Genomic DNA, 57,671 nt, shown 5'->3' with positions numbered 1-57,671 from the left:
TATGACGCAAAGTAACATACTCAAACCTGGAGGGCTTGTTTATTTAGAATCACCAGGTGTAATTCAGTTGGATGAAAAACATTGGCGACAAATGAAACAGAAACAAGCAGGACAAGTTGTCTATTCATTATTTGAAAAATTAATTTAATTTTAATCATATAAGGACTGTTTACATTTCGCTAGCTTGAGTCAAAATCGTTTGATTTTCGAGCACCGAAGCGCAGCATACATGAAGTATGTGAGCATCGTAGCACAGAAAATCAAACGATTTTAGCCAAGATAGTAGAAATGTAAACAGCCCTTAGTCTGGGCAGCAAAATCTAAATTAATTGTAGAGAATTCTCAGTTTCGCTTGAATTAAAGCATGAATTCTCTAAAACCATTTCCATTCAAATTCATACAATTCCTCTTCCATAGACTTGACAAGGAGCCTAGCTCCTGTTTCAATCAAACGAATATTCTCAGACATTAAAGAACATTGAATGAACAACAAGCTTCTCATGCTATTTATTGCCTCAGTCCTGCTTGTGGGTTGTAAACATGGAGTACTCTTTAAAAAACCACCAGTAAACAATCCTAGTGATGATGCTACGATTAAATTAGCAGAAGCAGCTGTATCTGTAAGCGATTCCATGCATGAAATGGCACGAATTGAAAAAGTAATTCTACCGCCACCTGTAGATAACGCACTCACGATCCCTAACTCGTATAACTTACAAGCCAGGGCAAGTGTGGATTGGTCGGGGCCTATTGAAGAATTAACCGCTCGTATTGCCAAATCAGCTCACTTCAGACTTCGTGTTTTAGGAAAAGTACCTTCCGTTCCGGTTTTAATTAGTCTTAACATTAAAGATGAAAGTTTAGCTGAAATCCTGCGTGATATTGATTACCAAGCTGGTAAAAAAGCCTATATTCACGTTTACCCTAACAGTCAGGTTGTAGAATTACGCTATGCCAAAATTTATTCGTAGCTTAATAGTTATTGTATTGTCTGCTTCACTGCTTGCATGTCACTCACGGAAATATATGGGTGATACGAGCTCATTAGCAGGACTGCAAGCTATGGCCAATGTGAATGTAAAGGACAGAAATAAAAGGCAAAGAGGTAAAATTCGTCAAATTGCCTTGAAAGAAACTGCTTTAAGTCTTGGCGCTCAAGCAGGCCTTGCGAATCGAGCCAAAATTATTGATGAGCATCTTATAAGGCAATCACGCAGACTCGATGCCATTTATGACTTTAATTCCCTGATTTTGGAACATAATATCTTACCTCCAGTACTGTTAGAAGGAAGAAATACACTTAATCTTGCTGATGCGCAAACCATTCGTATTTCCGATCGTACCTATAAAGTTGCAAAACAGGCTCATTTTGTAACAACTCCTCCAACTTGGCGGCAATACTTATGGTTGGACTATGTAAAACCGGAATATCCTCACTATACCTTGTTACCTAAGACCAAGACAGAGAAAAAAATATGGTGCATTTATGTAGCAAAGGGCTGGAAAAATGGCGTTGATCAAGCGAATACCATTCTTGAGGAAAATATAGCCCGCATTAAAGAAGATTTTGGCGGAATGATCCTGTATAGAAAATTATTAGCCATGAATATGATTTCTCCTCCCTATGTCTCTCATACAGACTTGGGTGTAACAGGCGATGCTTCCGAAATTCATATTGATGATAGAGTATTAAGAATTACTGCGTTACCTGGTCTGAATGTGAATAGCGAACAATGGCGGGCAGCGGTATCTAAGGATGAAAATGCTCTTGAACAGTTCAAACATATGGAAAAATTGGCAAATCGTTCTAAAATTATAATAACAGATAAATCCTGGCAGCCTACGATTGCTCCAGTTAACGATAACAACAGAATTCGCCAATAGGAAGTATGAACAATAATTCACATATACATTTAATGCCCGATGAGCCAACACGTTTTACTCCGCTTTTCATGGATAAAATGTTGGAGCATACTGAACGTTTAAATGCTTCTGACATTACCATCCAAACGGGTGAGCCTATTTATGCAGAGGTTTATGGAAAACTATTACGCATTACCAACCGGCGTTTATCTAATACAGAGCTCGGTGATTTAATTAATGCGATATACGGACCCAATGCGACAACCCAGCTTCTTTCAGGTAAAGACATTGATACCCACTATGAATTCCGCCCTAATCGTGGGGTTAGATATCGCTACCGGGTCAATGGGACGGCATGTCTTGTAGAAGGCCATGATGCGATTCAGATTACGCTCAGAACTATTCCTACAACCCCTCCTAGACTTGAGACCATGAATCTACCTGATAATGTGCTTGAAGCAATTGCACCGCAAGAAGGTGTCGTCTTTATTACGGGCGCAACAGGTTCAGGGAAATCAACTTTGTTGGCCTCGATTATTCGCGACTTAATCGAAACAGAGGATTCGAACCGTAAAGTTTTGACCTATGAATCCCCTATTGAATTTGTTTATGATGAAATTGAAACTATATCCGCAGTGGTTAGCCAATCAGAAATTCCTCGCCACTTGCCAAGCTTTGCTGATGGGGTGAGAAATGCTTTACGTCGTAAACCTCGTTTAATCATGGTAGGTGAGTGTAGGGATGCAGAAACAATTAGTGCCGCATTGGAAGCAGCACTTACAGGACACCCAGTGTATACAACCTTGCATACTTCAGGTGTTGCTGAAACCATGCGGCGTCTTGTTACTTCGTTCGCTGGTGAAGAGCGCTTAGGAAGAACGATTGATATTTTAGAGACAATTAGGCTATGTATTTGGCAAAAGCTTGTACCTACCATAGACGAAAAAAGGGTGGCACTTAGAGAATATTTAGTTTTTGATGAAGAGGTTCGAGATATTTTACTTGAAAGTGATCCTAACGATGTAACCTCTGCTACACGTAAATTAGTGCGACAAAAAGGTCAACTTATGACTTGGGATGCAAAAGCAAAATTTGAGCAGGGTATTATCAGCGAGCGGGTGTACAAATTAATTATTGCTGGGGCCAAAGAATACCAGCAATAAATTCAAAATTTTTTTTTATCCGCCCTCCTTTTGAGAAATTACATCAACTTTTTATACATATCTATTGTTCTTTATCGGTTATGCGTTATTTTTAGCTATAATTTTAAAAGAAGGTATGATTTTTGTTACCTCTTGGGAATTATAATGAACGACTCTATAATGCTTTTAGATGCTTCGTTGAGAGACGGAGGCCATCGAACTAATTTTAATTTCGAAGATGCTCAATTAGAAAAAATTCTTGTATCTCTAGATAACTCAGGCATTGAATATATTGAAATTGGCTATCGCAATGGAACTTTAGTACCCACCCAGGTAGGGAGAGCCGGATGGTGTGCCAAAGATTATCTACTTCTTTGTCGTTCTTTGATTCAAAAAGCAAAAATGGTGGTTATGGTTTTTCCAAATAACCTCACTCAGAGCGATCTTATTGAATTAAAAGAATGCGGCGTCGATTTAGTAAGGCTTTGCATTGCTAAAAACGAACTTGCATCTGCCTTGCCTAAAATAAAAATGCTAAAAAATGCAAACATGGATGTTTCAGTTAATTTTATGAATATTTCTTGCTACAGAGAAAATGAACTTGATGATTCAATCAAAACGATAAGTGAGTTTGCACCAGATATCATTTATTTCGCTGACTCAAATGGCAGTTTAACCCCCACGCGCATCAAAGAAATTTATGAGAAATACATTAATAATTATCCTTTCCCCTTTGGATTTCATGCCCATGACAACCTTGGGCTTGCACAAGCTAATGCCTTGGCGGCAATGAGTTCGGGAGTTCGCTTTATTGATGCATCTCTTGCGGGCATGGGCAAAGGTACTGGTAATTTAAAAACAGAATTTTTTGTTGCTTATTTACATTCAATTCAACTAAAAAAATACAGCCTTGATCATGTGTTAGAGGCAGCAAATTTTGTGCGTAGTTCATTAAAGATAGGTCAAGAGCCAATTGAAATGTCAGAATTTATCCGTGGGATTTCTGATCTCGCAACTACAAGCTACGAATCTAAATGAACCATTGAGAATGTCAGCTGTTTTATTCACGTGAGTTCAACATAAAAATGGAAATGCCTTTTATGTCAAACTTAAGATAAAAAGATTTCCCATGACTTACACGAAAGGAAAAGATTGTATCCCCTATTTAGGGCGAACGCATATTAATCGATTCTTCAGATTTTTCAACAACTGCAGGTTTACTTTTGGGTTTATCCATATACGCTTTTTTCAGAGCTTTTAGGTCTGGATCTTCTGGGTTTTTCTCTAATGCTTTATCCAGTTGTTGGACTTTTTTACTTCGCATATCATCGGTAAATTCTTTGTAGCGACCTTTTACTTCTTCTTTTGTTTTTTGATCCACATTCTTAAAGCCGCCTTTGCGATTTGCTTCCTGGCAGAGAAGAACTCCATGAATATTCGCGCGCGTATTCGCTACCGTACAATTATCATATTTTTGTGGTTTTTGCTCGATGATACATACTGGAGCTTTGTTTTGAGTAACCTGATCAATTTGTTTCATAACTTGCGCATGTGAGTGTCCCTTGTCATGGCCACTCATTACATTATTTATAAAATCTGGCGTAATATCCTTCGTGTCTACCTCATAGATTCGAGTTCCATGCTCTCCTCGACGAGCACCTTCCCCACGATTAGTAAATACTAAATAAGTTCTATTAGAGTTTCCTTCAACGGGTACAAAAGATAAACCCATCGCGTGACCTGTACAATTAATAGGGACGCTGGTTACTTTTCCTTCTTTTATTCGTTGACTCAGTTCCTTTCCAGCTTCAGGACTTCCTTCTGGAGTACTGTATTGATATTTAGCGGCACTATTTGCAGAACCAAAGGCATCTTCAATTTGCTTGAAATCGCCTTTCTCTGGTACCTTACTGCAACTCTGACTATAATCCTTTACTGCATCAGTCATCAATTGATAGGTAGGTCCTACATGCGCACGTTGTGAAGGAGTACCATCTACGCTGGTTATCTCTAGACCCAGAATGAGACCAAACTCTTTAACTGTATGCAATTTCTCTGGTTCTGACTGAATATAGTCCTTAGGAGGAGGAATCAGATCACCTGACTTTCGACCCCGTTCGCTCCGTATTGCAATATCATATTCTTCTCTTGCCAGGGAATCATACTCTGCTCCAAAATCAAGTAAGACCCTTGCCATTGGGAAATCCTGATTTTGCAATGCTTGCACCAATGGTGTCTGCCCACGAGCATTTTTTGCGCTGTTTAAAGCAGTTGGAAGGTCTTGATAGCCACCCTTTTCAAGAAGATCAGGTAACTCTTTAGGATCAATTTCCTGCTTTAACTTTGGATCGAGCATCTTTTGCAAGAAAAGAAACAACTCTTGTATAAATCGTTCCTCATTCATTTTGGCTTTTTGCGAAGCTTCTTTAAGTTTATCTTCAGCCATTTCTGATTGGCTGATTATAGTACTTTTAGGAGCAGATAATTCAGGCATAATGTAAACCGGCTAAGTGTTTATTTTAAATACAATTATACTACAATTTAGATCTTTTTGAAAAGGAAGAAGCATCAACGTGTATGTTGATGCTTCTTCCATTTACTTAACTACCTCAGGAGGAGGCTTAGAACCGCCACCTAAGTCACCCTTTTTTTTTGGAGGGGTCTGGCCACCTTCAGTATCCTTATTATCGCTTTTCGAAGCATTACCTTGAGCAGTAACGTTCCCACCGCCACCAGCTTTACCCAGAGCACCTTTAATCATGCCAACACCTTTCGCGCCATATCCGCCAAGAGTCTTATCAATTTGGCCTTGCGCTCCCTGAGTTTCCTTACCTGCTTCTTGAGTTTTACCTTTTACTTCCTCACCCCATTGTGCCGTTTCTTGACCTATGCTTTCAGGAGTACCACCTATCCACCGTAAGACTTTGTCCGGCAAATAAGAAATCAAGGTAAATGCTTTTTGTATGATTACTAAATACAAAGTGGTATAGGTCAATATAGAGAAGAAGAATGCATAAATCCCAGCCCAATCCGTATATCCGCCCGTACCAGAAGCTGCATCCGAACCTCCATAGGACCAGACTCCACCCGCGAGTTTAGCTGCATCTTTATTTTCCTGTTGGATAAATGCGATAGCTTGATCGTATCCAGCATTTAAAACCCATACCCCCACATAGGATAATGCTATGGCTGTAATATAGCCAATAATCATCATGGAAGGTCTAAGGAATACATTCACCAAGATCATGATCGCAGCTTCACCCTTACCAAAAGCCTCATGCCCTTCCGGATGAGTTACACCCAAGGCAACAATAGGGGCTGCGACCATTGCTTCGATTACCGAAATTAACCAACCCAATGCACCAAAGGTGAAAATCATATAGGGCAAGATTGGAATATAATAAGCTGTGGTAAATCCTACGCTCACCATGACACCTACCCAGGCGATCACAAGCGGCATTGCCAAAGACATCATAGCGAAAATAAAGATACCAAATACAGGGATTAATGCGCTGGATACAGCCATATTCAACAAGAGCATCCATAAGTTACCGGCAAAATTGATGTACTCGTTGCCCATATTTGCCAAAGCAACTACTGGGTTTACTCCAGGCTGCGCGATAATTTGTAAACCCTGTTGAAAGATTGTCGCCATTCCTTGCAATGGAATCATCAGGAACGCCATTACTACACTATTGATAATCTGGCCAAAGATATCAAGAAACAGGTTATATATAGTTACTAAGATAATATTATAAAATATATTTCCGAGTATTTGTCCCAGACAAATAGAGAAGAACGGTTTGACTTCACCGCAAGAGAAGTTTTGTCTTTCTAATCGGTATAACGATGTATTCACACTAAAATTAATTGTGTTAGCAAAAGTCAGTGGCTTAATCCCTGGTTGACCAGGAGTTGACATCATAAGTGAGTTGTTAAGAAAACCCCAAACTGTAGATGATTCTGAACCACTTTTTACATTCAGCGGATCCTTCTTCTTTGGTGCGTTCTTTGTATCTGCTGTAATTAAAGCCTGTACTTGCAGTACTTGGGTATTATCTTGACCAAACCATTTACATAATTGAGTAAAGTCTTTATTTTTATCGGTCATACTTCCTTTGTCACAGGTAATCGTTTTACCATCACTGCTAGGGACAAACGGGCTCGTTATTGCCTCGGGACTAAAGGTACTTTCATTCAATCCAGAGTCCGCATCCACTTGGCCTGCATTTGCGATGGTACCCGATGATCCCTGAATCGCTACCAAATTAAAGAAGTACGCACCAGCCATAATCCATCCCTGAGTCTCAGCTTTATTGATAAAGTCAGTGGATTTCTGCATAGTTCCAGCGTTTTGGATTAGACGCGCCAGGTTGACTGTTGGCATCATAATACCATTATAATCATTGATCGCATTAGTTAACTCATTACCATTAAACAGCGTCCCCCCAACTGCAGATCCCGGCACGGGCCCCCAAGTAAGACATAAATTCCCATCCTTATTCTCCGTATCACCAGCTATCTTTGAAGAATAAGTACTACATATCGTTCCATCTTGTTTATAGGGCACACCAAATTGCTGCGTCGCAACTGGAGAAAATTTAGACGCGTTGGGGTTACTCGTTGTTGACATTTGCGGATCATTACCCACTATAACTCGAGCGACTGTAGATAAATCCGAATACATTTGCTGGACTGCAATCGCTCGCGACATCTGGGTTGCGGCAATCTCTGCAGGAGTTAGCGTATTATTTCCAAGTGTCACATTATTTCCCGCAGTAGGATCCGTAGGCAGCAAACTTTTTCCGTCTGAAGAAAAAGCTGATCCCTTTGAACTAGCAATGCTCTTCCAATGAATGGAGCCGCATATCCCGTTCAAAAAATAATAAGGAGAAGCTGCATCCTCAAAATGAGGCATTTCAACAGTCCACGAACTGGCCCCCGGGGCCTTACTCTGAACAGTAATCGCATTGACTGAACTAAGAAAATCAGGAACCGTAGTTTGGCAGAACTTAGCTATTGGAGAGCTATTATCGCCCGCTTTGGCGGCATTATAACAATCTCCCGATTGTTTTTGCTGAGCATCAAGAAGACTTTGCCGTAAATTTGTCAATTGTGTCTGTAAACCCAACATACATACTTGGCCGGAAAGTATATTTATCGCGCCTGTTGTAATTGCACCAATACCCGACGTATCATCACCAGAAGTAATAAGTGCCTGGGCTGGATTGATCGATTGTGCTTGAATAATAACTCCACCGCGGTTCAAATAACTTAACGCGGCATTCCATACCTTATCTGCTGCCCCAACGCCTTGAACAACAACCCACATGACAAAAATTTGCATCAAGCAATAACCAGAAGCCTTGGGAATCAATAAAGCCAAACCCACTGTAGATCGAATCGGAATCCAAATAGAGGACCACTTTTGTCCAAGCATTTGCCCTTCGTGGGCAGTATTCATAGTAGATACCAAAAGGGTATACATAATAATTATACCCCCCAACGCCAAAACTGCAGCATTAAATACTGCAAACATACTGCCCATGATTTGGCTGCCTGTACCACTTAAAACACCATCTACAACCCCGAATAAATTGCCAAGAAACACTACCGAATAATCACTTGCAGGAGGAGCAAAACTCAAAGAACTGGCGTTATCTGCTAAAACTAAACCAGGACATACAAGGAGAAGTAGAGTTACCAACAACTTATTCATTTCTTTTCTCCAAACAACCCCTGCCTATACCATTCATTAAAGGTACACCCCAGCTTGCGATTTTTAATTTGATAGTACCAAAAGTGGTAACGGAAGGCTAAAACCAGCGCAATCAAAGTGACAATGAGGCTCACCAGAAACGCTCTTATTGAACCAAAAAAGAGCTGATATCCGGCATATCCCAAAATCAAAAGAGCAGCTAACACCATAATAATACTCAATCGAAATAATGATTTCTGTTTTATAAGTATACTTTCGTCGCTAAGATTTAATAATTGGACCGCTTCGTTGAATGATTCCCCTTCAACTTTTTTCTGTGGTACGAATAAACGTTTAAAACCATTTCCTAAATACAGAGTAAATGCTTTCATCCGTTCCCAATCAAACCACCTACGTACATTAATAATTCTCGAAACTAATCTAACTATTCGCGACTGCTTTTTCATATTTTTTACTTCTTTCTTTTATCTTTCATAATATACTATAGTAGTAAGTAATGATTTCGTCCATCCGCTGAAATACAGTAAAGAAAGAGTAAAATATGCCTGATTTAAGTCATGAAGCGTCCGCCCAGTATTGGTTTGAATATATTGATCCTATGATCTATAGAGTGATTACTTTTATGGAGAGTGTGGAAGATTGGACCCTGGATGGAAATCCTGAGTTTGAGAGAGCCATGGAGCAATTAGGCAAAGAACTTGATGACATAGAAAAAATAGATATGAGCCTCTTGGCTGAAGAAGAAAAATTTATTCGCATTGTAGGGAATATTAAATCGGGCCGGGGACTTCGATTGCTGCAAGCAATCGATACCGTTCATCCGGGCAGTGCGTCGCGTGTTTTAATCCATGCAGAGGAAACAAGCACTGGAAGCCATGATCCTGCTGGAGTTTTTCTTAAAAGAAACATTGTATTTGAACGTTTAAGATTGTTGTCGCGAGTTTTTTGCCAGTATCGTCTAAAACTTGTTTTACGTGCACTTGAAGGGGAAGAATAAATGAAATTAGCGTCTAAACTTATGTTGCTGAATGTGCTTTATTTTACTGCGTTTTCTGTTACAGCACAGGATACAACAACCTCAACATCAACATCAACAGGAACAGGAACAGGAACAGGAACTGATCCAAGTCAATATTATCAAAACCAACAAACCGAAGAAATGAAAAAAATAGTAAAGTACTTTGAAAACTTCGGTCAATACTTGGGTTTTCAAGTAAAGAAACCTCCTACAGAAGATAATAAATATTTTACAGTAACCTATAAACTCCTTAGTTTAACAACCTCTCAATTATCACAAGCTTATCAGTTTTATACCTTATTAGGTTCGATTCCCGTGAATACTTTTGCAGGTCAGGGCCAACAAGGCGGAGGAGGAGGAACAACTACAGGTAATCCTTTTGCTCAGTTCCTGCCTACTGATGGTGGAAATACCTCTCAACTTAATCCCAGTGGTACAATTATTAATCCTCTCGCGAATCTTGCTTTTCCAGGTTTTGCCTCAGGCCCATCTGCAGGATCTACCGGAGTGACTGTGAATCCGTTGATAGACCAACCAACTTTTCAACAGGATCCAGTAAGTCAAGCGGTATTAAATATTTTGGCGACCCCTGATTATACGTACTGTATGAATCCTACTAGTAGTACGCCAGAGTTTGTTTCTGACTGCAAATTGGTTTATAACACCTTGGTACCCCTGAACATTGTAGGGGAAATTCCTAACGCGATTACTTTTTTTGACCCGGCGTACCTTCAACAATTTTTAAATCATCTGAATAGTAATGCATTGACTGCCCCCTTGATGTATTCAACGCAAGACCTTGGGACGGGCCAGCAAAAAGGCGATATAGCAAAAAATGGCCTACCCGCACAAAATCAAGAGCAACTTGCTGCGAATTTTATTCGCTATGTTAGTGGTGGTGTAATTCCAATAAGATTACCTCAGTGGAGTGATTATGACTATTGGTATAAACAGACCCTTAGTAGTTCATCTTCTACCTCCGGCACCCTTACAACGAAACAAATGCAAGCGCAGCAAACCCTTGCTAGATATCTTGCGAGCTTACGTACCTACGCAGCCCAAAACTCTGTAGGACTCAGCAACCTTTATTATATCATGTCAAGAAGAATGCCTCAGACTAATCCTGATACAGCAAGCGGACAGGCTACGAGTGGTAGTAGTGGCCCAACAAGTCAAGCCTTAACAGAGTTTAATATGGCAACCTGGAGATTGTATAATACTACAAGCTCTGGCGATCCAAGTGCTACTGCCACCGCTGCTGCAGGCGGCACAGGTGGTACTGGCGAGCCTGGGAATACCCCCTGGATTAACAGCCTTAATAATGCACCGCCTGCTACAGTAGAAAAGGAAATCGCTATATTACTGGCTGAGATCAATTACCAACTTTATTTAGATCGTCAAGTCCATGAACGTCTTCTCATGACGAATAGCATCTTACTATTACAAAGTGTTCGTACAGGCGCTCCCTCTAATGAAGCCCTAAGCCCCGGAGCACAAACACAGCAATAACCTTAAAAGTACGGGGTGAAAGAAAGCTCTTTTCACCCCCGTTTCAAGAATTCAGTTTTTAAATGCATCACTCTATCATGAGCAGTTTCAGTTAGTTATGATTGCACTTAAACTAAAACTTTTATAAAAAATTCCTAACAACTTTTATAAAATGGTGTATATGATTTCATGCATAAAAAGGTCATAGTTTAGTAGGTCTTATTGATAACGGATAAAGAGCATTAAGTAACATTGTGAGCTGGGTAATTTCGTTAAATAATCAGTTAAATAGTTGATGACATTTGGGTCAAAGTAATTTAGATTGACGCATTTAACTGCTCATTTTTCTATGTCAAAAACTATTATCTTTCAAAAATCGTTCCTAGTATCCGGCATCATGTGCTTTGATGGTTGTGGTAATACAATACAAGGCTTTCTTCATACCTGTATCAATGATTGTATCGAAAAAGAGATTCTTCCTGCAGATGCCCGACTTATCGTAGATGCAGAACCCAGTAGTTTAGGTATTCATCAATTCACTGTTTCTATTGAAAGTGAGCAAGGTGATTTTATTCCCATAAAAAATTTTGATTCCATTATCTTTGCCAAAATTAAAGAAGATATTATTTTTGAGATCATTGACGATCAAAAAGAGAATGGGAATAAACCAAGCGACAAAAAAAATTGGATTAACATACTTGTTAACCTAATGTGCATGGGAGCTGTACTTGCTTTAACACTTACATTTCCTCCATCAATAATTTTAACCATTGGCTTAACGGCTCTTACTTTTTTTTCAACCGCATTTACCGCTCGAGAGTACTTATTTGCTTTTTTTCATAACTTCCGCGCTAAAAATTTTGCAAATATGGCAACGACCATTAGCCTAGGCTGGTTGTTATCTATGGCCCATACTCTTTTTCATGCCATAAGCATGCCTTTGGCAAGTAATTTTTCCATGATCTTTATGAACTTTATGATGCCAACCATGTTGATTGCTTGCATCAATGGTATGGATGAGATTAAACGTCTCGTTATTGAAAAATCTAAAAAAATTCAATTGAAAGGAATTAAAACATTATTTCCTCAAATGTCAGAAAACTACCGTTGTTATCAGTTAACCCAACTCGAACTCGAACTCTTATCAAAAAAAATTGAGCACCTACTTTCATCTAAGAAACAAAACCCTTCAGAAATTGATTCGCAACCGAATAAAGAAGAACAGGAGCACCTATTATTTATTCAAAAATTAATAGATACCAAGGAAATAAGCGAAGAAAAAAGAAATCTTTTAAGAGAAGGAATGCTCATTGAAGTTAACGCTGGCGAGTGCTTTCCAGTGGATTGTGTTTTAGTTCAAGGCAACACCGTAATTGATGCATCTCTTCTAACCGGTGAACCGCATCAAACAAAACAATTATGGCAGCATATTCCTTCGGGTGCTATTAATCTTGGAAAAAAAGTTACTGTTTACGCTGAGAAAAACTCATACAATAGTACTGTCAATACGCTTCTCTTTCGCTCAAACCGAGCTAAAGAATCAGCCACTCCCAAAGAAGAAACCCCCAAATTTGCTTATCTTTATACGACACTTGTTATCATTGGTCTTATGGCGGCTATTTTTACTCCAATCGGATTGGGAATAGCGACTATTCCTTTAGTAATACAAAACATTATTGGCATTTTGTTTTCTGTATGTCCTTGCACGATTGCTATCGCGCATCAATTACCCCAACTCATCAGCATCCATCATCGTAATAATAAAGGCATCCAATTACGTGATGACAGTTTAATTTCACCACAATCGGATGAAATCCATACAGTAGTTTTTGATAAAACAGGAACATTAACCACAGGAAATTCCATTGTGGAATCTTCCGACATTCCTATACATTCCTCATTATGGCAACGAATCTATTTATTGGAAAAAGCTCATGGCAGAGAGCACCCTCTTGCTAAGGCAATTCAAAAACACTATGAAGTTACGATGAATAATCAACTTCTTTTTGATGAAATAAACGAATGCACGATGGACCAGAAAAATCGAGGACTCACAGCGAGAGTGCAAGGAAGAATAATACAAATTGGAAACGTTGACTACTTAAGAGAGAGTGGCATTACTCTCCCTGAACCTGAACAATCAAAAATCGAACAAGGCTTTTCAGCGGTCTGTGTAGCAGAAGATGGCATCTATAAAGGAATTATCTATGTGAAACATGAAGTAAGAAAAGGGGTCCTCGAGGCACTCAACCGGTTAAGAAGAGAAGGCAAAAAAATTATCATGTTAACCGGAGATAACCTTTTATCAGCCAAAGGCTTTAATAAACAAATGGGCTTTATTTTTAATGAAGAAGATATCCATGCAGGGCAAACGCCAAAAGACAAAGAATCATTTTTAAGAAAATTGATGAGTACAGAAAGAAGCAATCCTAAAGGAGTGTGGTTTGTAGGGGATGGCTTAAATGATGCGCCTTGTTGTCGGATTGTCTCTGAAAAAGGAGGAGTTAGCTGTGCCATGGATTCCAATGATAAATCAGCATTTTTTACTGATATTACTTTTAATGGTTCATTAGATTATCTATTTAAACACAATAAATTAAATTGCGCCCTACAGCAAAATATAAGCCAAAACAAAGGCATACTCATTTATAGTACTATCGCATTTCTTGCCTTTATCATGAGTTTTTCTATAGCGGGAGTTGCTGTTTCTCCATTAATCCCAATGGCTATTATGCTATCAACAACACTTTTTGTTTTATTTAATTCTTATCGAACTCAACTCAATATTGACTCCGCTTTAGATAAAGAGATTGCATGGCCTAAAAAACTATTAAGCTCCAATCTCTCAATTGGCTTATTATTGGCAGCAAGCACCCTACTCATCGGTAGTGTTTTAGTAGCAACAATTACAACAGGGGGATTAGCCTTACCGCTTATAGCATTTACAGCCGGAACGGCTATAGGGTTTAGTAGCGCATGTACTTTATCGGCGATTAGTCTAATTGGTGTGTTCCTTGGTATCCTGTCAACTTCTTTACTGTCTGGACAATGTACCCAAGATGCAAGTGAATATCATCCAAGCAGCATTTCAAATAAAGATGAACCTGGTCAGCTGGAGCCAATTGATACAATAGCCAGGGAGAAAACGAATGATTTCTTCCTCGACAGAACATATAAAAGTAAGGAAAAACCACCACAAGAAAATGAATCTATTTTGGAGGCGGCAAGTTGTTCATACTCTCATTAAGTGTAAGCACAGTAAAAACCAGGACGCGTCGCTTTATGTAGGTTCAAGGATATGTTTGAAGCGCTGCGCCAGGGTTATAAAAGCTACAATTCTATGAATTTATTGAGCTGTACCCTCTAAAACAATTGATAACTTTTCCATCACTTCATCAACAGAAATTAATTGCATAGGTTCTTCACCATGTACATGCTGTCCCCAAACATCTTCAATGCACTTGCTGCCAAGAATTTTTTCTGCAGCTTCAGGATAATGGTTTACAACTAAATGTTGAAAAAGATAAGGACCAGAAATAAGCGGGTTAGTTACCGCGTGTAATGCTACAACTGGGGTGTTTACCGCAGTAGACATATGAGAGGGGCCCGTATCAGGGCAAAGAACTACTGTTGCTTTACTGATAAGTGCCAATAATTGTTTGGGTTTGGTTTTACCGACAAGATTAATTGCAGCAGGAATCGCTTGCGTAATCTGTTCGGCCAACTGTTTATCAAAATCAATTGGTCCTCCCGTAATGATCACCTGTACACTCCATTGTTCTTGCGCTTTTTGCAAAACCTCAATATAACGGGCAACAGGCCAACTACGTTCAGGTTTACTTGCCGCTGGATTCACTACCAAAATGGGACCTTGCTTAGGTAACTGTTGTTCTGCCCATTCATAATCTGCAGAAGAAATAGGTAAATCCCAGCGAATAACACGTTCCTGTATTCCTAAGGCATGGGCAAATTTCAAAAAACCATCCAAGGTATGCTCTAAGCCTGGCGTAATTCGTTCATTGACAAATAAGCCATGTGCATCATTTGCTCGATGCTCATCGTACCCTATTTTTCTTTTTGCTTTGATAAAGGGATAAAGAAAATTCGTTCTGAGACTCGCTTGCGGCGCCAATAACACATCAAAGATACGTCCTTTCATTTGCTTTTTAAAGCGCCAGTAGTCCATAAGACCGTGCGGTTTATCAATTAAAATGAACTCTACTCCATCCATTCCTTCTACCAAATCAAAAGCAGGCCTGGAAATAATCCAAGTCAACTTGGCTTGTGGTAGATTGGCTTGTAACGTTCTAATGAGTGGAACAGCCATTAGAACATCACCTAATGCCGATAAACGTACAATACAAATGGATTTAATCATTCTGTAAAACAAACCGCGAACCACAATAAGGACACACTTCTACTCCGGTTTTTTCAATCGGCAAATAAACCTTAGGATGAGCATTCCATAACACCATATCTTTTGTCGGACAGCTCAGAGGTAATTCATCAAGGTGTACCACATAATTTTTTTTTGTACTCGCTGGTTCTTTTTTTTTGGCTTTTAACATGATGCTCCTTTAAATCTTATTTAATAGGATTATCTAATATTTCCTCAATTTTCGCTATAATCTCTTCGCGAAAAGCCCCATTTTGTGGATCATAATAAAAAGCTTCTCCCCAATGCCTGAGCCAAGTTAATTGACGCTTCGCCAATTGCCGGGTAGCAGCAATCCCTTTATCACGCATTATAGAATAATCATAATCGCCTTGAAGATATTCAAGGGCTTGCCGATACCCCACACAACGCATGGAAGGTAGGTTTATGGTTAAATGCCATTTTTGTTGTAACTGTTTTACTTCTTCAATAAAACCCGCGGCTAACATATGATCAAAACGTTGTGCAATACGTTCATGCAACCACGCTCTTTGCTCTGGAAAGAGAATAAAATTCACAAAATGATAATCTGGCTTTTCCTTATGCTGCTCAAGAAACGCAGACAGGGTCTTACCAGTCACGTAATAGACCTCTAATGCCCGTTGAATTCGTTGTGCATCATGAGCATGAATTCGCGCAGCAGATTCGGGATCAATCTGTACCAATCTTTGATGAAGAACGGGCCACCCCAACAAAGCAGCCTCAGCTTCCAATTGCTGACGTATCGCCGGATTCGCCTCAGGCAAAGCAGATAAGCCTTTTTGTAACGCATTAAAATACATCATCGTTCCTCCGACAAGCAAAGGGATTTTGCCTTTTTTGATGATCGCGTCACACAAAGATAAAGAGTCGGTACAAAATTGAGCAGCAGAATAGGACTCAATCGGATCCTTGATATCAATTAAGTGATGTGGCGCCATGTGCAGCTCCTGAGGAGTTGGTTTGGCAGTTCCTATATTCATATCACGATAAATCATTGCAGAATCAACGCTAATAATTTCAAAAGGATATCGTGCTACTAATTCACAAGCTAAAGCCGTTTTTCCTGAGGCAGTTGGTCCCATCAAACAAAAAATTAATTTAACCATTAAGTATCTCAATTAAAAAACAAGCCTTTCCTTTCATGTAGCCTGGGCGCAGAGCAAAGCATAAGCCAGTGGCCCAATATTCTAACAAACCTGGGGGTTCGTACGCTATACCAGGCTGGGCATAAAGCCTGAATTGTAGATTAGGCGCATTGCAAGAAGATAAATAGTATCCGAGGTATTTCTACAAACTATTGGAGATTAGCATGAGTTTGTATGATTTTGTAGGTATTGATGTAGTGAAAGAAAGTGACGCTACCCAATCCTATTTCTTTACTCTGCTAAACTCTGATTTGCAAGCAGTCTGGCTGCACTTGCTCGTGTTCTCTTTCCACGTTAAGATTGCATTTTTTGCTACTCACTTTTCGACTAAGCTTGATTGTTAAGGATAACACCAATGCCAACAAGGAAACTGTCCGCAGGATTACTCCTCCTTGTTCCGACGCTCTTATCAGCTGGAACCATGGGCCAAATCACCATTTCCCCTGCTTATTCCTGGGTAATAACTCTAAGCGGCGGGCCTGCTTGGGCAGATAATCCGGGCAAATCACAAACACTCTCTTTACAACCTGATGTTTTTAAAAATTATGCCGTGGATAATGCATCAGAGACATTGGGCCTAGGCGGATTATTTATAGGCTTCCAAAAAAATATAAATCCAAGCTGGCTGGGACAACTGGGTTTTGCCATTGAGGCAGTTAGCAAGATCACCGTAAGAGGTGATATTTGGGAAGATGCTGATCCTGATTTTAATAATTACTGGTATCAATATGATATTCGACCTATCCGGATAGCCTTAAAAGGGAAAATTCTGACGGATATCAGATTTTGGGCACTGCCTTATCTTAGTGGTTCTGTAGGAGTCAGTTTTAATCGCGCCTCAGATTACAGCATTATACCAAAGATTCCCGAAGAAATTCCTGCACCTTTCTTTTCTAGCAAAACTGAAACTTCTCTTTCTTATAGCATTGGGGCTGGCTTACAAAAACAATTTCACTCTAATTGGTCAGCTGGTGTGGGTTATGAGTTTGCTGATTGGGGTAGGAGTCAATTAGGCCGAGCTCCTGGGCAAACACTAGGCAATGGCTTATCGGATTCTCATTTATATACCCATACTTTGCAGTTTAACGTTACGTTTATTGCTTAAGGATAAAACCTATGAAACGGATGCTACAGGGCCTTGTCGCTTGTTTTACTTTGCTAATGACCGCCGCTTCGCTTTATGCAGCCCCCCAGCCTAAGTTCACACTCATTCCCACAACCGCGACTACGGTGCAGGTTCCTGCTAATGGTGCTGCTACCCTACAATATCAAGTGAGCAATCAAACCAAAATTACCCGTACTTTAACGATTGTGCCACTACCTGGAGTATTCCAAACAAGTACTCAAGCAGGAAGTTGTCCCAATCCATTCATACTCGCTCCCAAGCAATCTTGTCTGTTAACTTTAACGATTTTAGGTCCCCAGCTGCCACCGGCGGGTATTCATGGCGGACCTGTGGTGTGCAAAACAAAGGGGCCAGGAGATAATAGCCCAGATCCTTTTCTTTGTTCTCAACCCAGCCCCTCGAATCAATTAAACATTACTCGTGTAAGCCCTGCGTTAGCCAATCTTGCGGTCAATCCTTCTGTACTCACCTTAATGGCAGGAAGCGGCATTCCCGGTGTTATTCAAATAACCAATACTTCAACGACAATAACAGCCTTTAATGTTCATGCTTTATTGCCTCCTACCTGGACGGATGTCATTCAAGATGCGAGTAATTGTGTCAGTATTGCCCCAGGCGCCAGTTGTCAGTTGCGCGTGACACCGGGAACTATCCCTCGCCCTCAAAGCACTGTGTTTATCCAGGGGGATAATACCATACAGGCAAGCATTTTGCTTTCCGTAGCCCCTCCACCCAGTGCAGCCATTACGGTCACCGGCTCCCCATTAATCCTCATTAAAAATGGTTCTACACTTGGCCTAACCGTCACGAATACCTCAACGAATGTGACGGCTATCAATGTTCGCGCCCTTCTGCCTGCAACCTGGAATGATGTCATCCAAGATGCCAGTAATTGTGCCAATATTGCCCCAGGCGCTAGCTGTCTATTACGATTTACACCGAGCGGCACAGCCCACCCTCAGATAACCGTGCCTGTACAAGGCTCCAATACCAATACTGTGCCCGTATTAATTGCTGTGAAAACCCTATTAGCTTATATAGCGAATGATTTTGCAAGTGGTACAAATCAGGTTACTCGTTGTGAAGTAGGTATTAATGGTGATTTTCTCAACTGCCTTAATGCAGGAGGGTTTAACAACCCCTTCGATCTGGTTATAAATCCTGCGGGTACTTTGATTTACATTACAAATGCAACCGGAAATAATATAACTAAATGCGAGTTCGATTCAATTGGGGGTTTAGTTAATTGTAATCAAGCAGGCAGCGGATTTAATAGCCCTGAAGGAATTACCCTGAACGCTGCAGGAACTTTTGCATATATCGCTAATACCGCCAGTAGCTCTATATCAAAATGCCAAATTGATGCAGCTGGTAATTTAAGCATCTGTAATTTAACCGCAGTAGGTGCAACTTTTATCGACCCCGTGGATATAATATTCAATTTCGCCCACACAAGAGCGTATGTGAGTAATTTTGGTTCAGGCGAAATAACAAAATGTGATGTTGCTATAAACGGTGAGTTAACATGCAGCCCTACACCTGCTGGAGCCGGTTTTAACACTCCTCTCGGAATTACTTTGAATCAGACAGAAACTCTAGCTTATATAGCGAATCAATTTGGGAACTTTGTCTCTAAATGTGGAGTGAGTTCCAATGGAAACTTAATAAATTGTGTAAACTCCCAAACAATTAATCAACCCCGTTATTTGGTATTTCATCCAACCGAGCCCTTGGTCTATATTACTCAAGCCGTTAATGATACTGTCTCGAAATGCCAAGTAGCTGCGAATGGGGATATCATTAACTGTACCCAAACCGGTTCAGGTATGGATGGCCCTACAGGAATTATTTTCAGTTTAAGATAAGCAAGCTTATCCTGGTTGCTTGCAACTATATGCAGGAGACTCAGTTGTAAGCGCTCAGGTTTTCAGACATGTAATAAATTTTTACAATCTTCGCTCGTCAACACTTTAAATAGTCCTGGTCTTTTGTTTTCCTCATTATATAGTCTAAGGAATAACTCATTTAATTCCATTTTTTCTTCAAGACTTAACAGTCTGGGATCAAATACTTGCGAGCGGTTCATTAATTCAAATAAGGTATTCTGGTTCACTACATCACAAGCAGCAACAGAGTCCAAGAATAAGCGCAAATCTAAATGGGGCATACACAGCGGCATACTGCGAATGACTGCTTCATTATCTCCTAACCATTCCAGATTTATTCCTAATTGTTTGAGACACTGTTCTAACTCCAAAGAACTACTTTGTAATTTCTGGGGAAAGGAATATGGAATCGCTACCAATAAAGGCCTGCTCGCCAAAGGCAATGCCAATTGAGGTATTTGCTCCTGCAGTCTATATTGATGCAGACTCACAACATCAACAACATACGGCTGTTGATGGATGAATGCCAAAATGTATTGGCTATTCAAAATGATCCAGGGTAATTCGGTTTCTAAATTATAAAGACTTTTGCTTGATGCAGCCAATTTAGGGTAGGGCTCATAAACCGCTTGAACCTCTTCATGCCTCGGCTGTTCGAATAATGCATATGCTATCTCTTCATTGAACTCATTTTTTGACTTCAATGCAGCAGTCAATTGTGACGTAAAAAAATCAAAAACCAAGCGAGGCTGCTGAAAGCGCACCTCATGTTTGGTAGGATGTACGTTCACATCTACCTCTGCAGGGTTAATCGTCAAATACAACACACAGGCAGGAAAACGACCAGGATACAATAAGCCATCATATGCCTGCTTAAGTGCCTGGTGAATTAGTCTATCTTTTACCATGCGCTGATTAATATAAACCCACAATCGATCATTCTGACTGCGCTGAAAATTAGGGCTACTTATCCATCCGCCAAGTTTCATTGCACCATGCTCTACATCAAGATAAATTGATTCTTTAACAAAAGTACTACCCAAGATACGGGTCATACGGGTTAAACGAGTTTGTTCATTGGTTGCGGCAGGAAGCGATAAAACCTGTCTCCCATTATGTTTCAGTGTAAGTGCAATACCAGGAGCACTTAAAGCAAAACGTTTCACTACTGTTTCGATTGCTTGAAATTCTAGTTTTTCGCTTTTTAAAAATCGTTTTCGTACCGGTGCATTAAAAAATAAATCAACAACATCTACTGTCGTTCCTGCAGTGCGAGCGCAAGGGGATATTGCTCTTTCTGTACCTTGCACTCGCAGCATCATTGCCGTTTCTTGTTGTTCCGGCTTGGAGCTAATCGTGACTTTTGCTACAGAAGCAATACTGGCTAATGCTTCTCCACGAAAGCCCATACTATCAATTGCATATAAGTCATTAAGTGTACTGATTTTGCTGGTTGCATGTGCAGCAATTGCCAAAGGCAAGTCTTCTGCTACGATGCCAACTCCATTATCACTGATCTTGATTTGATTGAGGCCACCATAACCTATTTCTATAGTAATCGTATCTGCACCTGCATCAAAAGAATTTTCCAGTAGTTCTTTCACTACCGATGCAGGCCGTTCTATTACTTCTCCCGCAGCAATTTGATTTGCTATAAGCGGTGGTAATTGCTGAATTCTTATGCCCATGCCTGAGGAATCACCAATTTTTGACCTGGCTTAAGCCGAGTAATACCGCGTAAATGATTCATGGATTGTAAGGCCCCAATTGAAACATGGTAACGCGCAGCGATAGCAGGTAACGTTTCTCCAGCGCGAACCAAATGGACATTATTGGTTGTCATTGCTTCAATGCGCGATCCGTGAGGGGGATTTTCCCAGAAGTACCCTTTAATGCCTTGAAAAATTGCTTGGCTCAATCGAGCCTGGTAAGCAGGGTTAGTTAAATTTCGTTCCTCTATAGGATTGGAAATAAATCCTGTTTCCACCAAAATTGAAGGAATATCAGCAGACTTCAAAACTACAAACCCAGCTTGCTCCACTTTGTTATTATGCAAACTAGTAAAATTACCGAGCTGATTTAAAACACGCCCACCCATTTGCAAACCTGAATTAATCGTGGCTGTTTGTGATAAATCAATGAGTACAGAGCGAACAACCCCATTCTGATCATCTAAATCACCTAAATTCACTCCGCCTAATTCAGAATAGTTTTCCTTTTCTGCAAGCCAACGTGCTGCTTCACTTGTTGCTCCCCTTTGTGATAAAGCAAATACCGAAGCACCATTTGAATGAGGGTTATTAAATGCATCAGCATGAATGGCAACAAAAACATCTCCATTATATTTTCTGGCAATATCCAGCCGTTGTCGTAAACCCACGTAATAATCTCCCGAACGAGTCAATACTGCACGCATACCAGGCTGTCTGTCGATTAGTTGTTTTAGTTTTAAAGTAATTGCCAATACAACATCCTTTTCTCGGGAATTACGAGGACCTCGAGCGCCAGGGTCTTTGCCCCCATGCCCCGCATCCAAAACCACAATAACATCACGCAGTTTAGTTGGTCTCCTGCTTACTTTAATAGGGTTCTGATTTGTCAAAATAGGACGTGCTTGTTGTTTGGGTTCGGTTTTTGCAGATAATTTAGCCTGTTGTATTTTCGGTGTAGCATATGTCTTCGATACTACAGCAGATTTAGGAATACTTGCGGCAATGGGTGCAACAAGAGGGCCACTATGAACTAAATCAACGCGTATACCTCCAAAAGCGCCGTTAGGTTTCCAAGGAGAGGATCGCAGTTGGACTTTTTGATTCACTTCAAAAACCAATCTTAAGGTTCTAGGTTCAGAATGCCCACTCCGAACTTGTTTTACTAATCCATTAATTAAACCCAATTGATTTAAATCCACAGCAAGTTGTGTTTCCTTTAAGTCCAATACAACCCGACCAGGATGATCCAAAAAAAATAATTTGTGGGTGAATGGTCCATTAATAGATAGAAAAAGTGAGGTTTGGTTACCCTGTTGTTTTAAAACAACAGACTGTAGTTGAGCACTAAATGTTGTAATAGAACAAAGACACATTACAACAAAACACCATGAGCGAAATATCATCTTTCACCTGCCAGGCGAACTAAAATTCTTTTACCCGCTGCACTCAATGCCATAACTTGCATTTCACGTCCAGCCCCTTTAATACCTAACTTAAAACGAATATCTACAGGAGGCAATATTCCTCCAGCATGTTCTGCCCATTCAATACAACAGATACTCTCCTGGGTAAAATAATCTCTGAATCCAATATATTCCAATTCTTCCTCATGGTGTATTCGGTAGAGATCAAAATGGTGTATGGTCAAATGATTGCATGTATAACTTTCTACCAATGAAAAGGTAGGACTTTTGATTGCAGATTGAATGCCTAAATGTTTCAACATAGCGCGAATAATAGTTGTTTTGCCTGCACCCAAATCACCACTAAAGGTCATGATTAAGGAAGGACAAAGGCAAGAAGCCAGATGAGCGGCAAAATTTTCGCTTGCCGTTTCATCTGGTAAATTCAGTGTTATAACCGTATTCGATTCGCTATTTATCATCATTCAGGGTAATTCAAGACATGAGGTAAAACATCAAATAAATCACTGGCCAGTAAACCAGCTCCTCCTATTTTTTTCGCTGACAGATCTCCAGCAACTGCATGCGCCCATACACCACATTGCGCTGCTTCGGATAAAGAAAATCCTTGGGCGCAAAGCCCTCCAATAATACCGCTTAACACGTCACCCATACCAGCACTAGCCATAGCAGGGTTACCCCGAGAACAAACAAACGCATCTTTCTCTGCTGTTTGAATTACGGTTCCAGCCCCCTTCAGTACAACGACTCCCCCGTATTGCTTCTGGATATTTGCTGCCGCCTGATATCTATCTTTCTGAATCAAATCAGTAGTACAAGAGAGCAAACAAGCCGCTTCACCAGGATGAGGGGTTAATATCCAATTATCATCCATCTGTGAGTTTTCGGCTAATAATCTTAAGGCTGATGCATCAATAACCATAGGTAATTGTGATGTAATTGCCATTAAAAACAGGTTAATAGCCCATTCACTTTCTCCCAGGCCAGGGCCAATAATACACACTGTGGCTCGATCTAAAAGCGGCATTAAATCTTTAGCGGTTTCAACAGCACTTACCATAGCCTCGGGGATTAATGGTAAGGCGCTCTTTGCGTGTTCAGGCCATGTTGCAATAGTTACAGAACCTGCGCCTGTTCGCATTGCCGCTTTGGCGGCGAGGCCAATGGCTCCAGGCATCCCTGGCCCTCCACCAATTACCAAAACATGACCATAATTTCCCTTATGTGAATTTTTTTTGCGCCCAGCAAGCGGCAAAGCCAAGGTCTCTGAACTTAAAAGACAGGCAGCAGGAGTCAATTGAGTCACACAGGAATCAAGTTGTAAAGAACAACAGTGTATATCCCCACAATAATCAGGACCATCCGCAGTATACATACCCGATTTCTGGGCAATAAACGTTAACGTGGTATTGGCTTTAACACAAAAATTCTCTACCTTGCCTGTATCTGCGTTAAGGCCCGATGGAATATCCAAAGCTACGACAGGTAGACCACTCATATTGATCTGATTAATTGCCGATACAATAACCCCACGAACAGGTCCTTTCAGCCCTATCCCTAATAAAGCATCAATAACTAATTCTGCTTCACTGTCTAATGGTTCATCTACAGCTTGACATTCAACTCCTGCACTTATAGCCATTAAAGCCGCATGTTGGGCTGCAACAGGAAGGTCGGCCACCGCCTTACATTGGTAAATTGTCACTAATAATCCATGTTCATGTGCTAAACGTGCCACGACATATCCATCACCTGCATTATTTCCGGCGCCACAGTACACAGCAATATGACGAACATGGGGATATAGTTTTGTTATAAGAAAAAATGCCTCTGCTCCAGCACGAGACATAAGTGCATTTTCATCTAATTGATATATAGAAGTAGCCTGTTGCTCACAAGCTCTAATTTGCTCACAACGATAAAGCGCGTTTGTTGGTATGATCACCTTGTGCTCCAAATTTACTATAGCGCCACCACTAAGTTCTATACATTGCAAGCTCGTTCAGTTCAGTCATGTACTTGTGTACACTCCTTCACTTCACTTTACTTGCGCCTTGTCTAGAACTTAGTTGGATGACGCTATATTTCGAACACGTTTCATATATGCAGTCTAGGAAAGGGTGAATCAAACCCGAGTTTCGTCTTCACGCCTTCACCAGGCTACTTCCATTTACTTGACTAACTTTAACGAAGGCTTGCTTTTAGAAGTAGTTGAACCATCAGATTCAGAACCTGATGAGCCAGAAGATGCTGGAGGCGGCTCTTCTTCTTCTTCGATAGCAAAAGCAATACCCCTGCCATTTTCTTTAGCATAGATTTCCAGTACTGATCCTGGCGGAACAAAAATTTGTTCTGTTTTTCCTGAAAAACGCGCAGTAAAGATAATTCGATCATTTTCCAATAAAAGACCGCGTGTTGCTGCCGGAGAAATATTTAACACAATGCGATCATGGTTTACATGTTCTCTCGGCACCTGTACACCCGTATATGCTGCATTAACCATGATATAAGGAGTTAATTCGTTATCTACTATCCAATCATAGGCAGCGCGAATTAAATAAGGTTTGTTTGATGTCATTGTCATTATTTATGCCGCTCTTAGTTGTCGCTCAGCATCAGTCAAACTTGCTTGAAACGATTCACGTTTGAACAAGCGCTGCATGTAAGCAATTATTCCTTTAAACTCCGGTGCAATTTCAATTCCCAATCGAGGCAAGCGCCACAACAAAGGTGCTAATGCACAATCCAATAAAGAAAACTCATCACTTAAAAAATAAGATTTATCTGCAAATACAGGATCAAGCGCGGTAATGCTTTCGAATAAATTTGTCCTGGCATGTTCTGCATTATCATCTTTTAAAATGCGATTCATTAAATAATACCAATCATGTTCTATCCTGTGCATCATTTTTCGTGTTTCAGCACGAGCAACAGGGTAGACAGGCAACAATGGAGGATGAGGAAATCGCTCATCTAAATATTCCATAATAATACGTGGTTCATAAAGCACAAGTTCTCTATCAATTAAAGTAGGAACGGTCCCATATGGATTAACGGATAACAGATCAGCGCTGGGATCTACCTGTTTGGCAGTAAGAATTTCTACATTTACCCCTTTTTCAGCCAACACAATCCGAACCTGATGGCTGTAAACATCATCTGTATCGGAAAATAATGACATTATAGTGCGCTTCGCAACAATTGCCATGAGCAACTCCTATTTAATTCAACTATAACAAAAGTAAGTACAAACACACAAAACCTGCACTTTACCACATTTTTACCTTTTTGGGTTACTTTATGCCGTTTTTTCGCCAATAAACTCTCTTTAACCCGAGAACAACAAGAAATAAAACAAATAAAAAGCTAACAACATACAATCCTATCCGGTATCTTATTGACTGCATTGGCTCGCCAACATATGCAAGAAAACTAACCAAATCGTGTAACTCGTTATTAAACTGATCTTTGGGTAGTTCATGATTCAACGTTTCTAAAATATTGGGCATAGCCACACCCGGGACAAGGCGGTTATTCGTACCAAAAGGCCTAGCATCATCTCGATAAAAGCCATTTAAATAACTATAGAGCCATTCGGTTCCTTTTTCTCGAGCAACTAAAGATAAATCCGGGGGTACTATTCCAAACCACTGTTTTGCATCTTCGGGCGGCAAAGCAATGCGAATCGGATCATTAACTGTTGCTTGCGTAAAAATCAGATTATTTTTTAATAAATCTTCATTTATTCGACCATCAAATCTTGTTATGCCTAATCCTTTGGCCATGTGATTATAACGCAAATAGTTCAAGGAGTGGCAACCAGAGCAATAATTCATAAATAGTCTAGCGCCTCTTTGCAGGCTTGCCTTATCTTGTACATCAACTTCTGCTGAATGGGCCAGTACAACTGAATTTAGAAGTAAGCTAAAAAAACATAAAGACAAGTAAAAAGACACTCCTTTCATGCGCATTATTCCCCTCCTAAGCGTGAAGGTACTGCGCGCGGCTTTTCAAAACGAGTATAAAAAGGCATCAACAAAAAATAGGCAAAATACAATATAGTACAGATACGTGCTAAAAACAAACGCACAGGAGTTACAGGAATTGTCCCCAAATAACCTAATAGTACAAAAGCTACGCCCACTAGAAACAACATACTTCGGGAATAATTTCCTTTGTAACGAATGGAGCGAACAGGACTACGATCAAGCCAAGGTAGAAAGAAAAGAACTAATAAAGCGAATCCCATACACACCACCCCTAATAGTTTATCAGGGATCGCTCGCAATATGGCGTAAAATGGAGCCATATACCACATTGGAGCAATATGATCCGGAGTGATTAAAGGATTCGCCGGGACAAAATTATTATGCTCTAAAAAGTACCCCCCCATTTCAGGAGCGAAAAACACAATTGCAAAAAAGAGGGTGAGGAAAGCAATCACCATGACTAGGTCTTTAACTATGTAGTAAGGATGAAAAGGAATCCCATCTAAAGGCTTTCCTTTTTCATCCAGCTTATTTTTGATTTCAATCCCATCCGGATTATTAGAACCTACCTTATGTAGGGCAACCACATGCAAGAAGACCAGAAAAAATAGTAAGAATGGAAGGGCAATAACATGCAAAGCAAAAAAACGTTGTAAGGTGGCATTGCCCACTGTGTAATCACCTCTTAACCAAATAACAAGATGTTCACCAATATATGGAATAGCACTTAACAATGAAGTGATTACTTCGGCTCCCCAATAGGACATTTGCCCCCAAGGCAACAAATAACCAAAAAATGCGCCAGCTAATAGCACGATGTAGAGCAACATCCCCAAAAGCCAAACCAGCTCCCGTGGCTTTTGGTACGAGCCATAAAGTAGGCCGCGAAACATATGTAAATAAATAACAATAAAGAATGCAGAGGCACCTGTTGAATGCATATACCGAAATAACCAACCAAAATTAACATCGCGCATTATGTATTCTATGGACGAAAAAGCCTGTTTAGCGCTTGGGGTATAAAACATAGTCAGCCACAAACCTGTAATGAATTGATTAACTAAAACCACAAGAGCTAATGAACCAAAAAAGTAAAAAAAATTTAAATTTTTTGGTAGGTAATAGGCACTGAAATAATTTTTCCAGGTGCTCATCAACGGAAAGCGCGCATCGAGCCATTTGAGGAGTTTATTCATTTAATCGAGCCTTTTTCTGTTACCTATCATAAATTGCATCCAGGCTATATATTATGCGACATGGAATTTATGCTTTATCCTCGCCAATCACAATAGTTTGCTTATCGATAAAATAATATGGGGGTACTTCCATATTAATCGGTGCAGGGACATCTTTAAAAACCCTGCCAGAAAGATCAAAAGTAGAACCATGGCAAGGACAGAAAAATCCACCAGGCCAATCAGGTCCTAAATCGCCAAGATGGGGTTTGTATTTTGGCGAGCAGCCTAGGTGAGTACAGATGCCTATAAGTACTAAATATTCTGGGTTAATCGATCGGTGGTTATTTTTTGCATAGGAAGGTTGCTGTCTTGTCAGCGAATTCGGATCGCGTAACCTTGAGGAATACGTAGTTAAGCGTTGCAACATTTCTTCAGTTCGTCGAATTATCCATACAGGTTTTCCACGCCACTCAACAACTACCAGATTACCTGGTTCCAGTTTACTTAAATCAACTTGCACTGGCGCACCTTCGGCTTGAGCTTTGGCACTGGGCAACCAAGAAGCAACGAAGGGAGTTAAAGCACATAGAGCACCTACCCCTCCTAATACACAAGTTGTAGTTAACAAAAAACGACGACGATCTTCATCTACCAGATCGTTTTTATCCTGCTCAGGATCAGTAATTTGATTCACCATATCGTTTGCTATGCATGTATGTAGCCTGGGTGCAGCGAAGCGAAACCAGGGAAATCTAGTTTTATCTAGATCACAATCCCGGGTTTCGCTTCGCTGCACCCAGGCTACGTAAAACAAAAAACCCCGCATCGGCGGGGTTTTTTGACCAATATACGATTAACGTTTTGAGTATTGAGTTGCACGACGTGCTTTGTGCAAGCCCACTTTCTTTCTTTCAACACGACGTGAATCACGTGTTAATAAGCCACGTGCACGCAGTCTTCTACGGACTGAATTTGGATTGGGCTCAGCATCTTCCGCCAATCCTTTTTCATCATAAGCAACTAATGCTCTTGCGATACCCAAACGTACAGCACCTGCCTGGCCAGAAATTCCACCGCCAGAAACCGTAACATAAACATCAAATTTATTAACAAGTTCAACGGTTTCTAATGGCTGCATCACAACCATGCAAGAAGTTTCACGACAAAAATATTCCTGTAAAGTACGGCCGTTTACCTTGATCTCGCCTTTACCCGGACGTAAAAACACACGAGCTGTTGAACTTTTTCTACGGCCAGTGCCGTAGTATTGCTTCACTTCAGCCATAATACTTATTCCTCAATATCAAGTTGCTTGGGTTGCTGTGCAGTATGTGGATGTTCGTTGCCGACATATACTTTTAGCTTACGATACATCTCTCTACCTAAAGGATTCTTTGGTAACATGCCTTTAACAGCAAGTTCGATAATTCTAACAGGATTTCTGGCCTGTAATTTTTCAAAACTATCTGATTTTATTCCACCAGGATATCCGGTGTGACGATAGTACATCTTGTTGGTAAACTTACGACCGGTTACAATAACTTTTTCCGCATTTGTAACAACAATGTAGTCGCCTGTATCAACATGGGGGGTATACTCAGCTTTATGTTTGCCACGTAAACGACGAGCAATTTCAGTTGCTAAGCGACCCAAAACTTTATCGCTGGCATCAACTACTAACCAATCACGTTTGACTTCGTGGCTTTTGGCACTAAATGTCTTCATTAAATGAACTCCGAACCGCCTAAATTTGGTAATCTTCTATCATGGACGGGCGATTTTAACCAAAACAGAAACATCCTACAAGTAAAAAGGATAAAAATTTATAAACAATTATTAAATCCGCGTAAATATATCAAATTTCAAACAAGAATCATAATAATTTTTTACTTCATTATCGTCCTGCGCAGCGACTGAATCTTATACACATCGCTGAAAAACACGGCTCTACCCCGCGATTTGTCCGCGGATAGACCACATAGGCAGAGACGTGTTCTAGAGACAGGTACAGCAACGAAGCAGAAACCAAGGGAAACGTTACTATAGAAAACCAGGGATTCTCTTCGTTGGTTCAGATTACAATCTTATTGATCATTCTTGATCAATAAGTAACTGCTCGGCAACCCTGCCAGAAATCAAATGTCTTTCTATAATTTCATCAATATCAGCAAAGGAGGAATAAGAGTACCACACACCTTCAGGATAAATCACGATGCATGGACCCGAACTACAACGTCCTAGACAACCTGATTTACTCACACGAACTTTACCTGGACCATGCATTTCCAGTTCTAAGAGCCGCGACTTCATATAATCAAAATAAATTTCACCGCCAGAATTGGCGCAGCATTGCTTGCCTGCAGCCTTTTGATTGGTGCATATCAGAACATGTTTATTGTAATAAGCCAACGGTTACTTTCCTATAGATTCAATTTTTGTCTTTAATTTCAAACCAGGTTTAAACGTTACAACTCTCCTGGCTACTACAGGAATTTCCTCTCCTGTCTTAGGATTCCTACCCGGCCTTTGTGGCTTGTCCCTTAATGTAAAATTACCAAAACCAGATAATTTTACATGATGTCCATGCTCAAGAGCATGCCGCAATTCCTCAAAAAAATTTTCGACCATTTCTTTTGATGCGGGTTTAGACAATTTTAATTCATCACACAAGGTTTCTGCCATTATTGCTTTGCTCAGTGCATTCACGATTATTCCCTCAATATGATTGAAAATTTATTTTCTAACGTATTGATTATAGCACTAATTAGAGAATTAATCTCCGCATCCACCAAAGTGCGGCTTTCATCTTGCAAAGTCATGGCAACTGCAAGGCTTTTCTTCCCATGTGGAACCCCTTCCCCGGTATACACATCAAATACATCAAAAGATTTTAACCAATTTTCTTTTACAGTTGAGCGAACAACGGATTCAATTTGCATCACGCTGATATCAACATCAACTAAAAACGATAAATCTCGACGTATTTGCGGATATTTTGAAATTGTTTTATAGCGTGGCGCTTCGTCTCCGATTAATGCTGCTAAATTTATTTCAAACAATAAAACATCTTCTTGCAAATCCAATGCGTCTACCAAACGCGGATGGAGCATACCTACCCATCCTGCAACGACTCCATTAATCTTTATCTGGGCTGATTGTCCAGGATGTAACGCATCATGTGCCGCAGCTGTGAATTCAACCTGCTTTAATTTGAGTGAAGCAAATAGTGATTGAAGATCACCTTTCAAATCAAAAAAATCAAAAACCCGGGTAGGCTCACTCCAATTAGCACTTCCTTGTTCTCCCATCAACAAACCCGCAACACAAGGACGTTCGATGAGATGCCCCTTGTTAACATCAAATACTACGCCAATTTCAAAGAACTTAACTGCATTTTGCTGACGATGAACATTATAAATCATTGAGGCGATCAATCCTGGCCACATCCCTGCACGCATTTGTGATAATTCTGAAGAAATGGGGTTTAGCAATTGCATAAACTCTTTATGAGGATAAAGCTCGTGTTGTAATTCCGGATCAACAAAGCTGTAGCTAATTGTTTCGTGATAGCCTCTGTTGCTGAACCAACGCGAAAGCTTTGTCGCAATTTCTTCATTTCCGCATGCTTTTCCTGGCTGCACAAATGTATACGTAGGTTGAGCCTGTAAATTATCATAACCGTAAAGGCGGATGATTTCTTCCACTAAATCCACATCTTGCTGGATGTCAAAGCGATGAGAAGGAATCGTAACATCAAGGAAATTATTTCGTTCTTTTCCAATAACAATGCCAAGTCCTTCCAATAAACTCTTCATTTCTTGCAAGGAAATATCAAGTCCGGTTAATTTTTTAACTTTATCTGTATCAAAAGCAAAACTTACCGTTGCGGGTAGATATTTTTGGTCTTGAGCTTCAATAACGGGTCCAGGTTTCCCACCTGCAATTTCTAAAATTAACGCAGTAGCTCGTTCTAGAGCTTTTATCTGCAAGCATGGATCCACTCCTCGCTCAAAGCGTTGTGACGAATCACTGAATAAGCCAAACTTTCTTGCAACCCCCGCAATGACAATCGGATTAAAATAAGCACTTTCCAAAAATACGTCTTGTGTATGCGCCTGTACCGAGCTCGCCTCTCCCCCCATAATACCAGCCATTGCCAAGGGTTTTTCTTTGTCGGCAATAACCAATACTTTTTCATTTAAAGTCAATTCTTGACCATCAAGCAGCTCCAACTGTTCTTGGGAATTACTAAAACGCACTTTAATGTCACCTTTGATTGTTGCTAAATCAAAAGCATGCATAGGTTGCCCCAATTCGAGCATTACATAATTCATAACATCCACAACAGGATGCAATGTGCGAATACCACTTCGACGCAAGCGCTCACTCATCCACAAAGGCGTATTGGCCTTAGGATTTATATTACGGATCACTCGGCCGCAATAACGCGGGCAAGCCTCTGTATGTTTCAACTCAATGGTCAATACATCATCAATGCTAGGAGTCACCTCTGAAATATTTTTTTCCGCTAAGGGGAGTTTATTTAAAACAGCTACTTCGCGGGCAATACCTAAAACACTAAAACAATCGGCTCGATTAGGGGTTAAATCAATATCAAAAACATGGTCATCAAGAGTTAAATACTTACGTAAATCCATTCCCACAGGTGCATCACTTTCCAACTCCATAATACCTTCGGATTGCTCAGCCATTCCCAATTCACTTACAGAGCACAGCATTCCTTGGGACAGCTCACCACGTAATTTAGATTCTTTAATATTAAAACCACCTGGCAAATGCGCTCCAATCATTGCTAAGGCAACCTTTAATCCAGGCCTTACATTAGAAGCCCCACAAACAATTTGCAGCGGCTTATCGGTATTTGCATTCACTTGGCATAAGGTTAATTTATCCGCGTTAGGATGGGGTTTGGTACTAAGAACTTCAGCAACGATTACATGAGTAAACTCCCCTGCTACTGGACTCACCGCATCTACTTCAAGGCCGGCCATAGTCAGTTGCTTTGCTAATTCTTGTTCAGTTAATGAGAAATTCACCCATTCACGTAACCATAATTTACTTAATTTCATTTATAGTCCTTACCACCTTATTAAACTATTTATTGAACTCTGTAGACAGCGCCCATCTATTGAACTTCAATACTGAATACACTCAACCAGCGACATTTCTTAAAATTGACTTAAAAAAGTAAGATCATTTTCAAACATCATACGTAAATCATCTATTCCGTAATACAACATTGCCAGTCTATCCATGCCCATACCAAATGCCCAACCTTGATACTCATCTGGAGAAATGTTTACCGCTTTAAGTACATTAGGATGCACCATGCCGCAACCTAAAACTTCAAGCCATCCGGTAAACTTACAGGAGCGGCACCCTTGACCACTGCATTGTGTACACTCAATATCTACCTCTGCGGAAGGCTCCGTAAAAGGGAAATAGGATGGTCTAAACCGCAATGCTAATTTGCGACCGAAAAAATCGGCAAAAAGATCTTCGAGCAATCCTTTTAAACTTGCTAAAGTAGCCTGTTTATCAATCAACAAACCTTCTACTTGATGGAACATGGGTGTGTGGGTCAAATCTGAATCACAACGATAGACCCGTCCAGGCGCAATTAAGCGGAAAGGCGGTTTACGTTGCTCCATAGTACGAATTTGTACAGGTGAGGTATGGGTTCGCAATAATCGGCCATCACCAAAATAGAAAGTATCATGCATTGCACGTGCAGGATGATGCCCAGGAATATTTAAAGCCTCAAAATTATAAAATTCAGTTTCTATTTCCGGGCCATCGACAATATCAAAGCCCATGCGACTAAAAAACTCATTAATTCGGTGCTTCACCTGCGTCACTGGATGCAGTGAACCACTTTCTTTCTTACGTCCTGGAAGGGTGACATCGATACGTTCTGCGGAGAGTTTTTCTAATAATTGCTTTTCTTTGAGTTCAAACATTTTCGTTTCAATCAATGTACTGATTTCACGTTTTGACTGATTTACTAATTGACCTACTTTAGGTTTTTCTTCGGCGGATAGATATGCAAGGCTTTTCAAAATTTCCGTTAGCTTACCTTTCTTGCCTAAAAAATCAACGCGAATTGATTCCAATTCAGATACATCTTGTGCATTCTTAATTGCTTCAGAAGCCTGCTCTTGTATGGTGATGATATCCTGCATAATTATACCCACAAGTAAAAAGGAGGCCGCAGCCTCCTTAAAATAAATTTCATCTTTATCTAGCGTTCTTAACGAGCTTGGCCTGGGTGAAGGGTAGCAGACCCCGATCCCGGTTCTGCTACCCTTCACCCAAGCTACCTTTAATAAAGATTATTTTGCTAATGCAGCTTTAGCTTGTTCAGCAATTGCAGCAAAAGCTACTTTGTCATGAACAGCCAGATCAGCCAATACTTTTCTATCCAGTTCAATTGATGCTTTTTTCAATCCATCAATTAAACGGCTGTATGATAATCCGCACTCACGAGCTTGTGCATTAATACGCGTAATCCACAATGCACGAAACTGACGTTTTTTCTGGCGTCGATCACGATAAGCATATTGACCTGCTTTAATTACTGCTTGTTTTGCCATGCGGTAGGTACGACTACGGGCTCCGTAATAACCTTTTGCTTGGTCTAAAACTTTCTTGTGACGTGCTTTCGCTGTCACACCACGTTTAACTCTTGGCATTCTTCATTCCCCCCTTAACTACCGTGCAACATACGTTCTGCCAAACGCGCATCGCATGGCTTCAAAGTTCCGGCTTCTACACGCAAATGTCGTTTTGCTTTGGTAGACTTTTTGGTGAGGATATGATTTCTATAAGCACCGCGACGTTTAATCGCGCCACTTGCTGTCTTACGGAAGCGTTTAGATGCTCCGCGATGTGACTTTAACTTCGGCATAACAATGTACTCCGCATTTATTTCAGCTACTTAGTTTTTTTGGGTGACAATACCATCAGTAATTGTCTTCCTTCGCGTTTCGCTTGCTGTTCTACAACAGCAAATTCAGCAGTATCCTGCTGTAAACGCTCAAGAATCTTCATACCGAGTTCTTGATGCGCCATTTCACGGCCACGAAAACGTAGCGTGATTTTGACTTTATCACCATGATTTAGGAAACGGATCAGGTTGCGTAGCTTGACCTGATAATCTCCATCTTCCGTCGTAGGACGGAATTTTAATTCTTTGACCTGAATTTGCTTCTGCTTTTTCTTTGCTTCATTTTGCTTTTTACTCAGTTCAAAGAGAAACTTGCCATAATCCATAATTCGGCATACAGGAGGCTTGGCTGTTGGTGATATTTCCACCAGATCCAACCCACTTTCTTCCGCTGCACGTAGCGCTTCACGTGTAGAGACAATTCCTGCCTGGTTACCATCGACATCAATTAAGCGTACCTCAGGTACATTGATCTGTTCATTAATTCGTGCGCGATCATTTTCACGCTTAGTTGGTGCACTAATGGTTTAACCCCCCCTGTTTGTTAATTAATAATTGACCCTTTACGAGCAATTTCTTGCGCCAAGGTATCACAAATTGTATCGATTGTCATCACACCTAAATCTGCTCCTTCACGAGAGCGCACAGCAACCTGGTTTGATTCAACCTCTTTATCTCCTATCACTAAAAGATAAGGTACCTTTTGTAAAGTATGTTCGCGAATTTTAAAGCCAATTTTCTCATTTCTCAAGTCATAGTTGGCCCGAACACCTCTTTTTTGTAAAATTTGGGTCACTTTACTCGCATACTCGTTCTGTTTTTCACTAATTGTCAGAACAATTGCTTGTACCGGGGATAACCATAAAGGTAATTTTCCTGCATAGTGCTCTATTAAAATCCCCATAAAACGCTCAAAAGAACCTAAAATTGCACGATGCAACATCACGGGGGTCTGTTTGCTACCGTCTTCTGCGACATAAGAAGCATCCAAACGACCTGGCATCGAAAAATCTACTTGTATGGTTCCACATTGCCAGATTCTACCTAAACAATCAGCTAAGGAACATTCAATTTTAGGCCCATAAAAAGCTCCTTCACCTGGAGCATCAACCCATTCTATATTTCTGCCTTTCATTGCTTGTTTTAAAGCAGCCTCGGCTTTATCCCAAACATCATCACTTCCAACTCGCTTTTCGGGGCGTAATGCCAAACGATATTTGATCTCGTTAAAACCGAAATCGGTATATACAGACTGGACGAGCTCAAGCATCATCGCCACTTCGGATTGAATTTGATCTTCCGTACAGAAGATATGAGCATCGTCTTGAACCATGTTACGAACACGCATCAGGCCATGTAATGCACCTGAAGGTTCGCAGCGATGGCAATTACCAAACTCGGAAAATCTTAATGGTAAATCTCTATAGCTTTTTAATCCTTGATTGAATATTTGCACATGACAGGGGCAGTTCATTGGCTTCACTGCATAGTGACGATTTTCTGTCTCGGTGACAAACATCTCATCTCTAAAATTAGCCCAATGACCGGATTTTTCCCAAAGCACCCTATCAACTAATTGGGGTGTTCTTATTTCTTGGTAACCAAAATCAGCCAATCGGCTACGCATATAGCGTTCAAGTTCTTGATAAATTGTCCAACCCTTGGGATGCCAAAACACCATTCCAGGAGCAATATCCTGAAAGTGGAACAATTCTAAACTCTTACCCAATTTACGATGATCACGTTTTTCGGCTTCTTCAAGACGAAATAAATAATCAGCCAAAGATTTTTTATCAGCCCAGGCAGTTCCATAGATACGTTGCAACATTTCGTTATTGGAATCGCCGCGCCAATATGCGCCAGCTAATTTGGTCAGCTTAAATGCCTTCAAAAATCCAGTAGAAGGCACATGAGGACCTCGACAAAGATCTTCAAAGTCTCCTTGTTTATATAAAGACAATACTTCATCTTTGGGAATATCAGCAATAATCCTTGCTTTGTACTCTTCACCGAGACTTCTGAAATACTTGATTGCCTCATCGCGTGGCAGTTCCCTGCGCGTTACAGGGTAATTTGCCTTGGCCAATTCCGCCATTTTTGCTTCGATTGCTTCGAGATCTTCAGGGGTAAATGGTCTTTGGAATGCGAAATCATAATAAAAACCATCTTCGATTACAGGACCTATGGTCACTTGGGCTGTTGGAAAAAGACTCTTAACCGCTTGGGCTAGTAAGTGCGCCGTAGAATGACGAATAACCTCAAGACTTTCTTCTTGTTTTTCAGTAAGGATAACTAATGCACAATCTTTTTCGATAAGAAAAGAAGTATCTACCAGGCGATCATTGACACGACCTGCTAAGGCAGCTTTAGCCAATCCCGGACTTATAGTGTGGGCGACATCATAAACAGTTAAAGGCGCTTCAAAATGTTTTATACTTCCATCAGGCAATTTAATGTTTGGCATAATTTTATCCGTAAGCACTTCTTTTCAAAAAAAAACCCTGCATGGCAGGGCTTAAACCTTAATTAAGAGGAGTCAATCTCAAGCATCGTAAACGTTTTCGCTCTATCGCTGGAAATCCATATTTGGCTCATCTTGAACGGTTACCAAGCATCATCCCAAATGAAAACGGGGCTCCTGGAATACGATTTATTGCATGGTAGGCACGAGTGGGATCGAACCACCGACCACCACCATGTCAAGGTGGTGCTCTACCACTGAGCTACGTGCCTATAAAACGACCTGCATATACATTGAGGTGAAGTATATAATAAGGTGATATTACAAAGCAATCATTTAACCTAGAAAAAGCTGTTGAGTGCATAATGCACACGTTAATGTGTGTGGGAGATACCGGATATTTAAATCTTTTTTGTGAGCAGTATTCATCTTCTACGGCCAACAAAAATTTAAAGATCCAGTAGATTTAGCGCTCCTCGGCTTTGCTTTTTTGAATTATTTCATCCTTAAGAAATTGCTATTTCACGCCTATAGAGCAGAACTTGCAGTAAAAACTCGCTTACATTGTGTTTCACAACCTCTTTAAAACAATTATTAGAAACAAATACTTTTCGTTGGCGTTCGGAGCTTGTTCCTGAATCCATAATTGCCTGAAGCGTTGCAAAATAAGGTTGATAATTGAGTTGCTCGATGTAGGGTTTTAATTTCTCAAACCACTCCTTCAAGTCGTCGCCATTAATTTGATTTTTTCCATCCATATTCATTACTAATTCAGCATCCAAACCATAACGAATAGCTCTCCATTTATTTTCTCGAGAAAGCCAATAAGGAGGATAGGCTACTGATTCAAGCCAACTTCCATTATCAGCAAACCAGTGAGCAAGAACATGGATAAATGCAACAAGCGCCAATGTTTCTGCAAGTGTTGCTGCTCCATCACAAGCACGAATTTCCAAAGTTCCAAAACCACGACTTGGTCTTAATCCCACCATAAATCTTTAAGTGACTTTATAGAGCCGCATGATTTAAGCGTCTTATACAAATATTCAAAATCCTGCCATGAGCGTACATGGTAAGGTTGAGCTGCTGTAGGAAGGGCCTCATAGGTAGTGGGGCGACACGAAGCAAGTCCTGTGTCAATTCCTTGCCAAAAAGGAGCTGGAGGAAAGCGCTAATACATGAGGCAAAAAATACATGAAAAAATTATCAAACCGTATGCATTCTTCCCCACTCGACATACCTAGATGCACATGAAGACCATATACACTCATCCTACGGGTAAGCCATTGATTGCGATCGATTAAATCTTGATAGCGATCTGTGGGTGAGATCACCCAATCAGCATATTTTGAGAAGAGATGAGAGCCCGTTGTTGCCAGTAAAATACCCAATTTTTTCGCAACATGCTGAAGCTCAAAAAGTGTTGCATAAAGATCTTCTTAACTTCTTGCACCAAACTGCATTTGGACGTATTGACTTCGATGGTACTTAAATAGAATTCCGGTTTGATCTTCTCAAGATGGGACACAGCATTTAAAACATCTTCTGCTCGAGAGCATAAATTGTATGCTTTCAGCATCAATGAGTTGTAGTTCTATTTCTACACCCAAAGTCAATATTCCATTACTGTTAAAAAGAATTTCATCTTCTGATGCTAATAATGGCTGAGTAGTATCTGATGTTTGCGCTGATAAGGATTCGTTGAGTTGACTTTGCAAGGTTAACCTTCTTTTTATTATTGGAAATAGCATAGAAAAGTATCCTCTTTGGATATTTTTGAGGAACTCTATACAGTTAGATTTAATAGTGATGTACAATAAATATACCATTAAATATTCATATCTGATGAAATAATTCGTACACAAATCATTTACGATACTAATGGTTAAAGCGCCCAATTTCAACCGTGAATTTTTATAAGACCATCCATGAACACTATTGAAAAAGATCAAGTGGATCAAAAAATTGATCTGCAAACACAATCCGAACTCCGTTCCAAAAGCATTATTCTTGCCTTGCGCAAAATCATGCAGCAAATGGATTTTCATTCCAGACGTTTAAATAAATGTTATGGTTTAACTGTACCGCAAATCGCATGTTTGTATGAAATTTATGAAAATGGAATTATGACCATCTCTAGCTTATCGAAAAAAGTGTATCTATCCATGAGCACCTTAGTGGGTGTGATCGATCGCTTGGAAGAAAAAGAATTTGTTCTGCGCACACGAGACCGTAAGGACCGTCGCATTATTTATATCGATATTACTGAAAAAGGAAAAGATTTCGTTCGTGCCGCCCCCTACCTTCTGCATAATCGACTTAATGAAAATCTTCGTTCTCTGGATGAACAGGAACAAATAATTCTGGCTAACTCAATTAATTTATTGGTTAATCTCTTAAAAGACATTTAAAAGAAAATCAAAATTTATTTTTTTATCCAGACTAACAATTGGTTCCGTATTGTCTACAAGACACCAGACTAACAAGAAAAGGGGTAATCGTTCAGGGAATATGTTTGAATCTTGGTGGAAAATCAGATTTGAGCTCAAGTTGAACGCAACATGCTGAGATAGCGCAGCCTTCATCAGCATGTTTTTTCGTTCACCCTGCAAAGCCAGATATGCTGCGCTTTGCTCGGGTATTCCAGTTATATCCTCTACTGGATTTGCCACCAACCCGTTTTTCTTCGCACAAGATTAGGTGCAATAATCGTTTTTTGAGTTCTATCAGATAGTGTGATGAGAATCACCAGATTATTATTTTTATCAGGACCTAAAATCGTTGGCGAATTTGCATAACTGTTTGATAAACCAACACCTACAGCATATACCCCATTGTATTGATCAGAGGCATTAAAAGCACTGTCACCATTTAGATCAAATCGGGCATATTGGAAAGCGCCTCCATTTAAGAAATTCAATTCTAAAAGCATGGATGAAAATCCAAATCCGCATGAATCAAGAGGTGGTGTATTGAGAGTCGCAATAAATGCTCCGCTTATCAGCTCCGGACTGCCGATCACTCTTTGGCCTGCTATAGGTAAATCGGCAAACCACCCCACTTTGTTAGTCCAGTTTATGGTGTTAGCCGTTGCTGTAATGAGGTCTGTAGATAAACCAGAAGTCGCTGAATTAACCAGTGATAATGTTTGCTGCTGAAGATCAGTTCGTGTAAAGGTTGCGGATGTAAGCGGTTTATCCCATATCCCATAAATTGTTTGAGGTTGGGCATTGGCCAAGTCAGACGTTGTCAGAAGTTGCCCTGTGCCAAAGAGGACAAATGGGCCTTGATAACGTGGATAATTCGGATTTAGAGTCACTATAGGGGCTGTTGTTATAGGCTGAGCAACACCAGTAGAATCTCTTGCTTGAAACAGGAGTCGAGGACTCCAATTGGCAGGATCATTAGATGAAACATCAACTGCCCATAGGTTACCTTGTATATCGCCGGCATAGACAGCTGTGATAGGTTCCCCTTGCAATCCATCTCTTTGAGCTAATGCAACTGTCGATAGTCCTTGGGGTAAATTTACATTACAGGCTGACGGCACAGCAGCACAAAGATCTATTTTTCGAATTAATACTCCTGTTTGAGGATTGACTGCATAAAGTACCGATTTATTATTCGTGCTGTTATACCCATTACCAAAAAAGACAGCAAAATTTAAGGAGGTAGGGCTTGTTTTTCCTATTTGACCCACTTTGGGGGTACTGAAAGTAAGTCCTAAATCAATATCAGCATATTCCCACAAGACAGCGTTTGCCAGCGCAGTTTCAGTACTTAGGCCAGTAGGGTTAGTTATATCAAGCGCATAGATACTTTGACCACCTGCATTTTCTCCTCCCACAAGAATAGTGTGCCAGGAGCCATCAGTGAATTGAACATCGGCGCTTTCTGGTGATCCATTGACATAGAATAAATGGTTCTGATTATAGAGAGTAGAAGTAAGCTGAGAGAGATTATTAAATACATCATTGGGAATGAAGGCGAAGAGTTCTTGACCCGTGGTCGCATTAAGCGCATGGAGCATCCCATCGTTGGCCCCCACATAGAGGGTGGGTTGTCGATTAACGTGTGTTTTCGCAAAATCGATATAACTGGTCGTTAAATAAGGAGCTTGAGGTGCGCCAACGTATATGACTTGGCTATCAACTATATCCCCTAGGACATGCGAACGATTACGGAATGTTCCCCCATTTCTTTTTTCCAATCCGGTATTGCCTCGTATGTACTCTAATCGCTGTGCTCCTAATGCATCTATAGGTTGTAACTGAGCTTGTTGGGTTGTATTAATATTTTCCCATCTAAAGGGAACGCCGACTTGGGCCACAGGATCCCATGTAGCTATTTTTCGGTTTGCTGACCACCCCGCTCCGGCCACTAAAGAGTCAAGTTGGGATTGGGCTGACCAGAGGACGGTACTTGTTGGTGCGCCAGTATCTGGATCAAGGTTTATCGCTAACAAATTTCCAGTCCAATCTTCGTAAGGTGTATCTCTAGTGGTAAAATTAGCTTGGTACTCCACAATGTCCGTATCGATACGCGTTGAACTGACGGTCGCTGCTGACGTTGAAAATGATCCATTTTGAATATTTGCCAGAATTGCATTAAAACTATTGACTAGTTGCTCTGGATTCGTGGCAGGGTAATAATCTATCGTGTCCCCTGCTACTGCAATGGCTTTTAGCGTCGCGGCAGCTTGCGGATTCACGGTAGGATCAACGCCTGCCCCCAAGCCTATGACAAAAGTTGTAACCTTATCATTTTTTAGCTTAACTACTTCATCAATTACATCACTTAAAGCTTGATCATTTGTACTATTTAGCGATCCATCCGCATTGAATGTTGCAGTGACACCATATCCTACTGCTGCTGCACTCCCTAATGGCGGCCAGTATCTTCCCTGGAGATCCTGAGTGGGCAAACCATCTGAAATCAGAATAACGTATTTTTTTTGCGGGCAATCACCACTCGTTGTTCCAACAGTCTTCATAAAACTTCCAGCCCGGGTCAGCATCCCTCCAAGGGGAGATTGGGTAGCAGATGCTTTTATTTCAGTGGTAGATGTCGAATTAGTTTCCGGTTTTAATAAGGGCAGAAAAATATTCAAGGCATTGGCAACACTTGTAGGAGTTGGATTGACTCCAGCAGTAGTCATGTTTATCCGTATATTACCCGTATTAAACGAATTGTTACTGTAATAGGCGAAACCGCGCTGCACGTACATAACCTGCGGTGAAAAAGGTACAAATCCAGCATTTGTAGGTGCTGTGATAAAATTGCCAATAGAAGGTCTTGTATTGGCATAGGTCATTCTTATATTCCCTTGATTATAATTGGATAGGGTATAATTAGGAGGATAAGGATTAGATGGGGTGGGACCATTATAACTCACGAATACCCCTGGAAGACCACCTGAACTAAAAAGCATATCATTAATTACTGGATCGTCACTGGAATCCCCAATTTGCATATACTGGTTTGAAGACACCTCATTGGCCCCATAAAGCGTAGCGATGGATGCGCAATTGCTCGCAATGGTAGACGATGCTGAGCTATAGTTATAGCAAGGATTAGTGACATATCGATTACCGACAATTGGAGTATTTGTAAAAACAAAATTACTCCCTTGAGGCGACATGTAATAAACCCACGTATTAAAAATGCTGATGCTGCTCGTGCTGTAGGTCCCCAAGGCAAAATCCGTTGAAGGTATATAATGTTCAATAATGGCTTCGACAGCTGCTTTGGCGATATTTAATCGACTGGGGCTATTATCAATTTTAGTTCCTCCCTGAGTAACAGTATAAGGCGCGAATCCATTGGCATCTGGGGCTTGTACGGGTGGAGTAAATCCTGCTGGGACTTGATAATTAACAGGCGAACTTGAATTGTAAAGTGAAATTAGACTGCTTGACAGTGAACCTGAACCAGTCATAATCGCACCGCTAAAGTTACCATCCATCGATTGAGAATTTCCTATCAGGATCAATACCTGAGGATGTGTTGGACTAGCGATAACCAGGGGAATTTGAGGAATAGCTAATGACACGGCGTAGAGGGATATAGAAAAACATAACAAAATAGTAGTGAGGACATATGATAGAGATCGCATAAACCAGTTTCGATATCTGATTAAATTCCTAAATTTTAAAATGTCCATCATCATCATAATCAAATCCCTTGTTGCATTTGGACGCTAATCCAAAAGCGAAAATTAAACAACCCGCGCCCATACACAATAGAAAAAACAAAATATCCATTTTGCGGAGCATAAAAACGGAAATAGAGCAATAAACCGTCTTTCTAAAACCTAATTACAGAAATAATAAAGAAAATTCGCATAATTTAAAATACAAATATGATGAGGAACCTATCCTTCAATAAATTTTCATGACATTCATGAAATTAAATACCACCCTGGAATATGAATTACTTTAGATTTAGTCGCTTCAGTAAAGTGTTAAATAATCTCTTTTTACCTCACTATTGATTGAATTTTAGGAACTCTTTTGAATTCGCTAGAAAGGCTTGAATAGAGGGGGACCATTCAAGCCATGATATTGCGAGGTAACCGCTATGATTTATGCCACTTTTTTCTCTCATTGGACTGTACTATGTGATATGTTCCATCGTATATCACGAGTTGCCCTTATTGGAGGCAAGTTAGAAACCTTTTCCTTTAGGTTTCGGTGAAATTATACTTTTTTAGTTTCCAATGTCAACAATAAATTTCTATTGGAAACTATAAGTTTCCAAAATTCCTTATTTTTGCATAAATCATATCGATTTGTTATACTTCATATCCTTAAAAGCTGGCTTGTATCATCATGGAAAAAGTTAACCTAGCAAAACAGTTCGCTAACCGCTTGCGTGATGCAATGATCGCGGCTGGATTTAATTCGCAACGCTCTACTTCAGGGGTCTGCATCCATACGTTGTCAGAAATTACAGGTTATTCAGTACAAATTTGTCGTAAGTATCTCCGCGGTGAAGCCATTCCCGATCCCGTTAAATTAAGAGAAATCGCAGTAAAAATTCATGTTTCACCAGGATGGTTATTATTTGGAGACTCCCATAATGATGAGGGAATCACCCAAAAAAAAATATCAATTAATAAAAATTTGCTTCACTATATTTTCGCCAAAGCATCAAGCCTTTATAACGGCACGCTAATGGAACAGGAAATACCTAATTTTTTAATGGAATTAATCAGTGATGTCAGCCTAATTAATGCGGATGAAGAACAATCTAAAAAAATCATTGATTTGGCTTTATCTACAGTGAAACATTTTAGTCATTCGCAAGCGATATAATACCAACTTGTCCTATGGATAGTTCTTGCTCGCAAAAATTAACGCCTAACAATATGTTCCACCATTGATCTAATAGTGGTATTATTGCATTTTAAAAAAACACTGAGTTTATATGTTACTCCATTGTCTTTTCATCATAGGTATTTGTGTTGAAGCGATCACTGGCGCATTAGCTGCCGGTCGCAAAAAAATGGATTTTTTTGGTGTCATGTTGATTGCCTGCATTGCAGCATTAGGTGGTGGTACTGTGCGAGATGCTCTATTTAATACTTATCCTCTGACCTGGGTTATTCATCCTGAATATTTACTTTACACATCATTATTTGCATTCCTCACCATATTTATTGCACATTCATTGATTCGAATCATGAAAATATTTTTAATCCTGGATGCCCTGGGACTATCCACTTTTGTGATCATTGGCACTCAAAAAGCACTAAATCATGGTTTATCACCAAGTATTGCAGTCATTAGCGGGATGATCACCGGTATTTGTGGGGGGATGTTACGAGATATTTTATGCAACGATATTCCATTAGTATTAAGAAAAGAGCTCTATGCAGTCATTGCCTTGGCTGGCGCAGTACTGTTTATTGCGCTCGACTATTTTCATATTTCAGAAAATATTAATATAATCATCACCCTAATCAGTATTTTTACTGCACGTCTATTAGCCATTTTTTTCCACATTGAAATACCGATATTTGATTATTCGGAAAGTATCAAAAAACGCAAAAGGAAATCCTAGCAGTAGCCTGCCTGGCTGCTTGCAACTGTCTCTTGATAACATCTCAGCCTACGCCTCGCGGCTTGTCCTCGGGGTCCAGTGTTTTAGCGAAGATCCCCTGGATCCCGCGGACAAGCCGCGGAACGTCGGAGTAGAGCTGGATTAGTTTTTCAGTGATGTGTAGAAGATTCAGTTGCAGGCAGGCTACGAATCACACTTAAATTTCTTTAACTTCAAGAATACTCACTTCTTCGATGGGTACATCAGCATGCCCCATACTCTGTCCCGTTTTTACTTTGGCAATAGCATCTACAACATCCATTCCTTCCACAACTTCACCAAATACACAATACCCAAATCCTTGCATGTGCTCACCGCTGTAATTTAAAAATACATTATCCGCAACATTAATAAAAAATTGTGCCGTTGCAGAATGAGGATCCATAGTTCGTGCCATTGCAATCGTCCCTCGCTTATTTGGCTTCGCATTCTTGGCTTCATTCTTAATGGGTTCGTGAGTCGATTTTTGTTTCATATCTGAATCAAACCCACCGCCTTGAATCATAAAACCGGCGATAACACGATGGAAAATTGTATTATTATAGAAACCACTGCGCACATAATTAAGAAAATTTTCTGCTGTAGTCGGAGTATTTTCTGTATCTAACTGTAGATGAATATCACCTTTAGATGTACTAATTACAACCATTATATCTCCTGTCATTTTTTAAATTAATTGATGGATCCTATATATAAAAAGACGTTGCTTTTTACAGGATAATATTCGTTATGCTACTTAAATGACATGAGTTGTCTTTTAGTTCAAACTGTCACTCATAATCAACTCACGCATTTTATCACAAACATCGTGCATTACATGAACATTATGGATACTTGCTAATGCAGTAAATAAATTTGTTTTTTGTTTTGCTAACTGATGCAAATAGGAACGTGAATAATTAAGGCAAGTATAACAAGAACATTGTGCCATAATTGGCGACATATCATCAGCAAAACATGATTTTTTTATTTGAATTCGTTCATTTTCGTACTCACTGGCAAAACGTAGCCAATTGCCTTCCTGAATCAACTGACCACAGTATAAAGACCCATGCCGCGCGTTACGTGTAGGAGCAACACAATCGAACATATCAATTCCTTCGGCAACTACATCTAAAAGATCTTGGGGTGACATTCCAACGCCCATGGTATATCGCGGTTTATTCTCTGGAAGATAATCACGTACCCACCGGATAACTTCAACCGTGGTTTTCATATCAAAACCTATGGTTTCACCACCAATCGCAATACCTTCCGTATTCAGGGAAGATACGAAATCCGCACTTTCACGGCGTAAATCTTTAAAAGTACCCCCTTGGATAATACCGAAAAGCGCTTGCTCATACCCATATCGTGAATTGGGGTATTGTTGATGGTATTGCATGGATTGTTTTAACCAACGATGTGTACGCGTCATGATATGATTTACTTCATCTTTGGTACAACTGTCTGGTGTGCATTGATCAAAAGCCATGATAATATCTGCACCAATGATCTTTTGGGTTTCCAAAGACATTTCCGGTGTCATATGGATTAATCGCCCACTGCTTGGTAATCTAAAATGCGCTCCTTCCTCATCAATAGTACAGATTTCTTTATTCTTGGATAAACTAAAAACCTGAAAGCCCCCGCTATCCGTTAACATAGGTCCATGCCATCCCATAAAAGGATGCATGCCTCCTGCTTTTTCGATAACTTCCATACCTGGGGCGCACAGCATATGATAGGTATTACCCCCTAAAATGATTTGACTGTGCGCATCATGCAATTCTACAGGGGTCATATTATTTACACCTGCACGTGTGCCAACCGGCATAAAAACCGGAGTAATAAATTCACCATGAGCAGTAGTGACACGTGTCACCCGTGCCTGGGTAGCTGAGTGCTGATACAAGACGTCACAAGAAAAGGTTTTCATCTGCTAAAAATTATTCAAAATGCCGATGATAGCTAAGTCAAACCCAGATTACCAGCATTAGTCATGATTAATCTTGAATCAGTAGGCTGCTTTTATCAACCCCAACTTGCTGCAGTAGCAATGGAGTAGAGCTACACTCATGTGAGCAGTCTCTTGACTCCCTCCGCGGACAGGCCGCGGGAAATCAGAATAAGAGCTGGACTGGTTTTTCAGCAATGTATAGAAGATTCAGGTCACATGAAAATTCACTGCCTCAACGAAGCAATTTGCCGCTACAGTAACGTTTCGAAAGAAGTATAATCTATGATATCATCCGCAAAACCGATGGAAGCATGGCCTCATTCATCCATTCTAAAAAGGATACACGTATATGCCCAGTTCAAATTCTCACTTATTCATGATTGATATAGAAAATACTGAACTTTCAGACCTTGAACGGGAAATCGTAAAACATCCTAATGTCGGATCCGTGATTCTTTTCACACGCAACTTTACAAGTCCACAGCAGTTAGAACACCTAATTCATGAAATTCGCGAAATCAATCCCAGCATTTTTATAGCAACCGATCATGAAGGTGGTTTTGTGCAACGTTTTTTGCGCCAAGGATTTCGCTCCCTGCCTGCCCCTCGAGTCTATGGTGATGTGTATGATTTAAGCCCGGAAGTGGGCATCCGCCTTGCGAGACAATATGGCGAAATTATGGCCAAAGATTTATTAGCATTTGGTATCGATTTAAGTCTTGCTCCGGTCCTTGATCTCCATGACAAAAGTCTGGTCATTGCACGTTTGGATCGCGCTTTTCACCATAATCCTGATGTCATTATTGCTTTGGCAAGTGCTTTTATTGAAGGCATGAATGCAGCTGGAATGCCTGCAGTTGCCAAACATTTTCCAGGCCATGGTTCAGTTGGTGCTGATTCACATACTGCGATGCCCATTTCTCTCGTCTCGATGGATGAATTGAAAATTAAAGATTTAAAACCTTTCATCGAACTGATCAAGAAAGGACTGCTCAGTGCGGTCATGCCCGCGCATGTAACATATAAAACAATTGATGCAAATAAACCTGCTGGTTTTTCAACAATTTGGCTGCAAGAGATTTTACGCCATGAATTGAAATTTAAAGGTTTGGTTTTAAGTGATTGCTTGAGTATGACGGGTGCCGATATAGGCAATTTAAAGACCCGCACAGAGGAAGCGCTTAAAGCAGGTTGTGATATGTTAATCGTCTGCCATCAACCGCGTCACGTAGTACTAGAACTGGTGCAAAAAATCAACTTGCCTCAATCACCAGAATCAGCTGCCCGCATCGCTCATTTTAAAAATCAGATGCTTCGTTTCGCTCATCCTGAAAGAAATCAGCCCATTGCTAATTTATCCCAAGCAGCACAAGAATATGAAGGTATTGCCGGGAAAAATCTGCAATTCAATACCTCAACAACAATTTAAATACCTGTGGAAATAAAACTCAGGGCTATAAAACGCCTAGCGACTATAAATTATCATTATGGAGCACGCTGGATCGGGTGTTCCAAAACAAAAAACATCCCATAAGGGCCATGAATAAAAAGTATATGGCAACCCATCCAGGCATTGAGATTCCTAACATATGCCAACTGGCTTCAGCACAATCCCCAGTTCCCCAAAATAAAGCTTTCGCTACATCTTGCCAGGGTAAATAACGAATTAAAATATCCAGGCTTGGCATACAAGCGGGTGCTTCACCTGCCGGTAAAGACTGTAACCATAATTGACGTAAAGAAAAATATAACCCTGCGCAGGCAATGATGATTTGCAGCAAACTGATAACACGCGCCCTCTTTAAAGTTCGAAAACTTAATCCCATAACCGCTAACAATAAAAAAACACATAGGCGCTGCATAATGCATAAAGGACATGGAGCAAGGCCGACCATATATTGAAAATAAAAAGAAGCAAACAATACAAATACAGTCAGCATTGCATTAAAAGTTTGAATTTTTTTATAAGTAAGTTTTTTCATGATTTTGGCAACATATAGGATATAGCCGCTTTAAGATCATCATCACTGCATTTAATACATGTTCCTTTTGAGGGCATAGCATTCAAACCTTTAATTGAAGAAGCAAGTAAATCATTTAATTCTCTCCCCGATAAACGCGGTTGCCAATCCTGTTCATTTCTGAATTTTGGTGCCCCCGCGAGACCATCTCGATGACACACAATACAATATTGTTGATATGTTTCTTCTCCGGGCTCTGTTTTTGTTCCGGTAGAACTCATTTCTTTATTATCTATTTGAGTCTGGCCCTGTACAGTAACCTTTCCTACAGGTTGAATTCTTAATTGGATTTCTCGTTGCTGCAATTCATTACTTGCATACAGTGCAAATGAAAAACAAGACAATAACATCAAAAACTGCAACTTCATGCCCAGACACCTCATGATAATACAGGGTAAAATACATTTAATAAAATGATAATAAAAAATACCCACATTCAGCACTTTATGCGCGAAATCCAGCTTTAGTCTTCCTACTCCATCGACTGGATTCCTTGTATAAAACACAACAAGTAGAGCTACGCTATGCTTACAAATTAGCTGCGTTTACCCTGCAAGATAATAATTTGACATAATACCTAGAAGTGAATTTTTTTTCCAGCTAGATACAAAGGGAGCTGTTTTACCTTTCGCAAGCTTGAGTCAAAATGGCCTGATTTTCGAGTATCGAAGCACACCACTCTTAATTTTTTCGCCTACGTACCGCGCTTTATGCGCGGTATCCAGAGGATTTTGCTCTAGAAATGCTCCGCCGCATCTTAAAATATCCATCTGGATACCGTGCATAAAGCACGGTACGTAGAGAAATTTAAGCGGTACGCTGAGAAATTTAAAATGAGAACCGACGATCCCTCAGAGCTTTGTTCCCATAAGACAATCTTCAAACTATAATGACTCTTCTAGCCAAAATTTTATGGAGATAAAAACATGGTGCGAGCAATTCCTGAAGGCTTTCATACGGTAACGCCAACCTTTACTTTTAAAGATTGTGCGAAAGCAATTGAGTTTTATAAAAAGGCATTTAATGCCAAAGCACTGGATGTTTTCCCATCTTTGGATGGAAAAGGCATTATGCATGCCCATCTCCAAATTGGTAATTCTATTATGATGATGGGTGATGAAATGGAAGGGGACAATTGCTCTAAAAGCGCTGAGACCCTTGGCAACTCGCCAATAGGATTTTATATCTATGTTGCTGACGTAGACTCCGTTTTTCAACAAGCAGTAGCTGCTGGTGGTCAAATAACCATGCCTGTATCGGAAATGTTCTGGGGAGATCGTGCCGGACATATTAAAGATCCTTTTGGCTATTCCTGGATGATTGCCTCGCATACCCGAGATCTAACCGATGAGGAAATCAGAAAAAACGCAGCAGATTTCTTCACATTAATGGCAAAAAATAAGTGATGTTATAAGGGCTTGAAATGTCAGAATACACTGAGTTGGATCCGATTTTGCTCATTGCAGATCCTAAAATAGTCGCTATCCCGGTGATTGAAAATCTCGAACCAATGATTGATTTAGTGGATCTTCGAGAAATAAGTTATGGTCCCTCTCCGGAAATCCCCAACAATACTGATTACACAAAAATGCGGAAAACGGTTTATGAAAAATTAAAACAAGCCCAATTCTTGTTACCTAATGGATTACGTTTTTGTTTGTATGAAAGTTATCGGAGTTTGACATTACAAAAATCGCTCTTTGATACACGTTATGAGAAAGTGAAGAACAAACATCCTGAATGGTCACCCGAACAGATCTTCATTGAAACTACTCGAATGGTTTCTCCAGTAATTAACCAAGACGGTTCACCCAATATCCCACCGCACTCAACAGGCGCGGCAATTGATGTATATTTAATCAATGAGCAAGGAGAGGCCATTGAAATGGGAATTCATCCTAAAGATTGGATGGAAGACATAGATGGCTCTCTTTCACTTACTGCCTCAGAAATTATTCCCGAGGTAGCAAAACAAAATCGCAAAATCATGAGTTATGTCTTAGAAGCAGTTGGTTTCGTTAATTATCGCAATGAATATTGGCATTGGTCTTACGGAGACCGTTACTGGGCTTATTATAAACAAAAATCTTATGCCCTTTATGATAACTGCAAATAGTATTCTTATTCTGTCACCTGAATAAAGCGCTGCCGTGCCCGGGGATTTTTATACAATGAAAAATCCGGGCTCCGCTTTGCTTTAAACACGATGAACACATCTTAGGATATAAAAAGCAACTTAAAACTTCATTCGACAACTCTTTGAGCGTTAGGTTATATTTCAATTGAGGTAATTCATTATGAATGGATCACAATAAGGAAATGGTATGGCAAACATAAATGAAACATACACTCCAGACGCTTTAAGGAGGAATTGGGGATGGCTCTTGGGATTGGGGATATTACTTGTTTTTCTAGGTTGTATCGGCTTGAGCATGGTCATTGGCTTAACATTGGTCAGCATGTATTTTTTTGGCGCCTTGTTAATTATCTCCGCAATATCTCATTTTCTTGATATTTTCAAACATAGAGACTGGAAAGGGATATTCTGGCAAACAATAATCGCAATTTTATACCTGATTGGTGCTGGAGTGGTATTGTATGATCCCTTTTTAGCATCTACTTTAATTACAGCGTTTCTGGCCGGAGTACTGATTGTTATCGGAATCATACGAATAATTCTCGCACTATCTTTAAAAGACACCAAGGGATGGGGTTGGCTCGTATTTGCAGGAATTATTGCCATTATTCTTGGAATATTGATCATCATGCAATGGCCAATTAGTGGTTTATGGGTTATAGGAATGTTCATTGCTATTGATATGATTGTTAATGGTTGGACTTATATTTTTATCGCTCTTTCGGTGCGTGCATCCTTATAATGAACATAGTATGATACTGCATTCTTTACAAAATGCGGTATCCTTATGCACTCAAGAATACTACGTATAGCAACGCGCCAAAGCCCCCTCGCTTTATGGCAAGCAAATCATGTTCGCGATTTATTATTAAATAAATGGCCGAATCTGCAGATTGAATTATTACCCATGAGTACCTCTGGAGATAAATTTCTTAAGGATAAACTCCAGGCTATTGGCGGCAAGGGTTTATTTGTAAAAGAATTAGAAGAAGCGTTGTTAGATAAACGAGCAGATTTTGCTGTTCATTCTTCAAAAGATATGCCCGCAGAATTCCCTGAAGGCCTCGATTTAGTTGCAATCTGTAAAAGAGATAACCCTTTCGATGTTTTTGTCAGTTACCAACACAACAATTTGCACACATTGCCAGCCCAATCTATTGTTGGAACCTCTAGCCTTAGACGGCAATCGCAATTATTAGCGTACCGCTCGGATTTAAGTGTTAAATCCTTACGAGGGAATATCAATACTAGACTTGAGAAACTCAAATCAGGAGAATATCACGCAATTATCCTTGCTGCTGCAGGCCTTGAGCGTATGGGTTTCACTAATGTCATCACCGAACAATTATCAGCACACATCATGCTTCCTGCGTGCGGCCAGGGTGCCTTAGCAATCGAATGCAGAAGTGACGATCACAAAATCCAAGCCCTGCTTAGTGAGCTCAATGATCCCATATCCTCTATTTGTGTCCACGCAGAGCGAAAGGTTAATGCTCTGCTTGGCGGTAATTGTCATGTGCCTTTAGCAGTTTTTTGCGCTCCAATAGAAAACAAACAACTTTCTTTGCAAGCAAAAATTTTAGCCCTTGATGGATCACAGATCATCACGAGCACGCAAACCGGCCCAATAGAGCAGGCAACCAGCTTGGCTGAGCGCTGTGCTCAATCTTTGCAAGTCCAAGGTGCAGCAAACCTTCTCGCATCAGTTCCACAATGAGTAGCTCGCTTCACGGTTTATGCATTTTAAATACTCGCCCACGAGAGCAAGCACATCAGTTGAGCCAAAGTATTCGTGAGGCGGGAGGAATAGCAATTGAACTTCCAACTCTAGAAATTGAAGCAGCAAACAGCAATTGGATCAATTCTTTGCCTCATTTAGAAAAAGTGGATCAAGCCATATTTGTTAGTGCAAATGCTGTTCATTATTGTTTTACTCAATTAAACCAGCGACATATTAAGTGGCCATCTTCGATTCAAGTCATTGCAATTGGTCAAGGTAGTGCTGCGGCGTTGCAAAAATTCGGCATCCGCGTGAGTGCAGTTCCTGATGTACCTGACAGTGAACATTTATTGGCATTAAAAACATTACAACAACCAGAAAAACAAAATGTGCTACTATTTAAGGGTGAAGGAGGCAGGCCTCTCATTGAAGAACAATTGATGCACAGAGGAGCTAACCTGATTATTCTCAAAGTATATCAAAGGGTTATTCCTCAAATAAGCCGTCAATTTATTCAATCGATATGGCGCGATGATTTAGTGGACATTATACTGTTAACAAGCGAACAGTCTTTGCATCACCTTTTTAAACTGTTTGATAAGGAAGCCCATGATTGGCTTCGCAATAAAAAATGGCTAATAATTAGTGAGCGCCTGGCTCAAGTTGCCTCTTCAATGAATATAAAAAATATTAGGGTATGCAATCCTAATCAACTAATGAATACATTGTTTGACTACATAAACAAGGATTAACTTATGGCAAGCGGCAAAGAAGAACAAATACAAAAAGCAAAAAAGGCAGTCAAAACAACACCTAATGAAAAGACGACACCAAAAATTAATTCCACTGTGTGTAAAAATAAATATCTAATATTTGTATTAAGCTTTATTGTTGCGCTGGTAGCGCTTGGCGTCGCTGCCTATACTCTTTTTCTGAACAAGCAATTGCATGAGCAATTAAATAAAACGCAAAATAATTTTTCCGCGCACCTACAACAACTAGAGCAAAAACAAGATCAAGCTCAAGAGCAGCTCAATGCAAAAACAAATAATGCTGAAGAAATACAGAAACAATTACAAACTAAATTCGAAAGTTTAAGCAAACAGTTACAAAATGCAATGAACCAAAAGTTTTATCAAAATCAGGACTGGCTTCTTCTCAAAGCACGTTACTACCTTGAATTAGCACAAATCAATGCACATTGGAGCAATGGAGTTGACCCCACAATAGCATTGTTAAAACAAGCAGATCAGCTTTTAAAACAATTTAACGACCCTAAAATTTTGGATATACGGCAAGCCATCGCTAAGGATATAGTTCAAACCCAAGCCCTACCTTCTGTGGATGTTGCTGGATTGCTTAGCCAATTGGATGCGGCACAGAGCAGCATTAATGATTTGAGAACTCCATTACCGCTAAATGAGAATCTGACCTCAACAAAAAAAACAACAACGCCAGCCAATAGCTCACCTACTTGGCGCGATCGCTTTCAAAACAGCATGAATGTACTGGAGAAACTTGTTGTGATTCGACGTCATGATCAGGAGATTAAACCACTTATATCCCCCGCATTCGAAGCCATACTTAAAGAAAAGCTCCGGCTTAATCTGCAAGAAGCACAATGGGCAATTTTAAATAATGAGCCCTTTGTTTATCAACTGGTTCTAAAACAGGCAATTGATAGTCTTAAAATGAATTTTAATGCAAATACGCCAAATACAGCGGCTTTAATCAAAAAACTTACTGAGTTACACCAAACAAATATAACTCAAAAAAGACCCAGTATGGGTTCTGCACTCCCTATGCTCAATGAATTAATTGACACCAAAAAATCAGCAAATCAATCCATAGATAGCGAACAAGGAGGAAATCAATAATGATGCGTCTTCTCTTTGCTTTTTTGATTTTATTGGGTGCGGTAGTTTTAGGAATTCAACTCAATAAAGATCCAGGCTATGTATTGATTGCAATCAATCATTGGACCATTGAAACTACGGTCTGGGTAGCCGTCTTTGGTATTATTATTTTATTCATTGTTTTGTATCTTATTCTTCGTTTATGTCAGAAAATTTCGCATACCCCACGCTCATTAACCCGATGGCATTCAAAACGACTTGCTCAAAAAGCACAAGCTATTACTCGAAAAGGATTAATTGAATACAGTGAAGGATATTGGTTAAAAGCAAAAAATCATTTGATTCAGGCCTTACCTAATACCGATACACCGTTACTAAATTATTTAACAGCAGCCCGAGCAGCTCAAAAAATGGGAGACAATCAATTACGTGATGATTATTTGCGTGAAGCACAGCACTCAATGCCAGAAGCTAAAATTGCTGTTGAATTAACCCAAGCAGAATTACAACTGGCAAATCATCAATGGGAACAAGCTTTGGCGACCTTAAAACATTTACATGATATAGCCCCACGCCATCCTTACGTCTTAAAACTCATCATGCAACTTTATCAGGAAGTAAAAGACTGGCCGCAACTCATTGCTATTTTGCCTGATTTAAAAAAGCATCGGGTTGTTAATCAGCAAGAACTTGAGTTATTACAATACAATGCTTATTTGCAAAGGCTTATTGACCTGGTGAAGCAAAATCAACCAGAAGTTGTAGATGCCTTTTTTCATTCGGTCCCTAAACCTTTGGCTAATGAGCCAAATATTATCGCAGAGTATGTACGTTTCTTATTAAAAAAAGCGGACTTTGGTACGGCAAGTAATCTACTGCAACGCGCACTGCGTAAAGATCTCAGTCCTCAATTGATTAGGCTTTATAGCCTATTACCATCTGATGAGAAGCAATTGGCTTTTGCTGAAGGGTTACTCAAAAAAAATGCGCATTCAGCAGCACTTTATTTATCTTTAGGGCAAATCTGCATGAAACAACAGCTCTGGGGCAAAGCCAAGTATTATCTTGAAAAAGCAAATGAGATCGAACCGACAGCCTTGGCCTACGAAATTCAAGGACAGTTGCATGAAAAGCTTGGCGAAGAGTCACTTGCATGTAAAAGCTATAAGAAGGGCTTAGAACTCATAACAAAAGAAACCTAAAACCATATCCACGTAAATTCTTAGCTCCTAATCAGGAACCAGTTAGGTTTGATCGGGTTGTGAAAAATTTTTGCTAAGCAAGCTCATTAATTTAATTAATTCCAATTTAATAAGTAAATATAACAAATTTCTTTTTGAAAGCAATAATGTTAAATTTTAAATTAATGTGAAATTGTCTTAAATTTTTTGGATTAAATAATGAGACCATGTAGGTCATTCTTTGTGATGTTCTGTTTTTTCTTGGGTTTTATATTGCAATTCGGGCAACTTAATAATGCTTTTGCAAATCCTCATTTGGGCCACGACTTCAACACGAATGTGGAATCACCCATATCGAGTACATTTATACCCCCGTCAATTACCACACAACCCGTTAGCCAAACAGTAACCGTCGGGCAATCTGTAACCTTCTCGGTAACCGCAACAGGTACGGCCCCTCTTTCCTACCAATGGCAAAAAAATGGGGTAGCAATTGCTGGCGCCACTGCAACAAGCTATAACATACCCAGCGTTGCATTAGCAGATGCAGGAAACTATACCGTTGATGTATCCAATCTAGAGGGTACTGTAACAAGCAGTACTGCAGTATTAACTGTAAACTCCGGAACTCCCCCGTCAATTACCACACAACCCGTTAGCCAAACAGTAACCGTCGGGCAATCTGTAACCTTCTCGGTAATCGCAACCGGTACCGCCCCTCTTTCCTACCAATGGAAAAAAAATGGGATAGCAATTGCTGGAGCCACTGCAGCAAGCTATAACATCCCCAGTGTAGTATTAGCAGATGCAGGAAACTATTCAGTGGATGTATCCAATTCGGCTGGAATTGTAACAAGTAGTACTGCAGTATTAACTGTAAATTCCGGAACTCCCCCGTCAATTACCACACAACCCGTTAGCCAAACAGTAACCGTCGGGCAATCTGTAACCTTCTCGGTAATCGCAACAGGTACCGCCCCTCTTTCCTACCAATGGAAAAAAAATGGGATAGCAATTGCTGGAGCCACTGCAGCAAGCTATAACATCCCAAGTGTAGTATTAGCAGATGCAGGAAACTATTCAGTGGATGTATCCAATTCGGCTGGAATTGTAACAAGTAGTACTGCAGTATTAACTGTAAATTCCGGAACTCCCCCGTCAATTACCACACAACCCGTT

Annotated in this window: 55 protein-coding genes, 1 tRNA gene and 1 pseudogene (1 of these 57 running past the window's edge); 23 read left to right on the top strand and 34 right to left on the bottom strand. The window is 40.1% G+C overall.

Annotation, left to right across the window (positions count from 1 at the left end):
- From rsmD to LXO92_RS03970, 5 genes are all read left to right on the top strand, one after another.
- A protein-coding gene (gene rsmD, locus LXO92_RS03990) for a 16S rRNA (guanine(966)-N(2))-methyltransferase RsmD (RefSeq protein WP_232890424.1) crosses the window boundary here: on the top strand, positions 1-148 show its final stretch. 401 nt of this gene lie to the left of the window's left edge; only the last 148 of its 549 coding nucleotides appear in the window; the start codon falls outside the window, past its left edge; the stop codon is at positions 146-148.
- A gap of 334 nt (positions 149-482) precedes the next feature.
- Positions 483-971 (top strand): type IVB secretion system lipoprotein DotD, encoded by a 489-nt coding sequence (dotD, locus tag LXO92_RS03985; RefSeq protein WP_182351435.1) that lies wholly within the window; start codon positions 483-485, stop codon positions 969-971.
- On the top strand, positions 952-1,884 hold the full coding sequence (locus tag LXO92_RS03980; RefSeq protein ID WP_182351434.1) for a type IV secretion system DotC family protein: 933 nt from the start codon (positions 952-954) through the stop codon (positions 1,882-1,884). The genes dotD and LXO92_RS03980 overlap by 20 nt, the downstream gene beginning before the upstream one ends.
- Positions 1,885-1,916: 32 nt before the next feature.
- Positions 1,917-3,026 (top strand): Dot/Icm type IV secretion system ATPase DotB, encoded by a 1,110-nt coding sequence (dotB, locus tag LXO92_RS03975; RefSeq protein ID WP_182352722.1) that lies wholly within the window; start codon positions 1,917-1,919, stop codon positions 3,024-3,026.
- A gap of 144 nt (positions 3,027-3,170) precedes the next feature.
- Positions 3,171-4,043, top strand: coding sequence for a beta/alpha barrel domain-containing protein (locus LXO92_RS03970; protein ID WP_182351433.1), 873 nt, complete (start codon positions 3,171-3,173; stop codon positions 4,041-4,043).
- Positions 4,044-4,170: 127 nt separating this feature from the next.
- Here LXO92_RS03970 and ankD read toward each other — a convergent pair whose 3' ends face one another.
- The 3 genes from ankD to icmV form a co-directional block, all read right to left on the bottom strand.
- Positions 4,171-5,499, bottom strand: coding sequence for a Dot/Icm T4SS effector AnkD/LegA15 (gene ankD / locus LXO92_RS03965; protein WP_232890423.1), 1,329 nt, complete (start codon positions 5,497-5,499; stop codon positions 4,171-4,173).
- 102 nt (positions 5,500-5,601) lie between these two features.
- A complete protein-coding gene (gene dotA, locus LXO92_RS03960; RefSeq protein WP_182351431.1) occupies positions 5,602-8,724 on the bottom strand; it encodes a type IVB secretion system protein DotA in 3,123 nt (1,040 codons plus the stop codon).
- Positions 8,721-9,170 (bottom strand): type IVB secretion system protein IcmV, encoded by a 450-nt coding sequence (gene icmV / locus LXO92_RS03955; protein ID WP_182351430.1) that lies wholly within the window; start codon positions 9,168-9,170, stop codon positions 8,721-8,723. The genes dotA and icmV overlap by 4 nt, the downstream gene beginning before the upstream one ends.
- A 95-nt stretch (positions 9,171-9,265) precedes the next feature.
- Here icmV and icmW point away from each other — a divergent pair, with 95 nt between their 5' ends.
- The 3 genes from icmW to LXO92_RS03940 all read left to right on the top strand — a co-directional run bounded on the left by icmW (position 9,266) and on the right by LXO92_RS03940 (position 14,477).
- On the top strand, positions 9,266-9,721 hold the full coding sequence (gene icmW, locus LXO92_RS03950; protein WP_182351429.1) for a type IVB secretion system protein IcmW: 456 nt from the start codon (positions 9,266-9,268) through the stop codon (positions 9,719-9,721).
- Entirely contained in the window at positions 9,722-11,251 is a 1,530-nt protein-coding gene (icmX, locus tag LXO92_RS03945; RefSeq protein WP_232890422.1) for a type IVB secretion system protein IcmX, read from the top strand.
- A gap of 301 nt (positions 11,252-11,552) precedes the next feature.
- On the top strand, positions 11,553-14,477 hold the full coding sequence (locus LXO92_RS03940) for an HAD-IC family P-type ATPase (RefSeq protein ID WP_232890421.1): 2,925 nt from the start codon (positions 11,553-11,555) through the stop codon (positions 14,475-14,477).
- 99 nt (positions 14,478-14,576) lie between these two features.
- Here the strand turns inward: LXO92_RS03940 and LXO92_RS03935 are convergent, their stop codons facing one another.
- From LXO92_RS03935 to miaA, 3 genes are read right to left on the bottom strand one after another with little or no spacing between them, the layout of a single operon-like run.
- Positions 14,577-15,608, bottom strand: coding sequence for a glycosyltransferase family 9 protein (locus tag LXO92_RS03935; RefSeq protein ID WP_182351427.1), 1,032 nt, complete (start codon positions 15,606-15,608; stop codon positions 14,577-14,579).
- Positions 15,601-15,798: a zinc-finger domain-containing protein gene (locus LXO92_RS03930; RefSeq protein WP_182351426.1), complete on the bottom strand. Its 198-nt coding sequence runs from the start codon at positions 15,796-15,798 to the stop codon at positions 15,601-15,603. Before LXO92_RS03930 ends, LXO92_RS03935 begins: the two co-directional genes overlap by 8 nt.
- 16 nt (positions 15,799-15,814) lie before the next feature.
- On the bottom strand, positions 15,815-16,753 hold the full coding sequence (gene miaA / locus LXO92_RS03925; RefSeq protein ID WP_232890420.1) for a tRNA (adenosine(37)-N6)-dimethylallyltransferase MiaA: 939 nt from the start codon (positions 16,751-16,753) through the stop codon (positions 15,815-15,817).
- 203 nt (positions 16,754-16,956) lie between these two features.
- Between miaA and LXO92_RS03920 the strand changes: the two genes are divergently transcribed.
- The 3 genes from LXO92_RS03920 to LXO92_RS03910 are packed head-to-tail and all read left to right on the top strand — an operon-like array spanning position 16,957 to position 19,783.
- On the top strand, positions 16,957-17,136 hold the full coding sequence (locus LXO92_RS03920; protein ID WP_182351424.1) for a hypothetical protein: 180 nt from the start codon (positions 16,957-16,959) through the stop codon (positions 17,134-17,136).
- 11 nt (positions 17,137-17,147) lie between these two features.
- The gene (locus LXO92_RS03915) at positions 17,148-17,897 is read left to right on the top strand and encodes an outer membrane protein (protein WP_232890419.1); all 750 of its coding nucleotides are present in this window, start codon (positions 17,148-17,150) and stop codon (positions 17,895-17,897) included.
- A gap of 11 nt (positions 17,898-17,908) precedes the next feature.
- The gene (locus tag LXO92_RS03910) at positions 17,909-19,783 is read left to right on the top strand and encodes an NHL repeat-containing protein (RefSeq protein ID WP_232890418.1); all 1,875 of its coding nucleotides are present in this window, start codon (positions 17,909-17,911) and stop codon (positions 19,781-19,783) included.
- Positions 19,784-19,845: 62 nt separating this feature from the next.
- Here the strand turns inward: LXO92_RS03910 and mutL are convergent, their stop codons facing one another.
- The 23 genes and pseudogenes from mutL to LXO92_RS03795 form a co-directional block, all read right to left on the bottom strand.
- Complete coding sequence (gene mutL, locus LXO92_RS03905; RefSeq protein WP_232890417.1) at positions 19,846-21,492, bottom strand: DNA mismatch repair endonuclease MutL; 1,647 nt, start codon at positions 21,490-21,492, stop codon at positions 19,846-19,848.
- Complete coding sequence (locus tag LXO92_RS03900; protein WP_182351421.1) at positions 21,483-22,919, bottom strand: N-acetylmuramoyl-L-alanine amidase; 1,437 nt, start codon at positions 22,917-22,919, stop codon at positions 21,483-21,485. Before LXO92_RS03900 ends, mutL begins: the two co-directional genes overlap by 10 nt.
- Positions 22,916-23,401, bottom strand: a complete 486-nt coding sequence (gene tsaE, locus LXO92_RS03895) for a tRNA (adenosine(37)-N6)-threonylcarbamoyltransferase complex ATPase subunit type 1 TsaE (protein ID WP_370529197.1) — start codon at positions 23,399-23,401, stop codon at positions 22,916-22,918. Before tsaE ends, LXO92_RS03900 begins: the two co-directional genes overlap by 4 nt.
- Complete coding sequence (locus tag LXO92_RS03890; protein ID WP_370529172.1) at positions 23,401-24,885, bottom strand: NAD(P)H-hydrate dehydratase; 1,485 nt, start codon at positions 24,883-24,885, stop codon at positions 23,401-23,403. Before LXO92_RS03890 ends, tsaE begins: the two co-directional genes overlap by 1 nt.
- Before the next feature lie 225 nt (positions 24,886-25,110).
- Entirely contained in the window at positions 25,111-25,524 is a 414-nt protein-coding gene (locus tag LXO92_RS03885; protein WP_182351419.1) for a ClpXP protease specificity-enhancing factor, read from the bottom strand.
- 3 nt (positions 25,525-25,527) lie between these two features.
- A complete protein-coding gene (gene sspA / locus LXO92_RS03880) occupies positions 25,528-26,148 on the bottom strand; it encodes a stringent starvation protein SspA (RefSeq protein ID WP_182351418.1) in 621 nt (206 codons plus the stop codon).
- 85 nt (positions 26,149-26,233) lie between these two features.
- Positions 26,234-26,911 (bottom strand): cytochrome c1, encoded by a 678-nt coding sequence (locus LXO92_RS03875; RefSeq protein WP_232890416.1) that lies wholly within the window; start codon positions 26,909-26,911, stop codon positions 26,234-26,236.
- A complete protein-coding gene (locus LXO92_RS03870) occupies positions 26,911-28,125 on the bottom strand; it encodes a cytochrome b (RefSeq protein ID WP_232890415.1) in 1,215 nt (404 codons plus the stop codon). The genes LXO92_RS03875 and LXO92_RS03870 overlap by 1 nt, the downstream gene beginning before the upstream one ends.
- 67 nt (positions 28,126-28,192) lie before the next feature.
- Entirely contained in the window at positions 28,193-28,804 is a 612-nt protein-coding gene (gene petA / locus LXO92_RS03865; RefSeq protein WP_182351415.1) for a ubiquinol-cytochrome c reductase iron-sulfur subunit, read from the bottom strand.
- Between the two features lie 156 nt (positions 28,805-28,960).
- Positions 28,961-29,392 carry a 30S ribosomal protein S9 gene (gene rpsI, locus LXO92_RS03860; RefSeq protein ID WP_182351414.1) on the bottom strand — a complete coding sequence of 144 codons (432 nt, stop codon included), beginning with the start codon at positions 29,390-29,392 and terminating at the stop codon, positions 28,961-28,963.
- Between the two features lie 5 nt (positions 29,393-29,397).
- On the bottom strand, positions 29,398-29,832 hold the full coding sequence (gene rplM, locus LXO92_RS03855) for a 50S ribosomal protein L13 (RefSeq protein ID WP_182351413.1): 435 nt from the start codon (positions 29,830-29,832) through the stop codon (positions 29,398-29,400).
- Positions 29,833-30,198: 366 nt separating this feature from the next.
- On the bottom strand, positions 30,199-30,516 hold the full coding sequence (locus LXO92_RS03850; RefSeq protein ID WP_182351412.1) for a (2Fe-2S) ferredoxin domain-containing protein: 318 nt from the start codon (positions 30,514-30,516) through the stop codon (positions 30,199-30,201).
- Positions 30,517-30,519: 3 nt separating this feature from the next.
- Complete coding sequence (locus LXO92_RS03845; protein ID WP_019234608.1) at positions 30,520-30,813, bottom strand: integration host factor subunit alpha; 294 nt, start codon at positions 30,811-30,813, stop codon at positions 30,520-30,522.
- A 2-nt stretch (positions 30,814-30,815) separates the two neighbouring features.
- Positions 30,816-33,197: a phenylalanine--tRNA ligase subunit beta gene (pheT, locus tag LXO92_RS03840; protein ID WP_232890414.1), complete on the bottom strand. Its 2,382-nt coding sequence runs from the start codon at positions 33,195-33,197 to the stop codon at positions 30,816-30,818.
- Between the two features lie 99 nt (positions 33,198-33,296).
- A complete protein-coding gene (pheS, locus tag LXO92_RS03835; RefSeq protein WP_182351410.1) occupies positions 33,297-34,310 on the bottom strand; it encodes a phenylalanine--tRNA ligase subunit alpha in 1,014 nt (337 codons plus the stop codon).
- Positions 34,311-34,460: 150 nt separating this feature from the next.
- A complete protein-coding gene (gene rplT / locus LXO92_RS03830; protein ID WP_019234611.1) occupies positions 34,461-34,820 on the bottom strand; it encodes a 50S ribosomal protein L20 in 360 nt (119 codons plus the stop codon).
- A gap of 14 nt (positions 34,821-34,834) precedes the next feature.
- Positions 34,835-35,035 carry a 50S ribosomal protein L35 gene (gene rpmI, locus LXO92_RS03825; protein ID WP_019234612.1) on the bottom strand — a complete coding sequence of 67 codons (201 nt, stop codon included), beginning with the start codon at positions 35,033-35,035 and terminating at the stop codon, positions 34,835-34,837.
- A 26-nt stretch (positions 35,036-35,061) separates the two neighbouring features.
- Positions 35,062-35,598: a translation initiation factor IF-3 gene (gene infC / locus LXO92_RS03820; protein ID WP_182352718.1), complete on the bottom strand. Its 537-nt coding sequence runs from the start codon at positions 35,596-35,598 to the stop codon at positions 35,062-35,064.
- Positions 35,599-35,618: 20 nt separating this feature from the next.
- Positions 35,619-37,538, bottom strand: a complete 1,920-nt coding sequence (thrS, locus tag LXO92_RS03815) for a threonine--tRNA ligase (RefSeq protein ID WP_182351409.1) — start codon at positions 37,536-37,538, stop codon at positions 35,619-35,621.
- Positions 37,539-37,732: 194 nt separating this feature from the next.
- A tRNA-Val gene (locus LXO92_RS03810) sits at positions 37,733-37,807 on the bottom strand.
- 234 nt (positions 37,808-38,041) lie between these two features.
- Complete coding sequence (locus LXO92_RS03805; RefSeq protein ID WP_232890413.1) at positions 38,042-38,527, bottom strand: carboxylate-amine ligase; 486 nt, start codon at positions 38,525-38,527, stop codon at positions 38,042-38,044.
- Positions 38,515-38,926: pseudogene (locus LXO92_RS03800) on the bottom strand (carboxylate-amine ligase). The gene LXO92_RS03805 and the pseudogene LXO92_RS03800 overlap by 13 nt, the downstream one beginning before the upstream one ends.
- Positions 38,927-39,049: 123 nt before the next feature.
- A complete protein-coding gene (locus tag LXO92_RS03795) occupies positions 39,050-39,286 on the bottom strand; it encodes a hypothetical protein (protein WP_232890412.1) in 237 nt (78 codons plus the stop codon).
- A gap of 177 nt (positions 39,287-39,463) precedes the next feature.
- On the opposite strand from LXO92_RS03795, the gene LXO92_RS03790 reads away from it, so the two are divergent.
- A complete protein-coding gene (locus LXO92_RS03790) occupies positions 39,464-39,946 on the top strand; it encodes a MarR family winged helix-turn-helix transcriptional regulator (RefSeq protein ID WP_182351408.1) in 483 nt (160 codons plus the stop codon).
- Between the two features lie 245 nt (positions 39,947-40,191).
- Here the strand turns inward: LXO92_RS03790 and LXO92_RS03785 are convergent, their stop codons facing one another.
- Complete coding sequence (locus LXO92_RS03785; protein ID WP_340162999.1) at positions 40,192-43,698, bottom strand: pilus assembly protein; 3,507 nt, start codon at positions 43,696-43,698, stop codon at positions 40,192-40,194.
- A 667-nt stretch (positions 43,699-44,365) separates the two neighbouring features.
- Here LXO92_RS03785 and LXO92_RS03780 point away from each other — a divergent pair.
- Both LXO92_RS03780 and LXO92_RS03775 read left to right on the top strand, forming a co-directional pair.
- The gene (locus LXO92_RS03780; RefSeq protein WP_232890410.1) at positions 44,366-44,851 is read left to right on the top strand and encodes a helix-turn-helix domain-containing protein; all 486 of its coding nucleotides are present in this window, start codon (positions 44,366-44,368) and stop codon (positions 44,849-44,851) included.
- Between the two features lie 112 nt (positions 44,852-44,963).
- Positions 44,964-45,599: a trimeric intracellular cation channel family protein gene (locus LXO92_RS03775; protein WP_182351406.1), complete on the top strand. Its 636-nt coding sequence runs from the start codon at positions 44,964-44,966 to the stop codon at positions 45,597-45,599.
- A 196-nt stretch (positions 45,600-45,795) separates the two neighbouring features.
- Here LXO92_RS03775 and LXO92_RS03770 read toward each other — a convergent pair whose 3' ends face one another.
- Both LXO92_RS03770 and tgt read right to left on the bottom strand, forming a co-directional pair.
- A complete protein-coding gene (locus tag LXO92_RS03770; RefSeq protein ID WP_232890409.1) occupies positions 45,796-46,287 on the bottom strand; it encodes a peptidylprolyl isomerase in 492 nt (163 codons plus the stop codon).
- Between the two features lie 108 nt (positions 46,288-46,395).
- Positions 46,396-47,556: a tRNA guanosine(34) transglycosylase Tgt gene (tgt, locus tag LXO92_RS03765; protein ID WP_182351404.1), complete on the bottom strand. Its 1,161-nt coding sequence runs from the start codon at positions 47,554-47,556 to the stop codon at positions 46,396-46,398.
- 370 nt (positions 47,557-47,926) lie between these two features.
- On the opposite strand from tgt, the gene nagZ reads away from it, so the two are divergent.
- Positions 47,927-49,006 carry a beta-N-acetylhexosaminidase gene (gene nagZ / locus LXO92_RS03760; protein WP_182351403.1) on the top strand — a complete coding sequence of 360 codons (1,080 nt, stop codon included), beginning with the start codon at positions 47,927-47,929 and terminating at the stop codon, positions 49,004-49,006.
- A 43-nt stretch (positions 49,007-49,049) separates the two neighbouring features.
- Here nagZ and LXO92_RS03755 read toward each other — a convergent pair whose 3' ends face one another.
- Both LXO92_RS03755 and LXO92_RS03750 read right to left on the bottom strand, forming a co-directional pair.
- Positions 49,050-49,559: a disulfide bond formation protein B gene (locus LXO92_RS03755; RefSeq protein WP_182351402.1), complete on the bottom strand. Its 510-nt coding sequence runs from the start codon at positions 49,557-49,559 to the stop codon at positions 49,050-49,052.
- Positions 49,556-49,966: a c-type cytochrome gene (locus tag LXO92_RS03750; protein ID WP_182351401.1), complete on the bottom strand. Its 411-nt coding sequence runs from the start codon at positions 49,964-49,966 to the stop codon at positions 49,556-49,558. Before LXO92_RS03750 ends, LXO92_RS03755 begins: the two co-directional genes overlap by 4 nt.
- Positions 49,967-50,524: 558 nt before the next feature.
- Here LXO92_RS03750 and LXO92_RS03745 point away from each other — a divergent pair.
- The 8 genes from LXO92_RS03745 to LXO92_RS03710 all read left to right on the top strand — a co-directional run.
- A complete protein-coding gene (locus LXO92_RS03745) occupies positions 50,525-51,004 on the top strand; it encodes a VOC family protein (protein ID WP_232890408.1) in 480 nt (159 codons plus the stop codon).
- Between the two features lie 17 nt (positions 51,005-51,021).
- Entirely contained in the window at positions 51,022-51,714 is a 693-nt protein-coding gene (locus LXO92_RS03740; protein ID WP_232890407.1) for a M15 family metallopeptidase, read from the top strand.
- A gap of 208 nt (positions 51,715-51,922) precedes the next feature.
- Positions 51,923-52,477: an HdeD family acid-resistance protein gene (locus LXO92_RS03735; RefSeq protein WP_182351398.1), complete on the top strand. Its 555-nt coding sequence runs from the start codon at positions 51,923-51,925 to the stop codon at positions 52,475-52,477.
- Between the two features lie 45 nt (positions 52,478-52,522).
- A complete protein-coding gene (gene hemC, locus LXO92_RS03730) occupies positions 52,523-53,452 on the top strand; it encodes a hydroxymethylbilane synthase (RefSeq protein WP_182351397.1) in 930 nt (309 codons plus the stop codon).
- Positions 53,449-54,207, top strand: coding sequence for a uroporphyrinogen-III synthase (locus LXO92_RS03725; protein ID WP_182351396.1), 759 nt, complete (start codon positions 53,449-53,451; stop codon positions 54,205-54,207). The genes hemC and LXO92_RS03725 overlap by 4 nt, the downstream gene beginning before the upstream one ends.
- A gap of 3 nt (positions 54,208-54,210) precedes the next feature.
- Positions 54,211-55,332 carry a uroporphyrinogen-III C-methyltransferase gene (locus tag LXO92_RS03720; RefSeq protein ID WP_232890406.1) on the top strand — a complete coding sequence of 374 codons (1,122 nt, stop codon included), beginning with the start codon at positions 54,211-54,213 and terminating at the stop codon, positions 55,330-55,332.
- The gene (locus LXO92_RS03715) at positions 55,332-56,513 is read left to right on the top strand and encodes a heme biosynthesis HemY N-terminal domain-containing protein (RefSeq protein ID WP_232890405.1); all 1,182 of its coding nucleotides are present in this window, start codon (positions 55,332-55,334) and stop codon (positions 56,511-56,513) included. Before LXO92_RS03720 ends, LXO92_RS03715 begins: the two co-directional genes overlap by 1 nt.
- Before the next feature lie 198 nt (positions 56,514-56,711).
- On the top strand, positions 56,712-57,671 hold a 960-nt coding region (locus tag LXO92_RS03710), incomplete at its 3' end, for an immunoglobulin domain-containing protein (RefSeq protein ID WP_233291519.1).

Origin of the sequence: Legionella resiliens, from assembly GCF_021344005.1 — a bacterium.
GTDB lineage: Bacteria > Pseudomonadota > Gammaproteobacteria > Legionellales > Legionellaceae > Legionella > Legionella resiliens.
Note: the sequence above shows the minus strand (reverse complement) of the source record. Positions and strands in the feature narration are given on the sequence as shown.

What these genes read in the sequence shown, in the direction of transcription:
- LXO92_RS03745 (WP_232890408.1), top strand. Translation starts at nt 50,525, where the DNA reads ATGGTGCGAGCAATTCCTGAAGGCTTTCATACGGTAACGCCAACCTTT.
- LXO92_RS03785 (WP_340162999.1), bottom strand. Translation starts at nt 43,698, where the DNA reads ATGGACATTTTAAAATTTAGGAATTTAATCAGATATCGAAACTGGTTT.
- icmX (WP_232890422.1), top strand. Translation starts at nt 9,722, where the DNA reads ATGAAATTAGCGTCTAAACTTATGTTGCTGAATGTGCTTTATTTTACT.
- LXO92_RS03720 (WP_232890406.1), top strand. Translation starts at nt 54,211, where the DNA reads ATGGCAAGCGGCAAAGAAGAACAAATACAAAAAGCAAAAAAGGCAGTC.
- dotA (WP_182351431.1), bottom strand. Translation starts at nt 8,724, where the DNA reads ATGAATAAGTTGTTGGTAACTCTACTTCTCCTTGTATGTCCTGGTTTA.
- hemC (WP_182351397.1), top strand. Translation starts at nt 52,523, where the DNA reads ATGCACTCAAGAATACTACGTATAGCAACGCGCCAAAGCCCCCTCGCT.
- LXO92_RS03780 (WP_232890410.1), top strand. Translation starts at nt 44,366, where the DNA reads ATGGAAAAAGTTAACCTAGCAAAACAGTTCGCTAACCGCTTGCGTGAT.
- LXO92_RS03735 (WP_182351398.1), top strand. Translation starts at nt 51,923, where the DNA reads ATGGCAAACATAAATGAAACATACACTCCAGACGCTTTAAGGAGGAAT.
- LXO92_RS03875 (WP_232890416.1), bottom strand. Translation starts at nt 26,911, where the DNA reads ATGCGCATGAAAGGAGTGTCTTTTTACTTGTCTTTATGTTTTTTTAGC.
- rpmI (WP_019234612.1), bottom strand. Translation starts at nt 35,035, where the DNA reads ATGCCGAAGTTAAAGTCACATCGCGGAGCATCTAAACGCTTCCGTAAG.
- petA (WP_182351415.1), bottom strand. Translation starts at nt 28,804, where the DNA reads ATGGTGAATCAAATTACTGATCCTGAGCAGGATAAAAACGATCTGGTA.
- mutL (WP_232890417.1), bottom strand. Translation starts at nt 21,492, where the DNA reads ATGGGCATAAGAATTCAGCAATTACCACCGCTTATAGCAAATCAAATT.
- LXO92_RS03790 (WP_182351408.1), top strand. Translation starts at nt 39,464, where the DNA reads ATGAACACTATTGAAAAAGATCAAGTGGATCAAAAAATTGATCTGCAA.
- icmW (WP_182351429.1), top strand. Translation starts at nt 9,266, where the DNA reads ATGCCTGATTTAAGTCATGAAGCGTCCGCCCAGTATTGGTTTGAATAT.
- tsaE (WP_370529197.1), bottom strand. Translation starts at nt 23,401, where the DNA reads ATGATAAATAGCGAATCGAATACGGTTATAACACTGAATTTACCAGAT.
- LXO92_RS03970 (WP_182351433.1), top strand. Translation starts at nt 3,171, where the DNA reads ATGAACGACTCTATAATGCTTTTAGATGCTTCGTTGAGAGACGGAGGC.
- dotB (WP_182352722.1), top strand. Translation starts at nt 1,917, where the DNA reads ATGCCCGATGAGCCAACACGTTTTACTCCGCTTTTCATGGATAAAATG.
- LXO92_RS03750 (WP_182351401.1), bottom strand. Translation starts at nt 49,966, where the DNA reads ATGAAGTTGCAGTTTTTGATGTTATTGTCTTGTTTTTCATTTGCACTG.
- LXO92_RS03770 (WP_232890409.1), bottom strand. Translation starts at nt 46,287, where the DNA reads ATGGTTGTAATTAGTACATCTAAAGGTGATATTCATCTACAGTTAGAT.
- rplM (WP_182351413.1), bottom strand. Translation starts at nt 29,832, where the DNA reads ATGAAGACATTTAGTGCCAAAAGCCACGAAGTCAAACGTGATTGGTTA.
- LXO92_RS03930 (WP_182351426.1), bottom strand. Translation starts at nt 15,798, where the DNA reads ATGTTAAAAGCCAAAAAAAAAGAACCAGCGAGTACAAAAAAAAATTAT.
- thrS (WP_182351409.1), bottom strand. Translation starts at nt 37,538, where the DNA reads ATGCCAAACATTAAATTGCCTGATGGAAGTATAAAACATTTTGAAGCG.
- LXO92_RS03870 (WP_232890415.1), bottom strand. Translation starts at nt 28,125, where the DNA reads ATGAATAAACTCCTCAAATGGCTCGATGCGCGCTTTCCGTTGATGAGC.
- rplT (WP_019234611.1), bottom strand. Translation starts at nt 34,820, where the DNA reads ATGCCAAGAGTTAAACGTGGTGTGACAGCGAAAGCACGTCACAAGAAA.
- pheS (WP_182351410.1), bottom strand. Translation starts at nt 34,310, where the DNA reads ATGCAGGATATCATCACCATACAAGAGCAGGCTTCTGAAGCAATTAAG.
- LXO92_RS03740 (WP_232890407.1), top strand. Translation starts at nt 51,022, where the DNA reads ATGTCAGAATACACTGAGTTGGATCCGATTTTGCTCATTGCAGATCCT.
- LXO92_RS03900 (WP_182351421.1), bottom strand. Translation starts at nt 22,919, where the DNA reads ATGATATTTCGCTCATGGTGTTTTGTTGTAATGTGTCTTTGTTCTATT.
- sspA (WP_182351418.1), bottom strand. Translation starts at nt 26,148, where the DNA reads ATGGCAATTGTTGCGAAGCGCACTATAATGTCATTATTTTCCGATACA.
- LXO92_RS03805 (WP_232890413.1), bottom strand. Translation starts at nt 38,527, where the DNA reads ATGGTGGGATTAAGACCAAGTCGTGGTTTTGGAACTTTGGAAATTCGT.
- LXO92_RS03775 (WP_182351406.1), top strand. Translation starts at nt 44,964, where the DNA reads ATGTTACTCCATTGTCTTTTCATCATAGGTATTTGTGTTGAAGCGATC.
- LXO92_RS03935 (WP_182351427.1), bottom strand. Translation starts at nt 15,608, where the DNA reads ATGATTAAATCCATTTGTATTGTACGTTTATCGGCATTAGGTGATGTT.
- LXO92_RS03980 (WP_182351434.1), top strand. Translation starts at nt 952, where the DNA reads ATGCCAAAATTTATTCGTAGCTTAATAGTTATTGTATTGTCTGCTTCA.
- LXO92_RS03795 (WP_232890412.1), bottom strand. Translation starts at nt 39,286, where the DNA reads ATGCTATTTCCAATAATAAAAAGAAGGTTAACCTTGCAAAGTCAACTC.
- nagZ (WP_182351403.1), top strand. Translation starts at nt 47,927, where the DNA reads ATGCCCAGTTCAAATTCTCACTTATTCATGATTGATATAGAAAATACT.
- LXO92_RS03725 (WP_182351396.1), top strand. Translation starts at nt 53,449, where the DNA reads ATGAGTAGCTCGCTTCACGGTTTATGCATTTTAAATACTCGCCCACGA.
- pheT (WP_232890414.1), bottom strand. Translation starts at nt 33,197, where the DNA reads ATGAAATTAAGTAAATTATGGTTACGTGAATGGGTGAATTTCTCATTA.
- LXO92_RS03920 (WP_182351424.1), top strand. Translation starts at nt 16,957, where the DNA reads ATGAGTTTGTATGATTTTGTAGGTATTGATGTAGTGAAAGAAAGTGAC.
- ankD (WP_232890423.1), bottom strand. Translation starts at nt 5,499, where the DNA reads ATGCCTGAATTATCTGCTCCTAAAAGTACTATAATCAGCCAATCAGAA.
- LXO92_RS03885 (WP_182351419.1), bottom strand. Translation starts at nt 25,524, where the DNA reads ATGACAATGACATCAAACAAACCTTATTTAATTCGCGCTGCCTATGAT.
- tgt (WP_182351404.1), bottom strand. Translation starts at nt 47,556, where the DNA reads ATGAAAACCTTTTCTTGTGACGTCTTGTATCAGCACTCAGCTACCCAG.
- LXO92_RS03910 (WP_232890418.1), top strand. Translation starts at nt 17,909, where the DNA reads ATGAAACGGATGCTACAGGGCCTTGTCGCTTGTTTTACTTTGCTAATG.
- LXO92_RS03715 (WP_232890405.1), top strand. Translation starts at nt 55,332, where the DNA reads ATGATGCGTCTTCTCTTTGCTTTTTTGATTTTATTGGGTGCGGTAGTT.
- miaA (WP_232890420.1), bottom strand. Translation starts at nt 16,753, where the DNA reads ATGGTTAAATTAATTTTTTGTTTGATGGGACCAACTGCCTCAGGAAAA.
- LXO92_RS03915 (WP_232890419.1), top strand. Translation starts at nt 17,148, where the DNA reads ATGCCAACAAGGAAACTGTCCGCAGGATTACTCCTCCTTGTTCCGACG.
- icmV (WP_182351430.1), bottom strand. Translation starts at nt 9,170, where the DNA reads ATGAAAAAGCAGTCGCGAATAGTTAGATTAGTTTCGAGAATTATTAAT.
- dotD (WP_182351435.1), top strand. Translation starts at nt 483, where the DNA reads ATGAACAACAAGCTTCTCATGCTATTTATTGCCTCAGTCCTGCTTGTG.
- LXO92_RS03755 (WP_182351402.1), bottom strand. Translation starts at nt 49,559, where the DNA reads ATGAAAAAACTTACTTATAAAAAAATTCAAACTTTTAATGCAATGCTG.
- rpsI (WP_182351414.1), bottom strand. Translation starts at nt 29,392, where the DNA reads ATGGCTGAAGTGAAGCAATACTACGGCACTGGCCGTAGAAAAAGTTCA.